Origin of the sequence: Pseudomonas sp. 44 R 15, assembly GCF_900004965.1 — a bacterium.
Taxonomy (GTDB): Bacteria; Pseudomonadota; Gammaproteobacteria; order Pseudomonadales; family Pseudomonadaceae; genus Aquipseudomonas; species Aquipseudomonas orientalis_A.
The window spans coordinates 1-57671 of the sequence record NZ_CVTU01000122.1 but is presented as its reverse complement, the minus strand read 5'-3'; the positions used below and the strand labels follow the sequence as shown (position 1 = coordinate 57671).

The window sequence follows — 57671 nt, the reverse complement described above, 5'->3', positions numbered from 1 at the left end:
TGGTATTTAAACGACGATGCCAACATTGAGTATGCCCACCGGGCGCGCAATGGTGGCCGCTTGTCATTGCCAGTCCTGTTTGTGAACGGCGATTACGATCAGATGAACACCATCAACGGTAATCAGCTGGGCGATCCAATGCGAGCGGCCTGCGCAGATCTCACCGTGACCCGCCTGCCCGGCGGGCATTGGTTGCCGGTGGAGTGCAAGATGGAACTGGTTGAAGCCATACGCTCCTGGTTGTGCAAGCTTGACCTGGTCGCCCGGTCTTGAAAGATCGCTCCTACACCTTCGCCAAACACTTCCGACAGCCCCATCCGAAAAACCCAACAGTCACGAAAAATGACGAGCCCTTTTCCAAAAGAGACGTTATGTATTCAGCTGTTCAGGGCAAGAAGCCCACATTTCCATTCATCTCATGAAGAACCTGGATCATGTTGAATACTTCGTTTTTCCCCTCACTGCTTACCGCCCTCGGCACAACCTTGCGCCCCCAACAGCTCAGCCGAGAGGAAGAGCGACTGATCCGCTACTACCGTTTATTGTCAGAACAGGATCGTGAAGCTCTGCGCTGTCTGTTCTTTGCGATCAAGGAAACCAGCCGAGCCGAACAGCCGAAGCGGTAGGCGGTGACACAGGTATCTGTCATGAACAATCAAGCATCTGCGGGGTTGGACACGTTACCGGGAGCCTGTCGCCTACACCAACTTGACAGCGACCCAACGCGGACCATAAAGCACGACAGAGGTTTGACGCATTCAGCTTCCTGTATTGACGCCCGCCTCGCCATCACGCTCTATCGACTTGACTCCGCGTATGCCACGTAACCTGCGCTCAAGTTGGTCAGGATCGTCTGACTTCGACGTTTTGACGGCAAATCCGCCAAGGTCTTCATACATGAACAGAACTTTTCCGCCGGCTTTATTGATTTCATGCTCGATCAGCGTGCGCTTCAGATGGGTATTACAATCACATAACACGATGAACGTTGACTGCGCGTATGACGAAGGCGTCTTTATTTGCGTCGCTCCAGCGTTGAGCGACGAGACGGACAATACGCCTGCAATCAATATTAAAAGCCAATATTTCATAGCCGTAGCACTCCATTTCAAATACGCACGTTATAGACAGTGGTGTTACAGAGACGAACCCGAAAACTTTCTATTCGACCCAACTGGGCGCGCGAAAATGGCCATCCGTTTCGTCGATACCTTAGCGAATCAGCGGGAGTCGGTTCCGAGAGCTGTTATAGGCCTCGGGTTCTAACGACCTCCCCCCGCTACCGAACGCAACTTCTCCTCCGGTTGGCCTTACATGAAGTTGTAGGTGTAATCGAAAATAAGGCGGGTTTGATCGGTATTGGATCCCCCCGAGCCGTCACCTCGATACACACCGTGTCGCAGCGTTGCGCTCAGGTTTTTCAGCGGTCCTTCCTGCACGGTGTAAGCAACGCGCATGTCGCGTTCCCATTCAGAATGATCACTGCCGTTTTTCACGTCTTTAATGTCATCACCGTGCAAGTAGGCGGCGCTCATTTTCAAACCGGCAATGCCCACGGAAGCAAAATTGAAGCTGTATTGGCCGAATGTCGTATTTTCCCCGGCACGGGCGAACTGATTGATCATGCTGTTGGTGAACAGGTAGAAATCCGACCCGCCCTGTCCCTCGTTACGCCCACGGCTGTCGGCGATGCTTCCATTATTGACCCACACAAACCCGCCATCATCACTCACGCGCTGATGACCGACCATAATGGAGTGACCACCGAGGGCATACGTAAACATGGCACTCCATGTCTTGTTGGAAACCTCACCTGCATCTTTTGCGTAACCACCATTGTTGTTGAAGCGATAGCCCGCCTGACCATTCTTGCCATCGGAGTTGCTATCGAAGTAACGCAGGTCGGTTTTCAAGGTTTGATCATTGCCAATCGGCACCAGATAAACGAGGCCGAGGAAGGTTTGATTGTAAAAATCCTTGAGTTGAGCGTGATAGGCTTGAGCGGTCAAGTTCCTGGTGATTTTCCAGTCGGCGCCCGCGAACTGGAAACTGTTGGAGTCCTTTGTCGCGCCGGATACAGAGAGTCCGGAACTATTGCTGGAGGCACGGCCAACAGCGTCCGTGATCTTGCCAACGTTCAGCGTTACATCATTGAATACTTTGGACGTCAGCATACCGCCCTGGAAAGTCTGCGGCAGCACACGACTTTCGCTGGCATTGAGAATCGGCAGTTCAGGACTTAGCGCATTGCCAACCTTCAACGTTGTATCCGCGAGTTTGACCTTCACGTTGGCGCCCGCGCGACTCCAGGTCTGTTCAGCAGAGCCATCCGAGTCGCTTGGAGAAAACGTATTTTTATCCGGATGATGCCCCCTGCCCCCATCCAGATGAATCCCCGTGAGCACTTGAGCGTCCACGCCCAGGCCAATCGTGCCCTGGGTATAACCCGACGCATAATTGAAGAGCAGCCCTTGGGCGGCTTCCTTCTGATCCGCACCACCGGCGCGGTTGTCATTATTGAAATACATAGTGCGCGAGCTGATGCTTGCCTTGGACCCAGAGATAAAGTCGCCTGCGCCTGCTGCTTCGCCGGCATATACGCTGAACGAAGATACGTTGGCGAGCGCAATGGCCACCACCAGAGTTTGCTTGTTCATACTGCCCCCAAATAGTGTGTCAACGGACGTGTTTTATTAATACCGCAGCGATAAGCGGCGATTTTTTATAGTTGAGTTGGTTCGCGGATCAGCCCATCAATGATGTTCACTGACGGGTCACCCCGATATTAATCAAACGTCCAGGACTGTCTGACCTGTTGACTAACAGTATCTAAACACGGACTGTCTTATTGACGCGCTGACTCATAGAGCGCTATCAAAAGACTCTTTGAGTTCGCGCCAGTTATTTAGCGCCGGTTATGACCAGACAGGTCTTGGGTGTCGGTTGGTCAAACAATACGGCCATCCCGCAGTTGGACGTAAACATTTTCAAATTATCGTGGCCGACGCCTGGCACTATCACAACCTTCTGTTTCAAGTGCGCCGGGTGCCGTTTTTTCATGTAATCGAAATAAGAGCGTCCTCGCGCGAGCCGATAAGGCCCCTGTGCCATACCCGCGCATGAACGATCGATGAAGTGCTTGTACGGGTCTGTGTCTGCTTCACCGAGCAGGTAGACGACATTGCGCGCGGCATAGTCGGACTCCAGCGTTTCCACATTCTGCGACGACACGTATTGCGGAGCATCCTTGAGTTGATATTTCCATTTCGTCGCTTCCGGGCACGCACCACCGGCGATAGCCTGGCTGTCGGGCCGCTCGTCACTGAAGTACAAATAGCTGGATGGATTGGCAACCACGTAGCGAAGATCGATATGGGCACGCGCCAATATCGGATCGGCGCGTCCCACCACGGCATAACGTTGCAGAATCTGCGCGCCGGCCGAGTGCCCCATCAACACCACGCTGGACAGCGCCGGGTACTGACGTTTATCGGCAAAATGCTCGAGCAACGCGTCAAGCGCCGCAAAGGAACTGAGGGGTACAGGGCCGACCGCCGGCTCTCCGCCTTTCCAGCCCTCCTGCGTCCATGCCAGACTCCGGGCAGGCAGCGAGAAGGCTTTCACATCCGCAGCCGTCAGAAATTGCGGGGCAACCATCATTGCCCCTTTACCCAGCGATCCAGCGCCGGCGAGGATCTGTTGACCCGTTGCGAAATAGGTATCGGCGTTTCTGAGGGTGCCATGTATGACGATAAACACGTTCGTGACGTCCGGCGCGACCGCGTTGATATCGCCACTGGCAAACACCGGAATCAAACCTTCACCGCTCGGGCCACGGACGAGCAGTTGTTGATTGCCTACTTTTTTAACCGGTGCATCCAATACGGCGTCAGCGTTGGCGACCACCGTTTTCGGCGGCAACTGCTGACATCCGTACAGTGCGATGGACAAGGGGACACACAGCAGAACACCTTTGGCGTTCTTTAACGTTTTTATTATTTTCATCATTGCGCTCCAGGTTGAAGGGGTCTTCATCACAACATCAACATTGGTCAAAACGCTCAGGTCGTTGCCTCTTGAACGTGCAACCGATCCTCTGCGGCGTAGATCGCCGTATGCAGCCCGCCCTCGGCATCGCGCCAGGCGCGGTACATGCCGGGTGTATTGAACACCAGCGCGGTGTCGCCGTTAGGGGCCACGGCAACCACGCCGCCATTGCCGCCCAGCGCTTTCAGCTCGCCCAGCACCACCTGGTCGCATGCCTTGCGCAGTCTGGCGCCGGTGTAACGCATGCGTGCGGCGATGTCGTGGGCGACGGCACATCGAATGAAAAACTCGCCATGCCCGGTGGCGGAAATGGCCGCGCTGCGGTTGTCGGCCCAGGTGCCGGCACCAATCAGCGGCGTATCACCGATGCGTCCGTAACGCTTGTTGGTAATACCTCCCGTGGACGTCGCCGCGGCCACCTGGCCGCTGCGGTCCAATGCCACAGCCCCCACGGTGCCGAATTTTTTCTCAATGCCACCGGGTTCCAGGCTGAGCGCTTGCGGGTTCAGGCGCTGGGCTTGCCATTGCCTGCGACGCAGTTCGGTGTCGAACCATGCATTGTCGACATGCTCCAGCGCCTGGGCGGCAACAAACTGGTCGGCACCGACGCCGGACAACAGCACGTGGTCGCTGTGCTCAAGCACCGCACGCGCAGCCTTGATGGGGTTGCGCGCAAAATGGATCCCGGCCACGGCGCCTGCTTCACGGTTGTCACCGCTCATGATCGCGGCGTCCATTTCATGATCGCCCTTGTCCGTGAATACGGCGCCTCTGCCGGCGTTGAACCAGGGACATTCCTCAAGCTCCACCACGCTGGCCTGGGCAGCGTCGAGCGCGCTGCCGCCCTCCTCCAGGATGCTCAGTCCGGCCTTGAGCGCACTCAACAGACTGGCGTGCACAGCGTTCTCGTCTTCGGCGCTCAAAACGCCCGCTTGCAGTACGCCGGCACCACCATGCAACGCGATTGCGATAGGAGACGTCATGCCGGCTGCGCCCCATGGTTCAGAATCTGGTTGAGGAAGCGCTGCGTGCGTGGCGACTGCGGCGCATGGAAAAACTCTGAAGGCGGCGCCTGCTCAATGATTTCTCCGCCATCCATGAACACCACACGGTCGGCGACCTTGCGAGCGAACCCCATTTCGTGGGTCACGCAGATCATGGTCATGCCATCTTCGGCCAGGCCGGTCATCACCTCGAGCACTTCGGCGATCATTTCCGGGTCCAGTGCGGAGGTCGGCTCATCGAACAGCATGATCCGTGGCTGCATGCACAGCGCTCGCGCGATGGCAATACGTTGCTGCTGGCCGCCGGACAGCTGCGAGGGATACTTGTTGGCGTGATCACGCATCTTCACCTTGTCCAGCAACTGCAAGGCGCGCTCAATGGCTTCGTCCACCGGCACACCCAGGTTGGCCGTTTGAGGAAGGGTGCAGTTCTTCAGCACCGTAAGGTGCGGGAACAGATTGAAGCTCTGGAAACACATACCCACCTGGCGACGCAACTGCTCCAGACGCTTGCCGTCGAGTGCCTGGCCCAACACTTCGATCGTGCCCTGCTGGTGCTGCTCGAGCTGGTTGATACAGCGAATAAGGGTGGACTTGCCGGAGCCCGAAGGTCCACAGATCACCAACTTCTCGCCGGCCGCCACCGACAATGAAATGTCGCGCAGCACGTGGGTCTGTCCGTACCACTTGTTGAGGTTTTCGATACGCACGATAGGACCGCTAGCGGTGTGATTGGCGATGCTCATGAGCGGTCATGCTCCAGGTTATTTTCGAGATGGCGGGCATAGCGCGACAACGCGAAGCAAATAATGAAAAAGTACAGGGCAAGGAAGATGTAGATTTCGTGGTCATGCCCCGCCCATTCAGCCGACGCCGCTGTGCTGCTGGCGATGCCGACGATGTCCAGCACGCCGACAACCATCACCAGCGTGGTTTCCTTGAACAGGCCGATAAACTGGGTCAACAACGGCGGTATGGTTTGTCGGAGCACCTGCGGCAGGATGATGTGCCCCATGGTTTTCCAGTAACCGAAGCCCAGCGCCTGTGCTGCCTCGTATTGCCCCTTGGGCAGGCTCTGCAAGCCGCCGCGCACGGTTTCGGCCATGTAGGCGGCGGTGAACAGGATCAGCACCACCTGCACCCGCAGCAGAATGTCGAACGCCACGCCTGGCGGCAGGAACAGCTGGATCATCAGCGACGCCATGAACAACAGACTGATCACCGGCACCGAGCGCACCAGCTCGATGTACAGCACGCAGAGAAGACGGATGACCGGCTTCTTCGAGCGCCGTCCCAGCGCCAGCAGAATGCCCAGCGGCAGCGCGAAAATCATGCCGATGGTGCCCAGCATCACGGTCACGGTCATGCCGGCAAACTGCGTCGACGAGACGCCTGGCAGACCTGCTCCGCCCTTGAGCAGCCACCACATCAGCAGCGGCAACATCACCAGGTACGCCAGCAAGGCACGGCGGTCCAGACGTTTGAAAAACAACAGGACGAACGCGCCGACGGCCAGCAGGAATGCCAGGTTGACTCTCCAACGCTGCGCCTCCGGGTAGAAACCGTAAACGAAGAGATTCCAGCGCTCGATGACCGGCAACCAGCAGGCTGCGTGAGGGTTGCAGGCGTCACGGGTAGTGCCGACGAACGTCGCGTCCAGCACCAGCCAGTTGAGTGCCTTGGGGATGCACCATGCCAGCAGAGCCAGTACCAACAGGGTCAGCAACGAGTGGCCAACACTGGGGAACATCGACTGGCGCACCCAGCGCCAGGCACGCACCGAGAGGGTTGCTTGCGGTGGCAAACGCACCGGGACGATATGAGTCAGTTCGTTCATGCTCAGTGCCCCCGCTTGCTGATGCGATAGTTGTAAAAGTTCATCGCCAGAGAAATCACCAGGCAGATCACGCAATAGGTCGCCATCACCAGCACAATGCATTCGATAGCCTGCCCCGTCTGGTTCAAGGTGGTGCCGCCGGTCGACGACACCAGCTCCATGAACCCAACCACGACGCCAAGCGATGAGTTCTTGACGATGTTCATGTAGGTGTTGGTTATTTGCGGGACCATGGCGTAAAGCGCTTGCGGTGCAATCAGCTGACGCATGGCGGTGCCTCGCACAAAGCCCAGCGCCTTCGCTGCTTCGTACTGGCCTCGGTGCACTGCCTGGATGGCGGCACGCACCGTTTCAGCGATGTAGCTGGCGCTGTAGAAAGAAAGCGCCAGCCACAGCGCCAGCAACTCCGGCACCAGCGTGGCACCGCCGTCAAACCCGAAACCTTGACGGGTCGGCACGTCCCAGTGCAACGCGGTACCGCTGATCACGTACACCAGCATGGGCAGCACTAACGCGCACGCCATCACCCAGGGCCAGCGGCGTGGCGTAAACCCACGCCAGCGGGCACGTGCATCACGCAATTTGAAGGCGACGATAGCGGACAGCGCACCCACGCCCATCAATACCAGGCCCCAGCCGACGGCTGCGCCCTGTTGCGGCCACGGCACCTGCAGGCCGGCGTTACTCAGGAAAAACACGTCTGCCAGCGAGAAAGCCTGGCGCACACTGGGCAGTGCGAGCATCAATCCGTACCACCAGATCAGATGCACCACCAACGGCACGTTGCGCAGAAACTCGATACTCATCCCGCACAGGCGGTTGACCAGCCAGTTTTCCGAAACCCGGCCGACGCCCAGCAGCACGCCGATCAGCGTTGCCAGCACGATACTGATGACTGACACCAGCAAGGTATTGAGCAGGCCAACCAGATACGCCCGCCCGTAGCTGTCGGAGGGCGCATAGTCGATCAGCTGGAAACTGATGTCGTAGCCTGCCCGGTCAGTCAGAAAGCCGAAACCGGACGCAATGTTCAGGGCTTTGAGGTTCAGGCTTGCGTTGTGTGCCAGGCCATAAAACACCAGCACCACCAGCAACAGCACAAGCCCCTGCTGCAGCGCACTCAGCAGGCGCGCACGGTTAAAACGTTGGGTCAGCATGACTACATCCCGTTTCGTTGATTGAAGTTGGCCACTCAGCGGATCGGTGGCGCATACAACAACCCGCCGTCTTTCCAGAGGCGGTTCATTTCACGGGGGAAGTTCAAACCGGTTTGCGGACCAAGGTTACGGTCATAAATCTGCGCGTAGTTGCCGACCTGTTTGATCGCCCGGTACGCCCAATCGCTGTCCAGGCTGAACGCCTTGCCGATGTTGCCATCGGTGCCCAGCAAGCGCGCGACATCGGCTGACGCGGTTTTGTCCGCGTGCAGTTTATCGACGTTGTCGGAATCCACGCCCAGCTCTTCGGCCGTGATCAACGCATAGGCGGTCCAGGTCACGATGTTGCGCCACACGGCGTCGCCCTGCGCGACGTAGGCCCCCAACGGCTCCTTGGAAATGACCTCGGGCAGCAGCGGGTAATCGTCAGGCGTGTTGAACAACGCGCGGCGCGCCGCCAGGCCGGACATATCGTTGGTGATGGCATTGCACCGGCCTTTCTGGAAGGCGGCGAACAGCTCAGGACTCTTCTCAATGACCACCGTGCGGAAGGTCAGGCCGCGCTTGCCGAAATAGTCCGCAAGGTTCTGCTCCGAGGTCGTGCCTGGAGACAGGCAGAAGGTCGCGCCTGCCAGGTCGGTGAGCTTTCCGATCTTGTCCTCGGCATGCGTCATGAAGCCTTGCCCGTCATAGAACCAGATCGCCGTAAAGTCGACCCCCAGGCTCGCCACGCGGTCCGCCGTCCATGAGGTGGAACGCGACAGCACGTCAATCTCGCCAGAGGCCAGCGCGGTGAAACGGTTTTTGCCGGTGGTGGCGATGAACTCCACCTTGTTCGCATCGCCCAGCACGGCGGCCGCAATGCCACGGCAAAGGTCCGCATCCATGCCGGTCCATCGGCCCTGGTTATCAATGATCGAAAAACCCGGCTTGTCGCTGGCCACACCACAACGAAGGCTACCGTGTGCCTTTACGTTTTCCAGCACACCTGCATGTGCCGTGCAGGCGCCGAACATCATCAACGCCAGCGAGCACGTCTTGAGCAACGCGTTCAGACCATTCACTTTATGCATAACATTGCCCCGAAGCGGTAGTTGTTCTTATGATCGACGATGCACCCAAAGGGTCTTTGCAGGCTTGGGTTCATCAATACAATAACCAGCCATCGAAAGGTAACGATAGCGCCGATTGATTCACTTTCCGGTTCGGCCTATCGACTATTGGAATAACTATGGATATTGAGTGGTATGAGGATTTCCTCGCATTGGCAGACACGGGAAAATTTACCGCCGCTGCAAGCATGCGTAGATCGTCGCAGTCAGCCTTGAGTCGACGCATCCAATTGCTGGAAGCGCGCCTGGGCGCAGTCCTGATCGACCGCAGCAAGAATCCCATCCGCCTGACAGTCGCCGGCCGGGCTTTGCTGCCGAACGCCCTGGAACTGGTACGTCTGGCACGCGACTGCGAGCAGAGCGTGAAAATTCTCGATTGCCCGTTGAGCTTCGCATCGCTGCACACCCTGGCCTGCAATTTCTTTCCGGACTGGATCAGCCACGCGATACCGCCAGGCGAGCGGGTGTTTACCCGCATCGACACCAGCTACCGCAGCACGGATGATTACTACATGGCCTTGCTGTCCGGCCGCTGCGACTTCATCCTGTTTTATCGGGAAGCTGAATCGCAGGCTTACGCCCAGCGTGAGGAGTTCGAAACCCTGTCGCTGGGTCACGACGAGCTTTATTGGGTGGCCACACCCCAACTGGCCGAGCATTGCACTCAATCAGAGGGTCCGATCCCGTGGCTGACCTATTCCCGTAGCGCCCAATTGCACGAACTCTCGCGCACCCAGGTCAGTCGCCACCCTCAACCCGAACGCCTGCAACGGGTATTCGAAGCGACGGTGTCCGAGGCGCTCAAATCCATGGTCGCCAATGGCCACGGTGTCGCTTGCATGCCCCACACCATGGTCGCGGGGATGATTGAACAGGGCGAACTGGTCAGGCTATATCCGCAAATGGAGCCTGATCATCTCGAGGTGATACTGGTGCGCTGGCTGGGTAATCACAACACGCAGGCGCAAGCGTTATGGGCGCGTCTGGCGGGTGCTTGATTGCGGATAAGAGCTCCGTTGGCGCATGAACATCCTGGCGATAAAGGCGATCGCGCCCGCTTGAAACTACGCGGACATCATCGCCCTTAATGCTGGAGTTCGGCAGGTGGCTTGGCCGGACGGCGATTCGCAGTAGCTCGCCAACATGAGTACAGACATTTTTCAGGCAAAAAAAAGCCACTCATCTGAGTGGCTTTTTTCTGAATCTTGGAGCGGGAAACGAGACTCGAACTCGCGACCCCGACCTTGGCAAGGTCGTGCTCTACCAACTGAGCTATTCCCGCTTGGTGATGCGCATTCTATAGAATCTTCGGCACCCGTCAACCCCTTGATTCAAAAAAGTTTTATTTCTTTTCAACGGTCGTGCGCAGGTGGGGCCAGGCGGCGCGCAGGTATTGCAGCATGGACCACAGGGTCAGGCCTGCGGCGACCAGCAGCAAGGCGTAGCCGGTCAGGACCCAGAACGAGAAGTCCGATGGGTTGGCCAGCAGGATGACCAGCGCGAGCATTTGCGCGGCGGTTTTCCATTTGCCCATGTTTGATACGGCGACATGGGCGCGGGCGCCGATTTCGGCCATCCATTCGCGCAGGGCCGAGACGACGATTTCGCGGCCGATGATGACGGCGGCCGGCAGGGTCAGCCACAGGTTGCCGTGCTCCTGCACCAACAACACCAGGGCCACGGCGACCATGAGTTTGTCGGCCACAGGGTCGAGGAACGCGCCGAAGGGCGTGCTCTGTTCCAGGCGGCGGGCCAGGTAGCCGTCGAGCCAGTCGGTGGCGGCGGCAAAGGCGAATACCGAACTGGACGCGACGTAGCTCCATTCATAGGGCAAATAGAACAACAAAATGAAGATCGGGATAAGCAGGACGCGTAGAACGGTGATCAGATTAGGGATATTCATCGGCACAACTGGCTACGAGGTGAGAAGGCATTCTATTCGCTGTGCAGACTGGCATAAATCAATTCAGCGAGCTTTTTACTGATACCGGGTGCTTTGGCTATTTCGTCAATGCTGGCACGGGAGAGCTCCTGCAAGCCACCAAAATGTTTAAGCAAGTCGCGACGCCGCGTCGGGCCGACCCCTGCAACGCCTTCCAGGGTTGAGGTTCGGCGGGTTTTGCCGCGACGCGCACGGTGGCCGGTAATGGCGAAGCGGTGGGCTTCGTCGCGGATCTGTTGAATCAGGTGCAGTGCCGGGGAATCGCCCTTCAAGGTGAACTCATGGGCGGCATCATTCAAGTACAACGTCTCAAAACCGGCCTTGCGCGTGGCGCCCTTGGCCACGCCAAGCAGGATCAGGTCGGGCACCGCCAGTTCGTTGAGAACATCGCGGGCCATGGATAACTGGCCCTTGCCACCGTCCACCAGGAGAATATCGGGCAACTTGCCCTCCCCGTCCTTCAACTTGCTGAAGCGCCGTGTGAGCGCCTGGTGCATGGCGGCGTAATCGTCGCCGGCGGTGACGCCTTCGATGTTGTAGCGCCGGTAGTCGGCCTTGATCGGGCCTTCAGGGCCGAACACCACGCAAGAGGCCACGGTGGCCTCACCGCTGGAGTGGCTGATGTCGTAACACTCCAGGCGCTGCGGTGGCTCGTCCAGGTTGAGCACCTCGGCCAGGGATTCGAAGCGCGCGGCAACGTGCTGTCGATTGGCCAGGCGTGCGCCCAAGGCCTGCTCGGCGTTGGTCACGGCCAGTTGCTGCCAGCGGGCCCGGGTACCGCGAACGCGATGGCTGATGTCCAGCTCGCGCCCGCGCAGTTCGTGGATCGCCTCGATCAGGGTCGGGAAATCCTCGTGGACCACGTTGACGATAAGTTCCGACGGCAGGTCGCGCTCGGGGCTGCTCACATAGTACTGGCCGAGGAACGCCGCCATGACCTCGGAGACGTCTTCGTCGATGCCGGTCTGCGGGAAAAAATTCTTGCTGCCCAGCACTCGCCCGCCACGCACGCTGATCAGGTGCACGCAGGCACCTCCCGGGTTGACGAACGCCGCAATCACGTCGACCTCGCCGGTGCCGCCTTCCATGCTTTGCTGGTCCTGGACGCGGCGCAGCAAGGAGATCTGATCGCGCAGTTCGGCAGCCTTCTCGAAATCCAGGGTACTGGCGGCGATTTCCATGGCCCCGGACAGCTCATCGGTGAGCGCGTTACTGCGCCCCTCGAGGAACATCACCGAGTGACGCACATCCTCGGCGTACTCGGCAGGTTCCACCAGCCCCACGCAGGGCGCCTTGCAGCGCTTGATCTGGTATTGCAGGCATGGCCGTGTACGGTTTTTGTAGAAGCTGTCTTCGCACTGGCGCACAAAGAACGTTTTCTGCAGCAGGCTCAGGCTCTCACGAATGGCACCTGCGCTCGGGTAAGGCCCGAAATACTTGCCCTTCTGCTTCTTCGCGCCACGGTGAATGCTCAGCCGTGGGAAAGCGCCGTCCGACAAGAACACGTAGGGATAGGATTTATCGTCGCGCAGCAGGATGTTATACGGAGGCCGCCATTCCTTGATCAACGTCTGCTCAAGCAGCAGCGCTTCGGTTTCATTGGCGGTGATGGTGGTTTCGACCTGGGCGATGCGCGCGACCAGGGCGGCGGTTTTGGGCGCCAGACCGGTCTTGCGAAAGTAACTCGCCAGACGGTTTTTCAGGTTCTTGGCCTTGCCTACGTAGAGCAGGCGCGCCTCGCTGTCGAACATGCGGTACACGCCGGGGCGGCCACTGCAGGTCGAGAGGAAGGCACTTGGATCAAACGGTGTGGTCATGTCAGGCGCTGGCGTCCACCATGCCGTGACGCACTGCGAGCAGGGTCAATTCAACATCACTGCTGATGGCGAGTTTCTCGAAGATGCGATAGCGGTAGGTGTTCACGGTCTTGGGCGACAGGCACAGTTTGTCGGAAATCGACTGCACCTTCTGGCAACCGACGATCATCAAGGCGATCTGGATCTCCCGCTCCGATAGCGCGTCGAACGGTGAATCGCTGGTGGGCTGGAAAGACTTGATCGCCAACTGCTGGGCAATCTGCGGGCTGATGTAGCGCTGCCCGGCAAATACCAGGCGAATGGCTTGCACCATCTCCGCCAGGCCGGCGCCTTTGGTTAGGTAACCGGCCGCCCCCGCCTGCAAGAGACGTGTAGGGAACGGGTCTTCCTCGCACACGGTTACCACCACAACCTTGATATCAGGATGGCTGCGCAATAATTTAGTCGTGGCGCCAAGACCGCCGATACCCGGCATCTTGACGTCCATCAGCACCACATCGGGTTTCAACTCCCGGGCCTTGATCAGAGACTCCTCTCCCGACTCGGCCTGGCCGACTACTTGCAGGCCATCGATGTCAGCCAGCATTCGTGTAATGCCTGTACGAACGAGATCATGGTCATCGACTACTAGCACCCTAATCAAGCAGACACCTCGCGATATGGTCTTTATAGGTTGCTGACCACCTTAGCAAAAAACCGGGTCGCAGACCTAGCCGCTGGCATCATATATATGGAGTTTGACCGCTTGGCGCGCGGCCATCGGCGGGTGGAGGGCCGGATTTGCTGGGCAAAAGGTCAGGAATCCTGCGGGTGCGGCTTGATTTTTCCATTCCTGGAAAGGGAATGCTCGGCCAGGGTCGAGGTGAGGCGGCGGATTGCATCCTGGTCTTCCTTGAACATCGCCCGGTAATCAACCAGGACTTTCTCTTCAAGCTGGCTCAGGTTTTCCAGTTGAATCGGCGTGGCAGCCCCGGTCAACACGTACAGGATATCCACGCCTCTCTCGGCCACACGGGACAAATAGTAGGCCTTGGGCGCACGCCCACCATTTTCATATTTGCCTTGTGCGTTGGCTTCAACGCCTCCGATTTCACCAAACACTTTTTGCGACAGGCCAAGTCGCTCTCTTTCCTGCCTCAAACGCGAACCGATTCCACTCATTTGGATGTATGATCCTATTTGGCACACCCCAAGAGGTGACACACTCATCTCTTTGTTGAACGAACTTGAACGGTTTTGAACTATGCCCGGAATCCGTACTGCTGCACAAGCCAAGGCCTGGCTGGAACATCAGGGAAAGTCCGTTCAGGCGTTTGCCCGTGAACACGGCGTCGATCCGGCAACCACCTATCAAGTGCTCGCTGGGCGCAAAAAGGGACGGCGTGGGGAGGCCCATAAGGTAGCGGTCCTTTTGGGCATGAAAGAGGGGATCATCCTTGCTGAGGCTGACGGCCAGAACGACGATCAGGAAGTCGGCTCCTCACCCAGTATGCGCTTATCAGGATCCGACGCAGGCTTTTAGCTTGAGGGACAGACGCGCTCCATTCGCCAGAAGCTGTCTTCTTCACCGACAACGCGCAATCCCATGCGCTCATAAAGCTGTTTGGCCGGATTGTTCTTGAATACGGTCAAACGCAACAGCCCCAGCGTGCGGGCCTTCAACGCCATTTGTTGCAGCACCCAGCTACCCGCGCCAAGTCCACGGTACTGCTCAAGCATATGCAATTCGCGGATATAGAGCGCGTTGCTGTCACGGCTCAAGCTGATGAACCCCAGCACACTGTCATCCTGACAGATCATCCAGTTTTCCCGACCGGCCCAGGCCGTATCGAAGCCATCGTTGGACCACAGCAACTGGTTTTGCTGGTAATAGCGGTTCATTGCCTGGTGGGTCAGGTTTCGTGCAAAGGGCAGGTCCTGGTCCGTTGCAGCGCGCAGGTGGAAGGTCATTTACAAGACCACCACTTGTCCAACCCAGCGCTCGTCATCGCGACAGGCGATCGCCAGCGCTTCGCCGCCGCCGGGCACCGCTGCAAGCAACCGGCCGTCGGTGGCCCAGATCGCACTGCGTCCGGCACAGGTCCAGCCACCCGAGGGGCCGCCATGGTTAGCCATCAACACCAACAGACTGTGTTCCACTGCATAGCCTTGGAGAAGCGCGCTGTCCGTCGCGTAGCCGCTCTCGCTGATCAACACGCCTGCGGCGTATATATTGGCGCCCGCCAGCGCCGCCTGGTGCGGATGACTAGCGTGGGAAAAGTCAGCGCAAACGGCCAGTGCGATACGATCATCCCCCCATTCCAGCGCAGCGCCGCCCTGCCCCGCAACAAACGCGATTTCCTCGCCGGGATGCAGATGCTGCTTGGTGTAGACCACCAGGGAACCATCAGCTCCCAGCACCAAAGCGCCAATCAGCACACCCGCCTCTGGCGCCAGGCGGATCGGCATTCCCACCACGGCCGTCAACCGCAGCTCCCGCGCCATCTCGCGCAATGGCGCGAGCAGTGGCGCTTCAGGCGCGATCGCCAAGTCGCCTGCAAGCGCAGGCTCATAGCCGGTCAATGACAGCTCTGGAAACACCAGCAGTTGCACACCCCGTGCGGCTGCAGCCTGCATGAACACCAGGTGTCGCGCGATATTGGCGTCTACGTCGCCGGCGATTGAAACGGTTTGCGCGGCAGCGAGGGTCAAGGCAGTCATGGTCGGATTCCGGGAATCAGTGTGGGACGTCGTCATCATATCGACACTCACGCCATAGCCGTAAGTCCCGCTGCGCGATAGAAATTACTGATTGAATCCACCCGCGAAGCTCTAGTAAGCTGCCCAACATCATTTGGAGATCGACCATGTTGCCACTCACCCACACTCAGGTTTGCCCTGCCGCCAGCGCCTCGCGCTCGGTGTCGGCTACCCGTGTGAACGGTTCGAGCGCACTGGTCAGCTTTTATTTTGGGTATTGGTTTAGCCACTGGCGCGCCTGATACCTGAAATCGGCGCCCACTACTCAAGGGGTCGCCTGCCAGAGAAATCTAACCCCCGGTCGGCTCCCCGACCGGGGGTTTTGTTTTTCCAGGCCCGGATAATTTGCTCAATCAAACACACTTGAAGGAATCACGACATGAACTACGCCACCTATTACAGCTACGACACTTGCGCTGCATGGCGATTTAGCCAGCTCCGTTCGGGACAGCCTGCCGCCTCCGACCGGTCACCTCTTGGTGGCAAGCCAACACACGTAGCCGATACGACCAATTGTCGAACACCCCAGTAGGCCAAGCGTGCGGGAATTGCCCGCCGCTTGCCCAGGAAACCTTGAATATGAACGCCTCCGTCGCCGCTTTACCCGTCTCTACGCTGACCAGCGCCAATGAAGCCCTGACCCAGCGCCTGCCCAGTGCCCATGAGCTCAAGCATCAACTGCCCCTCAGCCCGTTCCTCAATGAACAGGTGCATGCCCACCGCCACGCCGTACGCGCCATCCTCGATGGCCAGGACTCGCGCTTGCTGGTGATTGTCGGCCCGTGCTCGATACACGACCCGCAGTCGGCCATGGAATACGCGCGCAACCTCAAGAAGCTGGCGCTTGAAGTCAGCGACCAGATGCTGCTGGTCATCCGCGCCTACGTCGAAAAACCCCGCACCACCATTGGCTGGAAAGGCCTGGCTTACGACCCGCACCTCGATGGCAGCGATGACATGGCCGCAGGCCTGGCCCTGTCCCGGGAACTGATGCGCGAGATGCTGCGCCTGGGCTTGCCGGTTGCGACCGAGCTTCTGCAACCCATGGCCGCCGGCTACTTCGACGACCTGCTCAGTTGGGTGGCAATTGGCGCGCGCACCACTGAATCGCAGATCCACCGCGAAATGGCCAGCGGCCTGGGCATGCCCGTAGGCTTCAAAAACGGGACCGACGGCGGCGTTGCGATTGCCTGCGACGCGATGCGCTCGGCCTCGCACCCGCACCGCCACTTCGGCGTCGACAGCCTGGGGCACCCGGCCATCATCCAGACGCCGGGCAACCCCGACACCCACCTGGTGCTGCGCGGCGGTCACCGCGGGCCGAATTACGATGCGCAGAGCGTCTCCCAGGTGAAACACGACCTGGCCAAGTCCAAGGTCGCTGCGCGCATCATGGTCGATTGCAGCCATGCCAACAGCGGCAAGGACCCGCTGCGCCAGCCGGCGGTGTTCAACGAGGTGCTGGAGCAGCGCTTGCAGGGCGACACGTCGTTGATCGGCATGATGCTCGAAAGCCACCTGTTCGAAGGCTGCCAGCCGCTGGGCCCGTCGATGAAATACGGCGTGTCGGTGACTGATGGTTGCCTGGGCTGGGCGGGCACAGAGCAGTTGCTGCGCAGCGCCGCCGAGCGCCTTCGCGACTAGGCTCCGACGGCCGGCTGACGGGATAATGCCCTTAACCACGGCAACACCCGCAAGCCGGCCAGGGTGTGGGGCGGGTCGATGATCTCCATGAAATGCTCGAGATTGACGTTATCCGGCACGCCCGGCAGGCGTACCGATACGGTCGGCATGGCGTCGGCGGGTACGTCCAGGTCCAGGTTGTCGTATACCAGCACATGGCGCGCCTGCGGGTTGGGCCCGCTTGCATGGGCCGCCAGGACCGCATTGATGATCAGCACATCGAAGGGTTCGGCCGGAATGGCGGTAAGGATCTGGACTTCTTCAAAGGTCTGCACCGGCACAATTCGGTGATACCCCAACTGGTTGAGCATTTTCTCGATGTACAACCGTTGCAAGTGCAAGTCATCGGCAATGAGGATGGTCAGTGCTTTGTTCGGCATGGCAAACCCCTGGGCAGGCAGCGCTCGTCAGTGAGCGTCGCCCATTTTCCAGACAAATCCCGAACACAAAATCAGGCTTATTCCCCCTTCGTGTAGGACTTCTCCCAAAAGCTCCCAATGGCCGTTAATCGGGATCAAGGCTGATTGCAATAAAGGCTCAGCCCACCATGCAAAGCGAGGATAGCTTCCTCGACAGCCTCGGTCGTCGCGGCCAGCGCGTGGCGGTCCTGCCTTTCACAAACAGCCTCCAGCGCTTCACAGCGCGCGATCAGAACCTGTGCCTTGACCATTCGTGCCCCTCCCTTGGCGCGATGTGCGAGGTCGTGCAACTTGGCGAAGTCAGCCTTGCGCTGCAGCGTCGGCAACAGCCCCCGGTCCGCCTCCAGGCTGTCGAGCAAGGGGATCAGCAGCTCGGTGAGCGCGTGGTGGTCCTCCCCCGTCAACGTGATCAGGGTACTCAAATCAAACGCCGCTGCTTCAGGGCTGGGGGCGTAAGTGGAGCGTGACGCCAGCGCAGCGCGCAAATCGTCAATCCCGGTGGGTTTGAACAGGCAACCATCCATCCCGGCTTGCCGGCAGCGCTCGGCTTCCTCGGGCTGGGCATTGGCGGTGAACCCCAGGAGCAGGCACGGCGCCAGGCCTGAGTCACGCTCCAGTAAGCGGATGTCCCGCGCCAACTGATAGCCGTTCTTGAACGGCATATTGCAATCGGTAATGACGCCATCGAACTGCCCCGCGCGCCAGTGCTCAAGCCCTTGAATGCCGTCTTCGGCCGTGGTGATGCGATGACCGAGGAAACTCAATTGTCGAGCCAGCAGCAAACGGTTGGCCGGGTAGTCGTCCACCACCAGGATACTCAAGGCATGAGGCGGCGTGACGGGAGCGCTCGCCGCCGTCCCCTCCTGCGGCACTGCAGCGGTCATGACCAGGGCCAGCGTCACATCCAGCCGGGTGCCCTGCCCCAGCACACTGCTCAAGTGCAACTGCCCGCCCATCATTTCGCACAGGTTGCGGCTGATCACCAGCCCCAGGCCAGAGCCGCTACGTGCCGATTGCTCACCATTGCTGCCCTGGATAAAGGGGCTGAACAGGCGCAACTGGTCCTGGGCACTGATGCCAATCCCGGTGTCCTGCACCCACAATTGCAGTTTCAGGTGCTCCCCATCGAACGTCGCATGGGCACCGAGCGTGACCTGCCCGTTGTGGGTGAACTTGATGGCATTGCTCAGCAGGTTCGACACCACTTGCTTGAAACGCAGGGGGTCAACCAGCACCATGCGATCGATCGATGGATCAAGTTCAACCTGCAGCGCCAACCCCTTGGCCCGCGCCAAACCTTCGAACACGCGTGCCACCGACGTCAGTAATTCATGCAGATTGGCCGGTTCCAGGACCAACGACAGATGACCGGATTCGATCCGCGCGATATCCAGAATATCGCCGATCAACTCCAGCATGCCGCGCGAAGCCTCCGAAGCCACCTCCAGGGCATCCCGGTCCGCCAAGCCCTGTTCCGCGCTTTTCAGGGCCAGCTCGATCATGCCGATCACTGCATTCATTGGCGTGCGGATTTCGTGGCTCATGGTCGCCAGAAAGGTAGTCTTCGCCCGGTTGGCGGCGTCGGCATCGTCCTTGGCTTCCTGCAACTGACCCAACAATTGTTGGCGCTCGCTGACATCGACCCACCCGGCAATCATGCCCACCACTTTCTCGTCACCGTCACGATACGGCAACATCCATTGGTAGATGGTCAGGGCCTCGCCACTGGGCAACTTGAGTATGCGGTCATGAATCTGTGGCTCACCGTCGGCCATCAAGCGCAGGTAATCCTGATGGAACGACTGAGCCTGTGGCAGGTTGCCGGCGTCGGTTTCAACCACTGTTTTACCAATCACGTCTTCAAGCTTGTAGCCAAATACATCCAGATAAGCGTTATTGCAGGCCATCAAGCGCCCTTGGCGGTCACGCACATAAATCGGGTGGGGGGTGCCGTCGATCAATACACTCATAAAGCGCATCTGGTCGCTCAAGGCGCGTTCGGCCTGGACGCGCTTGCGAATCAGACTGCGCAGATAGATGGCCCAGCTCAGCGTGACGATCAATAACAACGCGGCCAGCCCGAACCCCTGAATGATCACGTTGCGGTGACGCAGCCAGTAACTGTCTTCGATAATCACCTCACTGCGCCACTGGGCAATCATCTCATCCATTTCCTGCGGGGTGATGCTCAGCAGCGCCTTGTCGAGGATCGAATAAAGCTCCAGCTGACTGCGGTTGACCCCGAACGTGATACGCGCCGGCTCCGAGCCGACCGTGCTGGTGATGCGTAACCGATTGCGGTAATACCGGGCGATCATATAGCGCGCGCTGATCAACGAATTGACGGCCGCCTCCGCTTCGCCTCTGGCCACCATCGCCATCGCTTGCTCCGCGCTGTCCACATCGATAAACACGACGCCGGGAAAGTCCCGCGAGATGGTATCGCGCAACCCGTTGCCGTTGATCATCGCCAGGCGTTTACCCACCATATCTTCCATTGTCACAGGGCTATGTTCATCCCCTCGGGTTACCAGCACCAGGGCATTGGTCAGGTAGGGCCGGGTAAACCGCACCTTTTCCGCGCGCTCGACGCTGGGGGTCACGACCGCCAGCATATCCGCCGCGCCCGTGCTGACCTGGTCGATCTGGCCCGGTATCGAGTTGCCCGGCACCACGTCGAACTTCAGGCCGGTGCGCAGGCTGATACGTGACAGCACCTCGGCGCTCAGCCCCTCGAACTGTCCCTGATCATCGACGACGGACAGCGGCAGGAGTTTGTCGAGCACCGCCACCTTGACCCGCGGATGCTTGAGGAGCCAGCGCTGCTCACTGGCGCTCAGGTGCAACCGGCCAGCACCGACAATACCGAGGTTGCCGCCACTCCAACGGCGTAATATTTCCATCTGCTCACCGGCGGGAATCGCCTCCAGCGCCGCATTGATGATCGGCGGCAGCCGCGTATTCTGCCGGGTGAACGCAAACCCGAATGGGTTGGCTTCGAGGGTGGAAAAATCCGCCATGCGCACAATATTGAGCTGGTTGCGGTTGATCAGGTAATTGGTGCTGATGGCATCGCCCAGGTACACATCGGCGCGGCCAAACGCTACTGCGCCGATCGCCTCGAAGGCCGAAGAAAACAATTCCACGCGGGCATGGGGGTAGAACGCCCGTACCACCTCGGGCTGCAGATAGTGATAAAGCATCGCCACGCGCTTGCCCGCCAGGTCATCGCTCAGCGCCTGGCTATCGTTGGTACGGGTCACCAGAGTGGGTTGGTCATTGGCGTAGGAGCGCGACAGGATCAGTTGCGGGTCGGCCGCCTCATAGCCATTGGCCGAACCCAGGAAGTCCACATCACCGCGTTTGAGGGCTTCGATCACTTCATCGCGGGTTTCGTAGCACCGAACCTCAATGGGAATATTCAGGGCCTGGCTGATCAGCGCTGCGAAATCGGCGGTAATCCCCTCGAGCTCTTCACGGTTATTGGTCAGGTCGAAGGGTGCGTAATCGGGAGCGGACACGCCCATCAGCAACCTGCGCCGTTCGCGCAGCCAGCGCCAGTCGGGCTCTTGCAGGGTGACGATGGGAGGGTCGATACGAGAGTGGCCCAATAGCCGCAAAACATTGGGCTCATCAAGGGCCATCGCGACCATGGGCAACAGGCTCAACCAGAGAAACGTGGCGAACCGCTTGAACGCGATGGCGACCATTTCAAATCAGATCAGATGATTGCGCTGGGCAAATTTGGACAGGTGCACCACTGAGGACATCCGTAACTTCTCCTTGAGACGTGTCTTGTAAGTGCTGATGGTCTTGTGGCTCAACAGCATGTCTTCAGCAATTTCCTTGTTGCCCAGCCCCAGGGCCAGCTTCTGCAGGACGGTCAATTCACGGTCCGACAGGCACTCGATCATCTGCCGCTCGGTTTCCTGCAGGTCGTCACGGCGGACCGAGCTGGTGGGCAGGCTCGGGAAACAACTGTAGCCCGACTGGATCGCTCGGATAGCCTTTTGCAGCTCATCCAGCTCGCCGGTCTTGGCCACGAACCCCATGGCGCCGGCGCGCATGCAACGGGTGGAAAAAAACACGGCCAGGTAGGAGGTCAGCACCAGGATCCTGCACGGCAGGCCCAGGGCCTTGACCCGACTGATCACCTCCAACCCTCCCAGCTTGGGCATCGCCAGGTCAAGGATGATCAGCTCGGGACGTTGCTCCCGCGCCAATTGCATTGCATCTGCACCGTCACCCGCCTGATAGATCTCATCGAATCCTTCCTCCTTCAGCAGATATTTGACCGTCGCACGTATAAAAGGATGGTCATCCACGATTAATGCTTTGCTCATACACACCCCTAGGCGATCGAAGTACCCTTACATATCAAATGGGACCTAGGTACCTGTGAGATATGACAGTTCCGACAAACGGCACTGCACCCTCATCAGGACGATAACCACTCGCAGCCTGGTCCCTTCCATTGAAACATCACGAGCAATCACGGATGGACCAGAACGGGCAGCCAGCCGTAAGTGCCCAACCTTAACAATGCAATGATGTTTTGATTGAAGGGATAGTCCTGACTACTTGTAGGATTTTTCCTCACGAAAAGCCTAGTCGATATTGGCTCAACGGGCGGTTCGGGCACACGGGTCAGTCGGTGGTACTTGGGCTCCAGAACGCCTGCACCACCAGACTGGAGGTGGAAATACGCGCCACCAACGCGTCCAGCTCGTCACCGTCGACCGACGTCGCGGCGAGGGTGGCTTCGATTTCGACTTCTTCGCTGCCGAAGGGGCGTACATCGACATCGCTGGCCGGGTAGTTGCATCGCGCCAGCTCCGCCTCCAACATCACCATGACTGCCTGTTGCTGGCTACGCCGTGCGATGACATAGAGAATGTTGGTCACCTCGGCCGAGACCACGTCCAACGGCTGACGGTTGATGTTATTGACGATCGGGCGCAGCAACGTATTGGCCGCCAGTACGAACAGCGTTCCCAGCAATGCCTCGAGAATCAGGTCGGCCCCCGCACAGGCACCGACTGCGGCCGATGCCCACAGGGTGGCGGCCGTATTGAGCCCGCGCACATTGCCCTCCTCGCGCATGATCACACCGGCCCCCAGAAAACCGATACCCGATACCACGTACGCGACCACGCGCACCGCGCCTTCGGCCCCTCCCAGCCGATTGGCCATGTCGACAAAAATCGCCGCGCCAACCGCCACCAGTACATTCGTACGCAAACCTGCGGTGCGCTGACGGTATTGGCGTTCGAAGCCGATCAGACCGCCGAGAATAAACGCGGCGGTGAGGCTGACCACGGTGTCGACCAGGGAGTCGAGGTTGATGTTGTTGATGGCCTGCATAAAAAAATCTCCATGACTGCTGCGGCAACCGAGCCCCTGTTACTGCCAGCCAAACTTGCGGATGTAGTAGCCCTTCACTGCCTGGGTCAATGCCATGTAGGCCAGCAGAATCACCGGCAGGAACACAAAGTACAGCGACGGCAGTGCCTGCAATTTGAAGTAATGCGCCAACGGCCCCATCGGCAGAAAGATCCCGACGGCCATGATCACGCCTGTCATCACCATCAGCGGCATTGCCGCGCGGCTTTGCAGGAACGGGATTTTCGGGGTGCGGATCATGTGCACGATCAACGTCTGGGTGAGCAGCCCCACCACGAACCAGCCCGACTGGAACAGGGTCTGGTGGTCCGGCGTATTGGCATCGAACACATACCACATGAGTGCGAATGTGGTGATGTCAAAGATCGAACTGATCGGCCCGAAGAACAGCATGAAGCGGCTCACATCCGCCGGCTGCCAGCGTTGTGGCTTGGCGAGCATGTCGTCGTCGACGTTGTCGAACGGAATCGCGATCTGCGAGATGTCATACAGCAGGTTCTGCACCAGCAAGTGCATCGGCAGCATCGGCAGGAACGGAATAAACGCACTGGCCACCAGCACCGAGAACACATTGCCGAAGTTGGAACTGGCCGTCATCTTGATGTACTTGAGCATGTTGGCGAAGGTGCGCCGACCTTCCAGCACGCCCTCTTCCAGGACCATCAGGCTCTTTTCCAGCAGGATGATGTCGGCGGCTTCCTTGGCGATGTCCACCGCGCTGTCCACCGAAATACCGATATCGGCTGTGCGCAGCGCCGGCGCATCGTTGATGCCGTCCCCCATGAACCCCACCACATGCCCGTTGGCCTTGAGCAGACGCACAATGCGTTCCTTGTGGCTGGGCGTGAGCCTGGCGAATACGTTGGTGGTTTCCACCGCCTGCGCCAGCTCGGCGTCGGTCATGTCTTCGATATCGTTGCCCATCAGCAGCCCTTGTTGCTCCAGGCCCACTTCACGGCAGATCTTCGCTGTGACCAGCTCGTTGTCACCGGTCAGCACTTTCACCGCCACGCCATGCGCCTTCAAAGCCTTGAGGGCGGGCGCGGTGCTTTCCTTGGGCGGATCGAGAAACGCCACATAGCCGATCAGCGTCAGGTTGTTTTCATCCGCCAGGGTGTAGGTATCACGCCCGGCCGGCATCGGCTGCGCCGCGACTGCCACCACACGCAGGCCTTCTTCGTTGAAGGCCGCAGTGACCTGGCGAATACGCGCCAGCAGCTCTGGCGTCAGCGCTTCATTGACGTCGCCATGGCGCACGCTGGTGCACACCGACAAAATCTCCTCCACCGCGCCCTTGCAGATCAACAGGTGCGGCTGGTCCTGCTCGGCCACCACCACCGACATGCGACGACGGTTGAAGTCGAACGGAATCTCGTCAACCTTCTGAAACGCGGTACCGACTTTCAATTCACGATGGATCTCCACGTGCTCGAGCACGGCCACATCCAGCAAGTTTTTCAAACCGGTCTGGTAATAGCTGTTGAGGTAGGCCATTTCCAGCACATCGTCAGACTCCCGCCCCCACACGTCCACGTGGCGCGCCAGGAAAATCCTGTCCTGGGTCAGCGTGCCGGTCTTGTCGGTGCACAACACATCCATGGCGCCGAAGTTCTGGATCGCGTCCAGGCGCTTGACGATGACCTTCTTGCGCGACAGGAACACCGCGCCCTTGGCCAACGTCGAGGTGACGATCATCGGCAGCATTTCGGGGGTAAGGCCCACGGCAATCGACAGCGCGAACAGCAACGCTTCGGTCCAGTCACCCTTGGTGAACCCATTGATGAACAACACCAGTGGTGCCATCACGAACATGAAGCGGATCAGCAGCCAGCTGACCTTGTTGACCCCATGCTGGAACGAGGTGGTGGCGCGGTCGGTTGCCGTGACACGTTGCGCCAACGCACCAAAGTAGGTGGCGTTGCCCGTGGCAAGAATCACCGCCGTGGCGGCGCCGGACACCACATTGGTGCCCATGAACAGGATGTTTTCCAGATCCAGCGGGTTGCGGGTATGGGCATCCTGCTGCTGGGCGAACTTCTCCACCGGCATGGATTCACCGGTCATCGCCGCCTGGCTGACGAACAGGTCCTTGGCACTGAGTACGCGGCAATCGGCGGGAATCATGTCGCCGGCCGACAACACGATCAGATCGCCCGGCACCAATTGCCTGATCGGCAGTTCAAGGCGTTTGGCCGCGTCCCGGCGCAGCACGGTCGCCGTGTTGCTGACCATCGCCTTCAACGCGTCGGCGGCCTTGTTCGACTTGGCTTCCTGCCAGAAACGCAACAGGGTCGACAGCACCACCATGGAGAAAATCACCGTGGCCGCCTTCATGTCCTCGGTCAGCCAGGAGATCACCGCCAGCAAGGTCAGCAGCAGATTGAACGGGTTTTTATAGCAGTGCCACAGGTGCCCCCACCAGGGCAGCGGCTGCTCGTGCTCGACCTCATTGAGCCCATATTGCCCGCGCAGCGCGTCGGCCTCCTGGGTGTTCAGCCCCTCGGCATGGCTGCCCAGCGTGCCCAGCACCTGCACGGCACTGCCATTGGCTGCGGCCACCAGGGTTTGCGCCAGGCTGGGCGGTACTTCGCGGCTGACACTGGCGTCGGTCACGGTCTCCAGCATCGCCAGGCGGCGAAAATGCCGGGCGATATGCCGGGTCCGCAGGAATCCGGCGAAGAACTCTTTGAGTAGGCTGAGGTTCATGGTGTTACTCCTGCGCGAGGAAAAACCCGTCGTGCAGGTACTGGCCGCCCGCGCCGTGCCCGTCAAACACGGGCACAGCCGAACCTGGCCCGCCCGCCGTAAAAGGCAGGCGCGTCCGTAGCCTCCCGAGTCAACTCAGGTGCTGGTCAGCGTCGATGAGAGAGGATCAGGCAGACGCCAGGACTGGCCACTGCCGGGATACCGCTTCTCGCTTTGTTGGCGAGACAACGGCATCTGAAACATGCGCGTTACCTTGCCAAGTATGTGCCGGTTACCGAAACCGGCCGACTACTGTCACTCGAACAAGTACCCACTGAGGGTCTCCGCTATTGATGAAAACGCGCGAAGCTTACGCCGCGATGTTGCCAGAGTAAACCGTAGGAAAGTGCCTGAATGGGGAATAAGAAATTTCTTCAGGATGGGTTCAGGAATGCCCTCCTTCACGACACCGCTGAGCAAATGTGGGAGGGGGCTTGCCCTCGATAGCGGTGCATCAGTCAAGATATCAGTCGCTGATACTCCGCCATCGGGGGCAAGCCCCCTCCCACATTTGGATCGCAGCGCATCAGTTAGAAGCCGTCGGCTGTGAGGCTGTCAGCGGCATCGCCACAGGCCCGACGCCGTACCGCCATTTACTGTGGGAGGGGGCTTGCCCCCGATAGCGGTACATCAGTCGCAACATCAGTGGCTGATGCACCGCATTCCCAGGCAAGCCTACCTATGAGCCAGCGCTTTCACTCATGAGCCTGCCTGCTATCTTGAATCTCCCCATCACGGCAGAACTGCGGGATACGGCCATTAAGGGAAGGCAAATAACTCCACCGATAAGCACCAGCAAGTGAGGCTGGTTGTCGATGCAGCAATGCCAAAACCACCTCTGAGGCAATAGCCAATGCCAATGACTGACCCGGACATTGATGTCTCCCCGAGCCGAAGCTGAAGGTTCGTCGTTGCGTTCGCTTGAGCAGGAAGCTGTCGGGGTCCGGGTTGGCGCAGGGGTCTCGGTTGGCAGCGGCGAGCAGTAATAAAATGGTATCGCCCGCCTCTAATACGCTGCCACCCATCGTGCACCGCCTGGCAACAAACCGCCGAGTGTTTTGTACCGGTGAATCGTAGCGGGCGACCTCTGCCACCCACTCAGCGACGAGTGTCGGTGTGGGCTGCATGTCTGCGAACAGGTCAGGATTACGCTGGAACGCTATGAGGGTGTTGCCGATCAGCCCAGCGGTGGCTTCGCAGGTCTGTGAAAACAGCCCGATCATATTCGCTACCAACGCATCATCGTCTTTCCAGGGGGAAGCTTCGTAATCGTGATAAAGACGGCCCAACACGCCGCTACCCTTATCGCCGTGACTCAACAGCTCCCCGAACATCCGGCTCAGCCGAGCCGCCCCGCAATGGGCTCTACTGAGTTGAGCCTCGTCACTTAACGGCGACAGGCAGGCGACAAAATCCCGTGTCAGCTGCGCGACTTCCTGTAGCTGGCTGGAGGTGAAGCCTATCAAGGTCGCCATGACCGACACCGGTAACGTGAACATCCACTCATTCGGGTTATCGCCCGAGACATCAAGCGTCTCAACAACCTGCGCCACGATGCCTGCGATGTTTTCCGTGCCCATCAAGGCCAGGGTGGGTTCGATAACCCTGCGGGGACACTGGTGTTGCGCCCCCTCATTCATGCGCATCAACCGACCGAAAATATCGCCTGCGGCGCCTTGTGCAATGGCCGCTGGAATCGGCTCGTGCAATGGACGTACAAGGCAGTCGGGATGCGCCAGAATGGCCTCGACAACGCAGGCGCCACTGGCAATCCATAAACCAAGATTTGCATCGAATGACAGATCCCTTTGATGTCTGATGCGTGCGTAATAACCGTAGGGGTCGACATGGGTGGCGGCTTCAAACGGCGTCATTTGGCGGTCCTTTTCACGAAGAACGGCTACTATCGAACAATCGTCACACCGACAATTCGCCCAGGAACGAAATATGGATTCCCAAAGCAATGACACCGCCATTTCTCGTGTCGCAGGCGCCATTGCGGAACCCGCGAGGACAAAAATGCTTTGCTCGCTGATGGACGGTCACGCCCGTACCAGTACCGAAATGGCCGTCATCGCCGACATCAGTGCATCCACGGCGAGCGCGCACCTGGCAAGGCTTAAAGAGGACGGTTTGATCAAACTGCACACGCAGGGCAGGCACCGTTACTTCAGCCTGGCAGACGTGCACGTGGCCCAAGCTATTGAAGCCCTCATGGTGATCAGCCGAAACGCGCAGACCCGGTTTGTTTCGACGACCCCCACTCGATTGCAGTTGGCGCGGACCTGCTATGACCACATGGCAGGATCCCTGGCTGTACAACTTCACGACTATTTCATCGACTCGGGCTGGCTGACCCTGCCGGATGCGGGTGACGGTACGTATCAGCTCACCGTGGAGGGCGAAAAAGGCATGACAGGGCTCGGTATCGAAATAGAAACCGTAAGGGCACAGCGACGTCGTTTCGCTTGCTCATGCCTGGATTGGAGCATGCGCCGCCCTCACCTCGCAGGCGCATTGGGGGCCGCTGTTCTACAGGCCGTTACAAGCCGCAAATGGGTTATCCAGGACCTCGATAGTCGGGCGTTGGCATTGACGCCCAAGGGGCGAAAGGCGCTGTACGGCAGATTTGGAATCAGGGTTGAGGAGAAATCAGGCGCCGTGACCTCATGAGACCGGTATTTGCATCTCTTCAATCATCCCGCGTCAGCACTTCCAGCAATTCAATTTCGAAACGCAGATTGCTGTTCGGCTTGATATGCGCGCCCATCGAGCGCTCGCCATAGGCCAGGTGCGCCGGTACATACAACGTGCGCACACCACCAACCTGCATGCCCATCAAGCCTTGGTCCCAGCCCTTGATCACGCGGCCGGTGCCGATCACGCACTGGAACGGCTTGCCCCGCTCCCACGACGAATCGAACACCGTGCCATCTTCCAGGGTGCCGGTGTATTGGGTGGTGATCAGCGCGCCCTTGACCACGGTTTTGCCGGTGCCCAGGCGGATGTCGGTGACCTGCAGTTCGTCGTTGCTCATGGGAGTCTCATTGGAAGCGTGAAAGGCTGGGGTTTTCCCAGAATCGGCGGGGTTTGGCAAGTGTAGGAACAGGCATCTGGTGGAAATGGCACAAAACCAAATGTGGGAGGGGGCTTGCCCCCGATAGCGGTACATCAGCCAAGATATCAGTGGCTGACACTCCGCTATCGGGGGCAAGCCCCCTCCCACATTTGGATCGTAGCGCATCAGCTAGATAGCCGTCGGCTGTGAGGCTGTCAGCGGCATCGCCACAGGTCCGGCGCCGTACCGGCATTTACTGTGGGAGGGGGCTTGCCCCCGATAGCGGTGCATCAGTCGAGATATCAGTGGCTGACACTCTGCCATCGGGGGCAAGCCCCCTCCCACATTTGGATCGTAGCGCATCAGCTAGATAGCCGTCGGCTGTGAGGCTGTCAGCGGCATCGCCACAGGTCCGGCGCCGTACCGCCATTTACTGTGGGAGGGGGCTTGCCCCCGATAGCGGTACATCAGTCGCAACATCAGTGGCTGATACTCCGCCATCGGGGGCAAGCCCCCTCCCACATTGGGTCTGCATGCATCCAGAAGCTTTTTACAACCAATGCCAGAACCGGCTCCAGAACCCTCGGCCCAACTCATCCTTGCACCCGGCATATTGCCGCGCATACAGCTGCGAACGCGCCTGTACCTTGCTCGCCACCGGTAGCAGCCAGGCTTTGCCGGCGTAGGTGCGCTGGCGGTAGCCGCCCCAGCCTTCGTGGTAGTTCAGGTACTGGCCGTAGGCGTCGTATTTGTAGACGCCGTTGATGGTGTAGGTCTTGTCCATGTACCAACCGATGAAGTCGATGGCGTCGTCGAAATCCTCGCGATCGGCGCCGCTGCGGCCGGTACATTTGCGGTAGTCATTCCATACCTCATCCTTGGCCTGGGCATAGCCGGACGCCGTGGACACGCGGCCCCAGGGGATGATCCACAGCAGGTATTTACGCGGGGTCTTGGCGTCGTAGCGAAAGCCCGACTCCTGATACATGATCGCGAACGGCACCTGGATGGGCACGCCCCAGCGCTTTTGCGTGACCTTGGCCGCGTCGTACCAGTCGTCCTTTTCGCGAAAGATGCTGCAGATGTCGTTGGGCGTGCGTGGCGGCGAGGTGCCGCACGCCGCCAACAGAGAGGTGAGTAGTAACAGTCCGACGGCTTTGCCTGCGCTCAAGGGGCACCTTTGCGTGATACGCGTAAAATGTCGGGCATTTTACGCGTTCACCGAGGCGGCGTCCCTGCCGCAGACAGTTTTTAAGCCAATGGCACGCGACGGGTTGTCAGCGCGATACGACCGACAAAGAAGCTCAAGGCCGCACCCAGCAGCAGCATCGCCAAGGTGCTCCAGGCTGCGCGAGACAGCTGCTTGGCCGCTACTTCACCGGCTTCACGGGCTTTCTGTTCAGCCTGTTGCTTGAGTTCTTCGACTTTCTGCATGGCCTGCTGATAAGCCTGGGCATAGTTATCGACGATCTGCGTGGCTTCTTCCTTGCTCTTGCCGGTACGCGCCGCGACGATGTTGACCAGCGCTTCTTTATCCGCAGCATTCAGTGCAGGCTCGCCGGACGCTTTCACGCGCTCGAACCACTGCTTGAGCTCATCGCCCGCCTGGGCAGGGTTGGTCGCTGCGTCAGTTGCCGTTTGCTTGCCATCGGCTGCAGCCTGGTCGGTTTTCTGCTCGACGTTGGCGGGGTCCAGCTCAGGCTTGCCGCTTTGCTTGAGCAGGGTATCGAGTTGACCTTGCAGGCTGTTCCAGTCCAGCTGGATGCCTTGCTCGTTCAACTGCTGCTTGATGCTGTTGCCGATCCCCGGTGCGGCGGCGGCAATGCCACTGCCGGCAGCCGACAGACCTTTACCCACCACGTTGCCCGCGGTACCCACTACGCTGGAGGCCAAGCCCGCCAGCAGCCAGGTGGTCAGCAAGGTGGTCAGGGTCCAGGTCAGTACACCGTGCAGACCACCGCGATCCGGTGCGGTACGCCCGGCCACGAACGCGCCAAGCGCAATGGCGATCAGCGTCGATACAAACAACCAGATCCCGGCGCCCGTACCGAAACCGCTCAACGGGTTACCGGCTTCCATCGGCTCGACGGCACTCGCGCCAATCGCCGTACCCAACACACTCAACACCAGGTAGGTCACCAGTGCAATTGCACTACCGGCCAATACCGAGCTCCACGACACCCGAAACAGCGATCGATTGGTTTCATAGACAGTGGTCATACAAAGGTCCTTTTCAAATTATCGGAGCAAGGCAAAGTGCCTTGACTGGTGTGAGTGTGGCGAAACGACATACGTTCAGTCGTGGCCCAAATGCACTATCTGGCCTGGTGCATTCGCACTCCCACAGGGACAACTTCTCTGCACTATCCGAAACCTGGGATGTCGTAATTCAATGCGTCCAGACTTCGGAGAATCTATGACACAGGATGTTCTTGCCAAAGAAACCAACCGCCGCCAACTGCAACAGATCATCTCCGGATTATCCGATGGTGTGATATTGGCGGAGGTCGACCAGACCATCCTCTGGGCCAACGAGGCCGCGTTGGCCATGCATGGCGTCGGCGACGTCATGGGGCTGGGCGCCAACACCCGGCAATACGCCGAGCGCTTCAGTCTGCGCTATCGCAACAACCACCCGTTGCAACTGGACAGCTACCCCCTGGCCCGCGCAGCGGCGGGAGAAGAATTCAGCGACGTGATCGTGGAGGTCATTCCCACCACCGACCAGGAAAAAACCTGGGTGCACCGCCTGCGCAGCCTGGTCATCACTGACGCACAGGGTGAGCCGGAACTGCTGGTGCTGATCCTCAGCGATGCCACCGAATGGGCCAGCGCCGAGCAGCGCTTCGAAAAAACCTTCAACGCCAACCCCGCCCCTGCCGTGATCTGCCGCCTGAGCGACCTGCGCTACATCAAGGTCAACCAGGGTTTTCTGGAAATGACCGGCTACAACCGCGACCAGGTCATCGGCAAATCCGTATATGAACTGGACGTGCTTGAACAGGCCGAGCGCAAGGACCTGGCGATCGAGCGCCTGGGGCAAGGCGCGACCATTCCACAGATGCAAGCCGAACTGAGGCTGCCCGAAGGCGGCAGCAAGCTGGTTGTGGTGGCCGGCCAGCCTCTGGATATGAACGAAGAAGACTGCATGCTGTTCTCGTTCATGGACCTGGAGCCGCGGCGCAAGGCGGAAATAGCCCTGCGCCAGAGCGAAGAACGATTCGCCAAATCCTTCCGCCTGACGCCAGTGCCGACCCTGGTGTGCAACGCCGCCAATCGCCAGGTTGTAGACGTCAACGAAGCGTTCATGAGCATCACGGGTTACATCAGTGAAGAACTGATCGGCAAGTCCATCGAAGAAATCAATTTCATCGACAACCCGCCTACCAGCGCGCAATTGTTCGCCACGCTGGAAAAGGCCGGAAACCTCGACGGCCACGACCTCAAGGTACGCAAGAAAGGCAATGAAGTGATCGACTGCGTGGTGTCCGCCGACACCGTGGTGATCCAGGATGTGCCGTGCTACCTGCTGGTGTTCATGAACATTACCGAACGCAAGCGCTCGGAGCTGGAGCTGGTGGCGGCCATCGAAGAAGTGATGCAGGACGCCTCCTGGTTCAGCCAGACCCTGATCGAGAAACTGGCCAATGCCAAAAGCGTCAACAGCCCTAACCTGCCGAACGTATCCTTCACCGACCTCACGGCCCGTGAACGGGACGTGCTGGGCTTGATCTGCGAGGGCCTGGCCGACAAGGAGATCGCTTCGCGCCTGAAGCTGGCACCCAATACCGTGCGCAATCATGTGGCGACGGTGTACTCCAAACTGGGCGTTCACAGCCGCAGTTCGGCTATTGTCTGGGCCCGTGAACGCGGGCTGTTTGCTGGCGAACTGCGGGTAAAAAACAAGCGCTGAGAGTGCAAATGCACTAGTTCATATAGTGCGAATTCGCCTTATTAGCTGGCGGCGCAATCAATAACCTTCAAGGCATCGAATCTGTGCCTTGAAGGAACCTGCATGTTTACCCTCTCTCAACTGCGAAATTGCATCGAAGAAGGCCTGTCGCCGCTGACATGCGAATTCACCCTATGCCGGGATGCGTCCTTGACCCTCAAGGTATTCGACGCCGAAACCGGCCGAGTCGACCTGGTGGTCACCGGTATCAGCACCAACCGGCTGCAGACCCCGGAAGAAGTGACGAAAATGGTCGATGAATTGCGCTACGAACTGCAGAGCAATACGGTCGGCAAACTCAACCTGGATGACCTGCCTTCAGCTTCGCCCCAATGAAATAGAACACCCCGCCCCCTACGATAAATCCCCCGAGCATCAAAAACATGTAATGCGCCGGCAGGCTGGCCAGCACCAGCCCGCATAACACCGGTCCCAATGCGGCACCGAGATTGGCCAGGTTCTGCGCGCCGTAATACATACCGCGCAAGTGGTCAGGAGCAATCCGGTCGATAAACATGTACTCGGCCGGAAACACGATGATTTCCCCCACGGTAAATACCGCCATCGCCAGTACCCACCACAGCAGGCTGGTGGACAGCGCAAAGCCAATCAACCCCAGCATGAACATACTCAAGCCCGCGATCAGCCACTGGCTCAAGTAGCGGTGCGAGATGCGCCGGCCAATCAGGTACTGCAAGGCAATCACCAGAACGGCGTTGGTGGTGAGTATTGTGCTGATTACCGTGTAGGTGTATTCAGCGGTGGTGGTGGTCACCAGGTATTGCGACAGGTAGGCGACGAACTGACCGAACACCACGGCACTGAGCAGTCCACCAACGGTGAAACACACCAGGCGCTGATCCTTGAGCAGCACCCGGCCTACGGCGAGGAATGACACCGGTTTTTGCGTGGCATCGACGGTGGTCAGTGCGCGGTCGCCCAGGCGCCAATACAACAGGAAAAATCCCGCGCCCAACAGCGCCGACAGAATAAACGGCAGGCTGATATCCAGCTTGGCCACCATCGCGCCAAAAAACGGGCCCACGGCATAGCCGATATTGGTCAGGGTGTATTTGATGGAGAACACTTCGCTGCGCCCATCCTCGGGCAGCACGCTGGCGAAACCGGCCTTGATCGCAATATCGATGACCGCATAGGCCAGGTTGATCAAAATCAGGCAGCTATAGAATGCCCAGACAGTCTGCGCCAGGACCGTACCGATGAAACCCAGCACAAACACCAGGCTCAGCCCGAGCAGCAAGCGGTAACTGTTGACGCGGTCGACGAGGAAACCGCCATAGACGCTGAGCAGCGAGCCCACAATCAGCGAACTGCCGATCACCAGGCCGACCTGGCTGATATCCAGGGCGAAATGGCCGGTGAGGTAAATCACCAGGTACGGAAACGTGATCGCCTTGGCCAGCGTCAGCAACAACGTGGCCGACAGCAGCAGGTTCACCGTGCGGGGATAGTTTCTAATTGCGGCAAGCATCCTGCTCTCTTTCCTTGAAGGTAACGCGACCATTGCGGTCGGCTACCTTAACCCAGGAAAGATGACGCGAGCAGGTGGTCCGGCAGGATTATTTCTTAACCGGCGTAATCTCAAGGATGGTGCCGTTGGTGGTCTTGAGCAGGACGTACTTGTCGCCTACACGTGCCCACTGGCTCTCCTCTTCGGGCTGCTTGAGGCCGCGTTTTTTCCAGTCTTTAACCGCCGATTCCTTGCGCATCAACATGTCCGGGGCGCGGTCGCCTTCTTTCAAGTCACGGGCGTTGATATTTGAAGGTTGCACGGTTTCCTGAGGGGTATCGCCGGCCTGCACCACGAAACTCGCAGTGGACAGGCTTGCGGCAACGAGAACACAGGCAAATAGGGATTTGGACTTCATGGGTGCTCCTTCAATTCAGGGGACGTACCCAGGTTCCGACCGCAGCGGCGCGAAATCATTCAGCCGCTCACCTTGCTCCAGCCCCCCCGCTTGAGTTGCCGTCATCAACGGCCCAGCCGGATCACTGGCCGGTCGGCACTTTTAACGTTGGACAAGCCGTTGGAAATGGCCATTATCCACTATGATTGCGACCTCACTTTCACAGATAAGGACATCCAATGTTCGGCAGCGTTTTCTGGATCATTTTCATTGGCGTTCTCAGTGTGATCGCGCTCTACCTGATCAGCCTCTACAACACGCTGGTCAGTTTGCGAAATCGCTTCAAGAACGCGTTCAGCCAGATCGAGGTGCAACTCAAGCGGCGCCATGACCTGATCCCCAACCTGGTGGAAACGGCCAAGGCGTACATGAGTCATGAGCGCGGCACACTGGTGGCTGTCACCGAAGCACGCAACGTGGCGGCAGCCTGCCTCAAGCTCGCGGCGGCAGAACCTGGCAGTGCGCACTCCATCGCGCAACTGGGCAAGAATGAGAGTCGGCTCAACACGGCCGTGGATAACCTGAACGTTTCGCTTGAGGATTATCCGGACCTGTATGCATCAGAAACAATGATGCAACTGAGCGATGAAATGACCAATACCGAAAACCGCATTGCGTATGCCCGTCAGTTCTTCAACGATGCGGTGATGGAATACAACATTTTCCGCCAGAAATTTCCGACGATCCTCATGGCCCAGGCCGTGGGGCACGGCACGGACGCGACGTTGCTGGAGTTTGAAGACAGCAAACAGATTCAAACCGTCCCGACGGTATCCTTCACCTGATCAGTGCCACGGATGGCTGCATGAACTTTTTTGAACATCAGGACCGGGCTCGCAGAAATGCGATCTATCGCGTGTTACTGGTGACCGTGATTGTGCTCACCCCTGCTCTATTCGGGGTATTTTTATCAACCTGGTTTGATGAGATTCATTGGTACGAACCCTTGCTTATCTCTGCAGTGATACTGCCGTTCATTGCGGCAGGGTACTGGTTCCAGGGCCGCAAGCTGAAAAAGGGCGGCAGCGCAATTGCAGAAAGCTTCGGTGGCGTACTGATCAGTGCGGAGCCGGTGGCGCAAGACAATCGTTGGCTGCTTGATATCGTCGAGGAAATGGCCATTGCTTCAGGCAGCCATGTGCCCTTGGTTTACATGATGAATCAGGGATGCATCAACGCCCTTGCCGCCGGCCGCACCCCGAAAGACTCGGTCATCTGCGTGACCTTTGGCGCGACCGTCATGTTCAATCGTGGAGAAATGCAAGCAGTCGTTGCCCATTTGTTCAGCCAGATTCACAACAATGACATGCGCTCCGATGCACGTATGACGGGAGTCTATCTAGGCGTCGCCTGGTTTACCCTGCTGCTTCTACCTGTCGCCGCCAGTGGCGTGATCGGCGCATCGTTGTTCTTCCTGGCAGGCGGCTGGGCTTACCTCACCTATTTCGCGATGTCGCGCGTCAACCGCCAACGCAAGTTCCTGGCCGACGCCACAGCTGCGCAGTTCACACGTCACCCGCAAAGCGTTGCCAGCGCACTGATGAAAATAGGTGGACACCCATCTTCATCGTTTCTGACGTGCTGCAAGGAGACAGAGAGCTTCCTGCCGATGTTTTTCGCGGCGCCCTTCCGCAAATTCTCACAGCGATCCATTTCTCCTCATCCCCCACTCGCGAAACGAATAGCGCGGCTCTATCCCGAGTGGGATGGCGAGTACCCGGATGTTCCTCCGCTGGAAACCCTGATGGGCGACGATGAACAGGCCCAGGAGAATCGTCGCCGCTGGGAAGTCCTTGGCGCCGTGGCCATTGCTGCCAGAGGGCTGAACAGTACGCAAGAAGAGCCGGCACAGCGTTATCAGACTCAAGCCACCCAGAGCATGATCCCCTATGAGGCCTGGTCGGTAGCGGGCGACCCTGCCGGCGCACAAGCCCTGATCTACAGCTTGCTGCTCTGCGTACAGCCGGCTCTGCGCGCGCGGCAACTTACGCTGCTGCAGGAAACCCTCGATCCACAAGTCGCCCACTTCCTGCCGGGGTTGGACGCACCTGTACGTGGGCTTGACCGCTATCTGCGCCTGTCGTTGTTGGACCTGTGCGTTCCGGCGCTCAAGCAATTGCCAGCCGACCAATACAAAGTGTTCACCAACACGGTGAGGAGCCTGGTTGCCGTCGATTCCCGCAGCCTTTTTGGGGGTTGGGCCTTGATCAACATACTCGATGCACAAGTGCTGCCCAAGCCCCCAATCAAACGCCGGTCCACACTGGAACAACAGGAGGACAACATAACGTTGCTGCTCGGCATACTTGCCCTCACAGGGCAAAGAAGCCAGGCACAGATTGAGCTGGCGTACTACCGCGCCTGTGATGTATTGCCCTTTTATACGGCGCCAATGAAGACACTGAAAGAAGGTGCAAGCCTGGATGCACTCGACAAACCGTTGAAAGGCCTGCAACAGCTTCAACCGGAAGATAAAGCGATCCTGATGGAAGCGGTCGCGGTCTGCATCGAAAACGACGGCCATATCACCCCCGAAGAAATCGAGTTGGCGCGCGCGATCGCCGCCATCCTCGATTGCCCGATGCCCGAAGGCCTGCAAACACCTCCGATTGCGGAGGACGAAGCGTCCCCATTGCCCGCATGAAATAATTCCTGTAATTTTTCATGAAATTATCTGACCTATATTTCATGAGCCCTCAAGAAGAACTCGCCACCCTCGCCGCGTTGATCCACGACCTGCGCAAGCACAAGAAACTCACCCTCGCCCAACTCGCGCAGAAGATCGAGCGGTCGGTGGGTTTTCTGTCCCAGGTCGAGCGCGGCCTGTCGCGCCCAACCGTCGCCGACCTGACCGCCATCAGCCACGCCCTCGACGTCCCTACGACCTATTTCTACAGCCGGCCCAAACCCAGGGCGGTGGATTGGGTCACCCGCCCCAACGAGCGGCGCACGGTGTACTACGCCAATGGCATCACCGACATCCTCGTCTCGCCGAGCATGAACGGTGCGTTCTCGATGCTCGACAGCCTGTTGGCACCCGGCGCCAACAGTGGTGAACAGACCATGAGCGACCGCGCCGAGCAGGCCGGTTTTGTGCTGGAGGGCGAGCTGACCCTGTGGGTGCAAGGCGAAACCGATGCGGTCACCCTCCATGCCGGCGACAGCTTCCATCTCGCCAGCTTCGCCCACTGCCGCTACGCCAACCTGACCGACCTGCCCGCCCGCGTGCTGTGGGTTTACAACTAGGAGTTGCACCCGTGAAAAGCCCCTCTGCAACCTTGCTGGCCGAAGTTCGGACCTTCCGCCAGAACCACCCCGATGTGCGCTACGTCGACCTGATCGCCTTGGACATTGCGGGGCATTTCTACGGCAAGCGCTACCCGGTGGACATGCTCGAGAAAGTCGCCGCCGGCAGCCCCTTGAAGCTGCCGCAGAACGCCGTATTGCTGGGGGCCCAGGGCGGGTTGTTCAAGATTGGCGACTACTGCTTCAACGACGGTGACCCGGACGCCAATCGGCGCCTAATTCCAGGTACGCTGAAGCCGGTGAGCTGGGAGTCGCAGCCGCTGGGGCAGATGCTGATCACCTCCGACGGCACCGAAGCGCCGATCGAATTCGAACCCCGCGAAGTCCTGGCCAACGTGCTGGAACGCCTGCGCCTCAAAGGCATTCACCCGGTCGTGGCGTTTGAGCTAGAGTTCTACCTGTTCGACAAAAAGCTCAACAACGGCCTGCCGCAATTCCCCCGCGACCCGCTGAGCGACGATGCCGACGACCAGCCCACCCTGCATATCGACCGACTGTCGCGCTTTGGCGACGTGCTGGACGACATGGCGCAAACCGCCACGGCCCAGGGCATCGATATCACGGTGATCACCGCCGAAATCGGCCCGGGCCAGTTCGAAATCAACTTCGGCCATTGCGACGACGGCCTGCGCGCCGCCGACTGGGCTGCCCTGTTCTGCCGCAGCACGCGCGGCGTGGCACTCAAGCATGGCTACCGCGCCAGCTTCATGGCCAAGCCTTACCTGCAGTTTCCCGGCAGCGGCATGCATGTGCACGTCAGCCTGTATGACGGTGCGGGCAACAACCTGCTGGCGGCGCACCAGCAGCAACCGCTGCGCCACGCCGTGGCCGGTTGCCTGGCGTTGCTGCCCCACTGCATGCCGATCTTCGCCCCCAACCACAACGCTTTGCGCCGCCTCGGCGGTACGGTCAACGCCGCCACCCGCGCCAGCTGGGGTTTCGAAGACCGGGATGCGTGCGTGCGCATCCCCGAGTCAGACCCGCGCAACCTGCGTATCGAGCATCGCCTGGCCAGCGCCGACGCCAACCCCTACCTGGTGTTGGCGGCGATCCTCGCCGGTTTGGAGCATGGCCTCGAAGCCAGGCAGGACCCTATCGCGCCACTGAATGAAGACCGCAGCAGCGGCACTGATCTCCCCGTGGAAATGCTCGACGCCGTGCGCGCCATGCAACATCAGCAGGTTGTGCGCGACAAGCTGGGCGCGGAATTTGTCGATGTGTATTGCGAGAACAAGCGCCAGGATCACCTGGCGTTCCAGCAGGAAATTCATGCGCGGGAATATCGCTGGTTCCTTTAGCCAACGACCACGGGCGAAATGCGAAAGGCCTGACACACATCAAGGAAAGGCTCTAGAACGGGCCTTTCCGGCGAAAAAATTGTCGAACAATCCTGGCCTTGGCCATTGAGAGCGATTATCATCCGGCGCCTTCTCACTACCCGTCGGGTAGTTGTTTCAATGTGTCACCCGAGGCGCCCATGTACCGTTTTTCGTTTCACCGCCCTTTGATTGCCATCAGCCTGGGGCTGGTTTCCCATACCGTCTGCGCAGCCCTGCAACCTGTCGCCGAAGCGCCACTGGCCAGCGACACCCAATTGCACTGCCACTTCAATCGCGACGCCAGTACCGACTGCACCACCACCGAGCACTACACCATTCTCAAGCCCAGCGGGCGCGAAATGCTCTCGCGCATCGACTTCGATTACGCCGAAGATGACCGGTTTGAAGTCATCAGCGCGCAGACAATCCAGCCTGGCGGCAAGCCCGTCAGCCTGAGCGCCCAACACATCGACACCCGCACCGCCCCTGGTTCCGAACATGGGTTTACGCGGGATAAACAGACCTCCCTGGCCTTTCCAAACCTTCGCGTTGGCACACAGATCAGCTACACGGTACGTAAATATCAGCCTGCACAAGCGCTGATATCCCAATTTCACTACAGCCTCATGTTCGGTGCAGGCCCCATTCGCAGCGATCACTTCAAGGCGCGCTTTACTGCCGAAACGCCCATCCAGTGGCGCAGTGAATATTTCGAAGGATTTACCGTGACCCCGTCAGCCGACGGCAAGGCACTGGAGATCGTGCGCAAGACCCCGGTTTACCGAAACTATATCAATGAGCCAGCCGACAGCGCGTACCGGCGTCAGGCGCATATCGAAGTGGGAAGCTCCCTGGACCGCCAGGCCTATTTCGGCGAATTGGCCCAACGCTACAAGCAGATACTCGATGCCGCCCTGCCCCCCGACAGCGCAGCGACCGTGGCCCGGGTTCGGGCCCTTCCACCCGGCGAACGGGTAGCCGCCCTGATGCAGCACATCAACGATCACTACCGTTACCTGGACGATTGGCGCGCGACGGGGCGTGGCTATATACCGTTCGACCTCAAGGACATCGAGGCCCATGGTTATGGCGACTGCAAAGACCTGGCGGTCCTGCTCAGCGCCATGCTCAACGCCAGTGGCATCAAGGCCGAGACCGCGTGGGTCAGCCGTGGCTACAGGGTGAACGCCTTGTTGATTCCCGGCCCCAACGCGCCAAACCATGTGATCGTTCGCGCCGAAGTGGACGGTCAGGTGTGGTGGCTGGACCCCACCAATCCGGTCTTCGCCCCCGGCCAGGTCATGCCCGATATTCAGGACCGCTGGGCATTGGTCAACAACGCCCAGGGACAGGTACGTGAAGACCACATTCCCATGGAGCGTCCGGAAACCAGCCTGCGCATGGACAAACAGGTGCACTACGACAAACAAGGCCATGGCGCTACCCAGGCCACTATCACGTTCAGCCGCCTGCCGCTGATGCAACTGAGCGTCGCTGATCGCGAGCAGGGCACTACCGCTACCGATGAGGACATCTGCGCCAACTTCGGCAATGGCATCAGCGACTGCCGGATCACCCGTGAACCCACCGAGTTTGTGGTGCACGACGGCTACAGCGTCAGTGCACGGATGAACGATCAGCGCGCCCTGGAAAAGCTGGGCAATGATTACGTCTACACCGATCCGTCACTGCAAGATCGCTGGGAGAGTTACATCAATTACCGTCGTCAGGGACAACAGACCGACCTGTATCTGGGCAACCCTGAAACCTATGACTACACCTATACCCTGACAGGCGCCAAGATGGAAAAAGCCATCCCCGGCTGCGCAGTGCGCTCGCCCTGGTACGACCTGAACTTGGACGGGAAACTGGAGGATGGCACGCTGCGCTATCACTATCGCCTCAGCCAGAAAAAGCGCTGGTTGACCCATGATGAAGTGGTCAGTGATGCATTCGGCAAGATGATTGACGAGGCTCGGGCCTGTGCCGAGCAGGTGCATCAGGTGGTGAAGCTCTAAATTCCTGCCTGACATAACAGGGTTCAAATGTGGGAGGGGGCTTGCCCCCTCCCACATTTCAATCAGGTTCCTTCAGTTGGATTCGCCAAGCAACAAACCCTGCTCCCGCGCGCACAACTCCACCACATAATCCCACAACACCCGCAACCGCACCGACTTGTGCAACTCCCGCCGCGAACTGATCCAATAACTGCGCTGGATGCTCTCCCCCGGCAACAACGGCACCAACTGCGCATCGCCCGCTGCCATGAAACAGGGCAATACCGCGATCCCCAGGCCGGATCGCGCGGCCTGGTGCTGGGCAATCACGCTGGTGCTGTGAAAGACCACCTTGGGACTGCGACAAAAGCTGCTGAGGAATTTCAGTTCCTGGCTGAACAGCAGGTCATCGACGTAATCGATCCACGCATGGGCCGCGAGGTCTTCGCGTTTTTCAATCAGCGGATGACGCTCAAGGTAAGTGCGGCTGGCATACAGCGCCAGGCGGTAATCGGTGAGTTTGCGGGTCACCAACTGATCGACGCTGGGGCGTTCCAGGTGAATGCTGATTTCCGCTTCGCGGTTGAGGATGCTGACAAAGCGCGGCACCGCGACCAGTTCCACTTCCAGGCCGGGATAACGCTCAAACAGCCCGCCCATGCGACCGGCGAGGAACATCACCCCCAGGCCCTCCGCCACCCCCAGGCGAATTTTGCCCAGGGGCGCCGCGCAATGGGTCAGTTCGTCTTCGGCCAGCAGCGCCACGTTTTCCATGGCTTCGGCATGTTTGAGCAGGGCTTCGCCGGACGGCGTCAGCTCGTAACCCTGGGCGTGCTGCACGAACAGCGCCGTACCGAGGCTTTTTTCGATGGCCTCGATATGCCGCGCCACCGTGGCGTGCGTGGTCTTCAAGCGTTGCGCGGCGGTGAGCAAGCGGCCGCTGCGCTGCAATTCGAGAAAAAACCGCAGGTCATTCCAGTCGAACATATCGCCTCCTTTGCGCACGCGTGGGCAGCGCTGTTTAAAAACGCACAGCAGCTGGGCAAAAACTAACATTTTTAAGACGAAAACTAACAACTAGGATGGAGCCAATAAGAAAAACAAGCGAGGCCCCAGATGCCCACTGCAACTGCTGAATACGATTACGTGATCGTCGGTGCCGGCCCCGCCGGCTGCTTGCTGGCCAATCGTCTGTCCGCCAACCCGGCCCATCGCGTCCTGCTGCTGGAAGCCGGTGGTCGCGATAACTACGCCTGGATTCATATTCCGGTCGGCTACCTGTTCTGCATCGGCAACCCGCGCACCGACTGGTGCTTCAAGACCCAGGCCCAGGCCGGCCTGCAAGGTCGCGCCCTGAGCTACCCACGCGGCAAGGTACTGGGCGGTTGCTCGTCCATCAACGGCATGATCTATATGCGCGGCCAGGCCCGGGACTATGACGGCTGGGCGGCGCAAGGCAACCCGGGCTGGGCCTGGAATGATGTCTTGCCGCTGTTCAAGCACAGCGAAAACCATTTCGCCGGCGATTCGCCATTCCACAGCGACGGCGGCGAATGGCGCGTCGAGCAGCAGCGCCTGCATTGGCCGATCCTCGATGCATTTCGCGACGCAGCCGAGCAGAGCGGCATCGCCAATATCAGCGATTTCAATCAGGGCGATAACGAAGGTTGCGGTTATTTCCAGGTCAACCAGAAGGCCGGGGTGCGCTGGAACGCGGCCAAGGCGTTTCTCAAACCGGTCCGCCAACGGCTCAATCTGACGGTATTGACCGAGGTGGAGGTCGACCGCGTGGTGCTGGAAAACGGCCGTGCCTCCCAAGTGATCGGGCGCCGGCACGGCCAGCAACTGAGCTGGAAAGCCTGCAGGGAAATCGTGCTGTGCGCCGGTGCCGTGGGCTCGCCAGGCATCCTGCAACGCTCGGGTATCGGCCCTGCCCACGTGCTCAAACCGTTGGGCATCGACGTGGTGCATGAACTGCCGGGCGTGGGTGGCAACCTGCAGGACCACCTGCAACTGCGCCTGATCTACAAGCTGGAAAACGCGCGCACCCTGAACCAGATTGCCGGCACCGTATGGGGCAAGATGGGCATGGGCCTGCGCTACCTGTATGACCGCAGCGGGCCGCTGTCGATGGCGCCCAGCCAGCTTGGCGCGTTTGCCCGCTCCGGCCCGGAGCAGACCTCGGCCAACCTTCAATACCATGTGCAGCCGTTGTCCCTGGAGCGCTTTGGCGAACCGCTGCACGCGTTTCCGGCCTTTACCGCCTCGGTCTGCGACCTGCGCCCACACAGCCGCGGGCGCATCGATATCCGCTCTGCCAACCCGGCGGACGCACCGCTGATCCAGCCCAACTACCTCAGCCACCCCGAAGACCTGCGCGTGGCCGCCGACGCCATTCGCCTGACCCGGCGAATCGTGGCCGCGCCGGCCCTGAGCCGGTTCAAGCCGGTGGAATACCTGCCCGGTGACGCGCTGCAAACCGAAGAACAGTTGCACGAAGCCGCGGCGCGCATCGGCACGACCATCTTCCATCCGGTGGGCACCTGCCGCATGGGCGATGACAAGGACGCCGTGGTCGACGCACAGCTGCGCGTGCATGGCGTGCCGGGCCTGCGCATCGCCGACGCCTCGATCATGCCGCGCATTACCTCGGGCAACACCTGCTCACCGACGCTGATGATCGCCGAGAAGGCCGCGCAGTTGATCCTCTCACCGAACACAAGGAGCCTCGCCCCGCAGAGAGAACTGGTTCACGCAATCTGAATAGCGGCGCCGCACCCGGCGCCGACAGTGGAACAACAATAAATAATCACTGTGAGGGTTACCCGATGTCAGAACATGCTCAACCCCTGGGCTCGGCGATGGATGCGAGCACCGGCAACGACTCGAAGAAAGTCATTTTTGCCTCGTCCCTCGGGACGGTTTTCGAATGGTATGACTTCTTCCTCTACGGCGCCCTCGCGGCGGTGATCAGCAAGCAGTTCTTTGCCGGGGTCAACGACACCACGGCGTTTATCTTTGCGCTGATGGCATTCGCCGCAGGCTTCGTGGTGCGGCCGTTCGGCGCGCTGGTATTCGGCCGCCTGGGCGACATGATCGGGCGCAAGTACACCTTCCTCGTCACCATCATTCTGATGGGCGTGGCCACCTTTTGCGTGGGCCTGCTGCCGACCTATGCCAGCATCGGCATCGCCGCACCGATCATTCTGATCGTGCTGCGCATGCTGCAAGGCCTGGCGCTGGGCGGTGAATACGGGGGCGCCGCCACGTATGTGGCCGAGCATGCGCCTGCCGGCAAACGTGGCTTGCACACCAGCTGGATTCAATCCACCGCCACCCTCGGCCTGTTGCTGTCGTTGCTGGTGGTACTGGCCTGCCGTTACTTCACCGGCGACCAGTTCGAGGTATGGGGCTGGCGTATTCCGTTCCTGTTCTCCATCGTGTTGCTGGGCATCTCCACCTGGATTCGCATGAGCCTGCACGAATCGCCCGCGTTCCTGAAAATGAAAGAGGAAGGCAAGGCCAGCAAGGCGCCAATCCGCGACTCGTTCGGTAAGTGGGAAAACCTCAAGGTCGTACTGATCGCACTGTTCAGCATCAACGGCGGGCAGGCGGTGACCTTTTATGCGGCGCAGTTTTATGTGCTGTTCTTCCTCACCCAGTTCCTGAAGATGGACCCGGCCCTGGCCAACATGTTGCTGATCATCAGCGTGGTGATTGGCGCGCCGTTCTTCATCCTGTTTGGCTGGCTGTCGGACAAGGTCGGGCGCAAGCCAGTGCTGATGCTTGGCCTGCTGCTGGCGACTTTCCTGTACTTCCCGATCTTCAAGGGCCTGGCGCACTACACCAACCCGGCGATGGACCAAGCGAGCCGCCAGGCACCGATTACCGTGCTGGCCGACCCGGCCACCTGTACGTTCCAGTTCGACCCGGTGGGCAAGGCACGCTTTGACAGCCCGTGCGACAAGGTCAAGACCTTCCTGGTCAAGCAGGGCCTGCCCTACAGCAGCGTCGCCGCCCCAGCCGGCACGCCGGTACAAGTCAATGTGGGCGACGTCAGTATCGATGGTTTTGATGAAGCGGCCTTGCGTGGTGCAGTGACGCTGGCCGGCTACCCGAGTTCGGCGGACATGGCCCAGGTCAATAAGGTGATGGTGGTGGCGCTGATCGTGGCACTGATCCTGATCGCAGCCATGTGCTACGGCCCCTTGGCGGCGCTGATGGTGGAACTGTTCCCGACACGCATCCGCTACACCTCGATGTCGCTGCCCTACCATATCGGTAACGGCTGGTTCGGCGGGTTCCTGCCCACCGTGTCGTTTGCCCTGGTGGTGTACACCGGGGATATCTTCTATGGCTTGTGGTACCCGGTGGTGGTGACCGGCGTGAGCCTGATCGTCGGGCTGTTCTGCCTGAAGGAAACGCGGCATGTGGATATCGACAATAACTGAGTTGCCTTAAGCACTGCACATCCCCTGTGGGAGGGGGCTTGCCCCCGATGGCGGTAGTTCAGTCGATGTCTTCAAGACTGATACACCGCTATCGGGGGCAAGCCCCCTCCCACATTCATCTGTGGTGCCTACATAATTTGCTGTACATCCATACAGATAACAGTTGCTCAATTCGCTTTGACTAAGCATCCTGCAAGGCATCAACCAATACGATGTGATGACCATGCAGCTGTACCTCTGTGAAAAACCCTCCCAAGCCAAGGACATCGCGGCCGTGCTCGGCGCCAGTCGTCGGGGCGATGGATGCTGGCTGGGCAATGGGGTCACGGTCACCTGGTGCATCGGCCACCTGCTGGAAACCGCTCCGCCTGACGCTTATGACGCCAAATACAAGCGCTGGGTATTGGCCGACCTGCCGATCGTCCCGGAAAAATGGAAGATGCAGGTCAAGCCCAGAACCGCCAGCCAGTTCAAGGTGGTCAAGCGTCTGCTGGGGGAAGCCAGGGAACTGGTGATCGCAACCGACGCCGACCGCGAGGGTGAAATGATCGCCCGTGAGCTGGTGGAACATTGCCGTTATCGCGGGCCGATCCAGCGGTTGTGGTTGTCGGCGCTCGATGATGCCTCCATCCGCAAGGCCCTGGCCGCGCTCAAGCCCGGCGCACACACCTTCAACCTGTATCACTCGGCCCTGGGCCGCTCCCGTGCCGACTGGCTGATCGGCATGAACATGAGCCGCCTGTTTACGTTGCTCGGACGTCAATCCGGCTATCAGGGCGTATTGCCGGTCGGCCGCGTGCAAACCCCTACCCTGCGCCTGGTGGTCGACCGTGACCGCAGCATCGCCGATTTCATCCCCGTGGCGTATTGGGCCATCGACGTGGACCTGCGCCACCAAAGCATGACCTTCACCGCGCAATGGCGCGCCACCGACGATGCCTGCGATGACCAGGGCCGTTGCCTCAACCCGCAGCTGGCCCGGGACGCCGCCGACGCCATGAGCCACGCGGCCGATGCGCGACTGGTAAAGCTGCGCACCGAACGCATGCGCGAGGCCGCCCCCCTGCCCTTCGACCTCGGCACCCTGCAGGAAATCTGCTCCAAAAAGCTCGGCCTCGGCGCCCAGGAAACCCTGGATATCGCCCAATCGCTCTACGAAACCCACAAGGTCATCACCTACCCGCGCAGCGATTGCGGCTATTTGCCATTGAGCCAGCACAGCGAAGCGCCAAAGATTCTCGCCGCACTCGGCCGCGCGGATGCAGCGGTGGCCGAGTTGATGCAGCATATTGATCCCCAGCGCCGCTCACGCGCCTGGAACGACGCCAAGGTCAGCGCCCACCACGGCATCATCCCCACCGGGGCCGGCAAGGACGTCGGGCAACTCACCGGCAAGCACCGCGCGGTCTACACGCTGATACGCGCACGCTACCTGGCGCAATTTCTGCCCAACCATGAATACGACCGAACCCAGGCGGACTTCGACTGTGCAGGCCAGGCGTTGCGTGCCGTGGGCAAGGTCATCATCGAACCGGGCTGGAAACGCGCATTGCCCGAAGCCCTTGCCCCCGCCAAAGGTCGGGACGTTGCTACTCCCCAAGCCTTGCCGATGCTGGTGCAAGGCCAGGACTGCGCGGTGGCCAGGGTCAACCTCAAGGACCTGTGGACCCAACCGCCCAAGCCTTTCACTGAAGGCGACCTGATCAAGGCAATGAAAAACGTCGCCAAGCTGGTGGAAGACCCACTGCTCAAGCAGAAACTCAAGGACACCACCGGCATTGGCACCGAGGCCACCCGCGCCGGCATCATCCAGGGCCTGCTGGACCGTGGTTACCTGGTGAAAAACGGCAAGGCACTGTCGGCCACCCCGGCCGCGTTCAGCCTGATCGATGCCGTACCCCGTGCCATCGCCGACCCCGGCACCACCGCCATCTGGGAACAGGCGCTGGATATGGTGCAAAGCGGCGAAATGAGCCTGGAAGAATTCGTCGCCAAACAAGCCGCGTGGATGAGCAAGCAGGTGGCTCGCTGCACTGGCATGCGCATGACCATCACCGCCCCCGCCAGCCCGGCAATCAAAGGCGCGGCGCCATGGAAAAACAAACGCAAGAGCGCGCCACGCAAGACGGCGACCAGTCCCAAACGGGCAAAAAGGCCGGCAAATGCCGGTTAAAACGCAAAAAAATCCGGCGAATGACGCTTTTCGACGGGTTTGACGCCGCTTTGGACCTTGCTGCGACGTAGTGCGTCTAGGATTCTGTAGGGGATAGCTGACTACCTAACAACAACACCGGAGTGGCCGCCATGAAAACCGTCGCAGAATTGCTCAAAGCCAAGGACCAGAAGAACCAGGAGGTCCACACCATCCAGTGGGACCACACCGTGTTCGAGGCGCTGGTGCGCATGTCCGAGAAAAACGTCGGGGCTTTGCCAGTGGTCAAGGACGGCGCAGTGGTGGGGATCATCAGCGAGCGCGATTACGCCCGCAAACTCATCCTCAAGGGGCTGTCGTCGGTGACCACCCGCGTTGACGACGTGATGAGCTCCCCGGTCATCACCGTAGATACCCATAAAACGGTCGAGGCGTGCATGAACATCATGACCGACAGTCACCTGCGCCACCTTCCGGTCGTCGAAGACGGCAAACTGCTCGGCCTGTTGTCCATCGGCGACCTGGTCAAGGAAGCCATTGCTGAACAAGCCGCCTTGATCAAACAGCTGGAGCAGTACATCCGCGGCGAATAGGAGATCCCATGCTCGACACGCTGCAACATCAAGCAGACCACCTCGACACGCTGCACCGGGCGATGGTCGAAAAGCGCTTCCTGGTGCTGACCGGTGCGGGCATCAGCACCTCGTCGGGTATCCCCGACTACCGTGACGGCGAAGGCGTGCGCCGGGGCAAAGCGCCGATGATGTACCAGGAGTTCCTCGCCACCGCGCAGGCACGCCGCCGTTATTGGGCCAGGGCAATGCTGGGTTGGCCACGGGTGCGCCTTGCCCAACCGAACAGGGCGCATCAGGCCCTGGCGACGTTGCAGCAACGTGGGATCATCAGTGGCCTGATCACGCAAAACGTCGACACGCTGCACGATCAGGCCGGCAGCCACGAGGTGATCGAGTTGCATGGCAGCTTGCACCGGGTGCTGTGCCTGGATTGCCGGCAGCGCAGCGAGCGCGACGCTATCCAGCGGCGGATGGAAATCGACAACCCGCACTTTGCGCACGTCCATGCGGTGCAGGCGCCTGACGGCGATACCTTGCTCGACCCTGTTTTCGAGGAGCACTTCCAGGTCCCATGCTGCCCCCACTGCGGGGGGCAACGGCTGAAACCGGACGTGGTGTTCTTTGGTGAAAACGTGGCGCCTGCTACCGCAGCCAGAGCGATGGCTGCCGTGAACGATGCCGAGGGGCTGCTGGTAGTGGGATCATCGCTGATGGCTTATTGGGCGTTTCGCCTGTGCAAGGCAATGGTGGAACAAGGCAAGCCGGTGATTGCCATCAACCTGGGCAAGACCCGCGGGGATGAGCTCCTGCAGATAAAGATCGAAGCGCAGTGTGAGCAATTATTACCTCTGCTGGTCGAGCGCGTGTAGGAGCGAGCGTGCTCGCAAAAAACCCAAAGGCGCCGCGTGCAACTTATCCACTTTACCAAACGCTATCACGCGACCCACCGCACGAAAAATGACGCCCAAGTCACGTTTCTCCTGCATCTCCCCGCCCCCACAACGATTTATGTAGTGCCTAAAAATAATCACTACATAATCGTTGACGTAAGCTTTTTGTCCTTGCATTATCGAGACGTCTCCCGGATCGGGAGTGCTGGTAACACGCGTTTTGAACAGGCTCGTCTGACCGCCGAGCTGTTTTTCCGGATGTGCACTGCCCACAAGGCAGATTGATGAAGCTGACTGGCCCCGAAAGGGAACGGTACAAGGAGCTAAAGCGCTGCTTGTCTTCGTTATGAAAGCGTTGCGTAGCGGTTCATCAGCAAAACTACATGCATCGGTTCACGACCCTGCCCGTATTCGGCAGACCGTCACTGACGCCCGGTTTTCTGAGCCGGAGACAACTTTGAAGTGTTAACGAATCAATTGATAGATCGCCAACTGGTCAAGGGGCTTACACATGAATCTGAACAACCAACCCACTATCGATGAACTGGCTGAGATGTTTGCCGTGCAGAAAGACACACTCGACGACCATATCCTGTGGATTGGAAAGTCGGGCGAAGTTCAACTTGACTGCGTAGCGCCTCACACCGAAGAAGCCGAGTTCGACCGCAATCACCGTGAACTGGCGGCGCGCCTGAAGATGTACCGTCGCGGCCAGGGTTATGTCGGCAAGAAAGCGGCGGCCGATCGCAACTTCATCGAGCAGGTATTCGACACACTTAACAATGCCTGGGCGTCTTTCAAAGACAGCTCGCAAGTTAAAGTGATAGATCGTTACTACTAAGTAGTTGTTCTAATGTGGGGGCTGGCGTGCCAGTCCCCACTTTTATTATGTGGTGTACTCAAAAAGTTGGAAACCGCCCCTTCCCCGCTTCATCTTTAAAGATATCGAACAGCACCTGCGCCGCTGCCGACAGTTCATGCCCAGGCTTGGTCAGTACGCCAATAGGCCGCTCGATCACCGGGCCGGTCAAGGTGATGCAACGGGCACCCGCCTCCTCCATCTGCCGTGCGCACAATGCCGGCACAGCACTGACCCCCAAGCCGCTGGCAACCATCTTGCCCACCGTAGCCAATTGATGGCTTTCCAGCGCCACGGGCAGTTTCATCTGCAAGGCGCCCAAGTGCTCTTCCAGCATGACCCGCACCGTCGATGGACGCTGGAGGGTAATGAAGGGTTGCTCCAGCAGCGTTTTCCAGTCGATCTCGGCCACCTGCGCCAAAGGCGAATCGCCCGGTACCACGGCGATAAACCGGTCCAGGTACAACGGCGTGAACACCAGTGACGAACCATCGGACGGCTCGAACGCCACGCCCAGTTCGACCTGGCGATCGCGCACCATCTCCAGCACCTGCTCGTTGATCAAGTCATGCACCGTCACGTTCACCTGAGGGTAACGCGCGCGGAATATCTTCAGGATCGGTGGCAGCAGGTTGCCGGCAAATGACGGCATCGCCGCCACCGTTACACGCCCGCGTTGCAGGGTGAAGCGTTGGCGCAGTTCGTCCTCGGCGTTGTCCCAGTCGGCAATCAATCGGCGCGCCAGCGGCAGCAGGGATTCGCCTTCGGGCGTCAGCGCGACATTGCGTGTATTGCGGCTGAACAGGCGCCCGCCCAGGCCTTCTTCCAGGCCTTTGATCGTCAGGCTCAGCGCCGATTGGGACAGGTGCAGACGCTCACACGCAGCGGCAAAACTCAGGCTCTGGGCCACGGCCAGGAAGGCACGCATTTGTTTAATGGTCATAGGAAGCTCCAAGCGACAAGTTGAAAGCTGCAAGTCAAAGCAGTCGCCGACTAGGCTTGAAGCTTGCGGCTTGAGGCTGATTATGCTGTTTTCCAAACCAATCAACCTTAAAAAACAACTTAACAAATCAATCCTTCAGCGCAACACTCGGTCCATTGGCTGGCCCACAAACAATAAGAGGTGCATATGGCAGGTTTCGATAAGCGCGTGGCGTCCTACGAAGAAGCGCTGGCAGGCCTGGAAGACGGCATGACCGTACTCTCCGGGGGTTTTGGCCTGTGCGGCATTCCGGAAAACCTCATCAATGAGATCAAGCGCAAAGGCACCCGTGACCTGACCGTGGTGTCCAACAACTGCGGCGTCGACGGTTTCGGCCTGGGCGTGCTGCTGGAAGAAAAGCAGATCCGCAAGGTGATCGCTTCCTACGTGGGCGAAAACGCTCTGTTCGAAAAGCAGTTGCTCAGCGGCGAAATCGAAGTGGTGCTGACCCCCCAGGGCACCCTCGCGGAAAAAATGCGTGCAGGCGGCGCCGGCATCCCGGCCTTCTTTACCGCCACCGGGGTCGGCACTCCTGTCGCCGAAGGCAAGGAAACCCGCGAATTCAACGGCCGCCCCTACCTGATGGAAGAGTCCATCACCGGTGACTTCGCTATCGTCAAAGGCTGGAAAGCCGATCACTTCGGCAACGTCATCTATCGTCACACCGCCCAGAACTTCAACCCGCTGGCCGCCACCGCCGGCAAGATCACCGTGGTCGAAGTCGAGGAAATCGTCGAACCGGGCGAACTGGACCCGGCGCAGATCCACACCCCTGGCATCTACGTCGACCGGATCATCTGCGGCACCTTCGAGAAGCGCATCGAACAGCGCACCGTCCGCAAATAATCCACGTCCAGAACAATAAGAGGAATCAACCATGGCTCTTACCCGCGAACAAATGGCTCAACGCGTCGCCCGCGAAATGCAGGACGGTTTCTACGTCAACCTCGGCATCGGCATTCCAACCCTGGTGGCCAACTACATTCCCGACGGCATGGAAGTGATGCTGCAATCGGAGAATGGCCTGCTCGGCATGGGGCCGTTCCCGACTGAAGACACCATTGACGCCGACATGATCAACGCCGGCAAGCAAACCGTCACCGCACGCATCGGCGCCTCGATTTTCTCCTCCGCCGAGTCCTTTGCGATGATTCGCGGCGGCCACGTCGACCTCACCGTACTCGGCGCCTTTGAAGTCGACGTCCAGGGCAACATCGCCTCGTGGATGATTCCCGGCAAGCTGGTCAAGGGCATGGGCGGCGCGATGGACCTGGTGGCCGGTGCGGAAAATATCATCGTGATCATGACCCATGCGTCCAAGGACGGTGAGTCGAAACTGCTCAGCCAATGCAGCCTGCCGCTGACCGGCGCCCACTGCATCAAGCGCGTGCTGACGGACCTGGCCTACCTGGAAATCGAAAATGGCGCTTTTGTCCTCAAGGAACGCGCACCTGGCGTCAGCGTTGAAGAGATTGTCAGCAAGACCGCCGGTAAACTGATCGTCCCGGACCACGTTCCAGAAATGCATTTCCAGTGAGGACAGATTCCATGCAAGACGTCGTGATTGTTGCTGCCACCCGCACCGCCGTGGGCAGCTTCCAGGGTTCGCTGGCCACTGTCCCGGCCCCTGAACTGGGCGCTGCGGTGATTCGTCGCCTGCTGGAGCAGACCGGCCTCAACCCGGCCGAAGTCGATGAAGTGATTCTCGGCCAGGTACTCACCGCAGGCAGCGGCCAGAACCCGGCGCGCCAGGCCTCGATTCTCGCCGGCCTGCCCCACGCCGTGCCGAGCCTGACCCTGAACAAGGTGTGCGGCTCCGGCCTCAAGGCCCTGCACCTGGGGGCGCAGGCGATCCGTTGCGGCGACGCGGACGTGATCATCGCAGGCGGCATGGAAAACATGAGCCTGGCGCCGTACGTATTGCCCGCCGCGCGCACCGGTTTGCGCATGGGCCACGCCAAGATGATCGACAGCATGATCACCGACGGCCTGTGGGATGCGTTCAATGACTACCACATGGGCATTACCGCCGAAAACCTGGTGGACAAGTACGGCATCAGCCGTGAGGCGCAGGACGCCTTTGCCGCTGCCTCCCAGCAAAAAGCAATCGCCGCCCTCGAGGCCGGACGGTTTGCCGATGAGATCACACCGATCCTGATTCCCCAGCGCAAGGGCGACCCTCTGGTCTTCGACGTGGACGAACAGCCGCGTGCCGGTACCACCGCCGAGTCCCTGGCCAAGCTCAAACCCGCCTTTAAAAAGGACGGCAGCGTCACCGCCGGCAACGCCTCCAGCCTTAACGACGGCGCCGCAGCGGTGCTGTTGATGAGCGCCGCCAAAGCCAAGGCCCTCGGCCTGCCCGTGCTGGCACGAATCGCCAGCTATGCCAACGCCGGGGTTGACCCGGCAATCATGGGCATCGGCCCGGTCTCGGCCACCCGCCGCTGCCTGGACAAGGCCGGCTGGCAGTTGGGCGAGCTGGATTTGATCGAAGCCAACGAAGCCTTCGCCGCGCAATCCCTGGCGGTGGGCAAAGAGCTGGAATGGGACGCCGAAAAGGTCAACGTCAACGGCGGCGCCATCGCCATCGGCCACCCGATTGGTGCGTCAGGCTGCCGCGTGCTGGTGACCCTGCTGCACGAAATGATCAAGCGCGACGCCAAAAAAGGCTTGGCGACACTGTGCATCGGTGGCGGCCAAGGCGTAGCCCTCGCCCTTGAACGCGGCTGATGATCCAAGAGCAACACGGAAAAGGCCCGGTTCCACGAAAACCGGGCCTTTTCTTTATTGATCGTTTGATCGTTCCCTCGCTGCGCGTGGGAATGCATCCCGTGACGCTCCGCGTCACCCTTGCGCAGGTGCCGGATCTTGCGCCGAAAGCGGGACGCGGAGCGTCCAGGGCGGCATTCCCACGCAGAGCGTGGGAACGATCAAACGCCGCAAGAAATCAGCGCTTCATACAACGCTGATAGCGCTCATCCACCCGCTTTGCAAACCACGCCGTGGTCAGATTGCGGGTAATCTTCGGGCTCTTGAGCACGATGCCCGGCAGGATCGCCCGTGGCAATGGTTTGCCGGCAGCCTTGTCAGCCAGGGCGAACACGCGCTTGTAGAGGGTGGTGTCCTCGAAGTCCAACGCTTCGCCTTGCTCCAGTTGACTGCGAATGCTGGGGTTGCGCATGTCCAGTTTCGCCCCCAACGAACGCACCGCCAGTTCAGTGGTGCCGGGCAGCAACGAACCATAGCGAATCAAATCCCCATCCAGCGCCAATTCGGCGCCAGAGGCACGGCTGACGGCGGCCTGGAACGCAGCATTGCGGCTGGCGTACCAACCCGCATTGAAATCGGCAAAGCGGTACAGCGGCTGGTCATAGCTGACCGGGTAGCCCAGCAGATGGGCGATACCAAAGTACATGCCGCCACGGCGAGTGAACACTTCGCGGCGAATCGTACCGTCTACCGTGTAGGGATAACCCCGCGCCTGTTTCTGCGCAAAGTCGATGCTGACCTGCATCGGGCCGGCGGTATGCACCGGGTTGAAGCCGCCAAACAGCGTGTTGCCCAACGGCACGACGCCGATGAAATCGTCGAAGATCCCGCTCAGGTCCTTCTCGGTGCGCGCAGCATTCAAACGCTCGGCGTAGGTTTTGCCGGTGGGCGAGCGCAATTGCAAGGCGCTGCGCACGACAAACGCCGGCACATGAACCTTCCCGGCACGCCGCAGGATTTCGTCCTGGGCGATCTTGCCCATGCCCGGCACCGGTGGGTCGACCTGATACGTGGACTCCTGCTCGGTCACCGCCAGTACGGCGCAGATGTTTTCGGTGCTGGGATAGATCTTCTGGGTGTCGAATGCGGTGTAGATATCCTGGGCCCAACCTTCGCGATCCGCGACCTTGGCCGGCAGCAGGCGCACGATCTGCGTCTTCACCTCGGCCTCGCTGCGCTCGGGTTGCTGCGGACCGCGTGAGGTGGAGCAACCGGCCAGCACCAGTAAAGTTGCAAGGCAGAGGATCAGGCGGCTTGAATACATATGGCTTCCTTGGTGAACGGCGGGTCGGGCGATGGGGATATCGACAGGCAAGTCTAACCGGGGTTCGTGGGTATGCCGAACTCACTGCGACTCTGGCTGAAACTTCCCACATAACCGTCGGATAAGCTCTACTCCCCGCCTCTGAAAACCGCTGCAAAGTCCTTCGCCTGATTAAACAGTGCGAGGGATTGCAGATGGTTTTTCCGGTTAAAGCCCTGATCGACAGGGCTCACCCATGATCGACGCAACCAGCCAAGCCATTGGCTTCCTGGTGTTGGCCGCGATGGACGCAAAGACGCGGGACGTCGAATCCATCCTCAGCGATTTCCGGGGCTGCCTGCACCCATACGACACCTGGGCTCAAAGCTTTTTCAGCTTTTCGGCACTGAATGTCGAGCAAGTGTTCAAGGTGGGAGAAGAAGTAGCGCTCGTAGCGCCGATCAATCGGTCCCTCTTTCCCAGCAGCACGGTCGCCACGTGTACAGCCAACGGCACGTTGACCCTGGTGCATATGTTCCAGAGTTCGCGATTCGTGCCGATCGGCAACACGCCGGTCGTGGTGCAGCGCATCGATCCAGACGGCGGTCCGCTGGGGGACCCACTCCATAAAATCATCGGTCCCAGTGGCATTCTGGAAATCACCGAGTGTGATCGCAACCTGAAGTACCGAGTCAGTTTCTACCCCGACGTTTCTTCGGAGCATTTCAAGGCGCTGTACGCTTCTTATCAGTCGGTCATTGCGTCACTGGAAGGCTGGTTGCGCAGCGAGTGGGGGACCACTTTCGAACCCCTGTGGAAGGGGTACTCCGAGGCAAACTTCCTCGAACGCTACCTTTCGCTGTACGGCGCCTATGCCCGAGGTTTCAGCGACTCCCTTTACTCAATCTGGGACGACGTAGAGCAGTTATTTCAATGGCTGTCAGCCCCCCTGGCCAATGCTGAAAAGCTGCTGCATTACTTTTCCCAGGACGAGTTTGAAAAATTACTGACGTTAAGTGCCGAGACGCTCGCCAAGGGTCTGCTGGTGCTGAGCGACGAGCCGTTGCTGTTCATTTACCTGGCGGCGCTGGTCAGTTGGATGCGCATGCTGCCACCGCCCTATATGAACGAAATGCTGGGCGAGATTGGCGCCGAGGTCGTCATCAACCTGTTATTGGGCCCGGCGACGGGCGGCATGGGTATTGTGCTGCGCATAAGCACGAAAGTGCTGGCTGGCATCAAGTCGCGCCGGGTGCGCAGGTGGCTGGAGCAGATAGCCGAGCAGTTCGGGAAAGTTCGCCTGGTCGGGCATAGCGAAGCGCTCAAGCCGGTGCTGCTGAGCAGCGCGGCGACGCCGATCAAGGCAGTGCCGGTGGCGCCGTTGAAGGCTGGCGAGCATCTGGTTTCGAACCCCGGGCCGATGGTTCGCAACAAAACGCAGCGTACGGCGTTGGTGCGCCAGGAGCCGGTGGATGATGTGCCTGCCGTGGCGTCCAACCCGAAGGGCGATGCGGCGGCTTCTGCGGACAAGACCGTTACTCACGGTTGCCCCGTATCGATGGTCACCGGCGAGGAACTGCTGACTCTGACCGATGGCGCGCTGGATGGGATCTTGCCGTTAGAGTGGACGCGCTTGTATCGCACCAGTGCGGTGGACGTGGATTGCGGGTTGGGGTTTGGCTGGAGTCATGCGCTGGCGCACAGGCTTTCTGTGTCGGGCGAATCAGTGGTGTGGACCGACCATGAGAATCGCTCGACCACCCTGCCCTTGCCGACGGCGGCTCGGCCGGCGATTACCAACAGCCTGGCGGAAGCGGCGATCTACTTGGGGTCTGCGCCTGACGAGTTGGTGCTGGCCCAGTCTTCCCGGTTTTATCACTTTCAAGACGGCGTGCTGACGGCGATCAGCGATGCGTATGACAACCGATTGCGCATTGTCCGGGATCGGTTGGGGCGCATTGAGCGACTGGATAACGGTGCAGGCCGCTCGCTTTTTTTGCGGTATGAGTTCGACCGCATCGTGACGGTGGACTACCAGGTGCATCGCGCCAAAGGCCATGAACCCTTCGTGTGGGTAACCGAGCAGAACGTCGTTTCCTACGCCTACGACGACGCCGGACGACTGGTATCGGCGACCAATGCCGTCGGTGAACGCGAGGCTTATCGGTACGACGAAGAGCACGTCATTCTCGAGCGGCAATTGGCCGGTGGGGCGAGTTTCTTTTGGGCGTGGGAAAGGTCTGGTAAAGCCGCGCGCTGTGTCCGGCACTGGGCCAGTTTTTCGC

The 57671-nt window shown here is 59.6% G+C and carries 51 protein-coding genes and 1 tRNA gene (1 of these 52 running past the window's edge); 23 read left to right on the top strand and 29 right to left on the bottom strand.

The genetic code is table 11. The annotated features are described in order from the left end of the window. Together BFP93_RS26565 and BFP93_RS26560 are read left to right on the top strand one after the other, a co-directional pair. A protein-coding gene (locus BFP93_RS26565; RefSeq protein ID WP_065895557.1) for an alpha/beta fold hydrolase crosses the window boundary here: on the top strand, positions 1 to 273 show its end. Its footprint begins 756 nt before the window's first position; 273 of the gene's 1029 nt are visible here — the last part of the coding sequence; its start codon lies beyond the left edge, outside the window; the stop codon is at positions 271 to 273. 161 nt (positions 274 to 434) lie between these two features. Continuing rightward, positions 435 to 626, top strand: a complete 192-nt coding sequence (locus tag BFP93_RS26560; RefSeq protein WP_065895556.1) for a hypothetical protein — start codon at positions 435 to 437, stop codon at positions 624 to 626. Positions 627 to 758: 132 nt separating this feature from the next. On the opposite strand, the gene BFP93_RS26555 is transcribed toward BFP93_RS26560, so the two are convergent. From BFP93_RS26555 to BFP93_RS26520, 8 genes are all read right to left on the bottom strand, one after another. Beyond that, positions 759 to 1091, bottom strand: a complete 333-nt coding sequence (locus BFP93_RS26555; protein WP_065895555.1) for a hypothetical protein — start codon at positions 1089 to 1091, stop codon at positions 759 to 761. A 219-nt stretch (positions 1092 to 1310) separates the two neighbouring features. Continuing rightward, the gene (locus BFP93_RS26550; RefSeq protein ID WP_065895554.1) at positions 1311 to 2657 is read right to left on the bottom strand and encodes an OprD family outer membrane porin; all 1347 of its coding nucleotides are present in this window, start codon (positions 2655 to 2657) and stop codon (positions 1311 to 1313) included. A 244-nt stretch (positions 2658 to 2901) separates the two neighbouring features. After that, complete coding sequence (locus BFP93_RS26545; RefSeq protein ID WP_141688015.1) at positions 2902 to 4005, bottom strand: alpha/beta hydrolase; 1104 nt, start codon at positions 4003 to 4005, stop codon at positions 2902 to 2904. A gap of 56 nt (positions 4006 to 4061) precedes the next feature. Then, positions 4062 to 5030, bottom strand: a complete 969-nt coding sequence (locus tag BFP93_RS26540) for an isoaspartyl peptidase/L-asparaginase family protein (RefSeq protein ID WP_065895552.1) — start codon at positions 5028 to 5030, stop codon at positions 4062 to 4064. Continuing rightward, positions 5027 to 5797, bottom strand: a complete 771-nt coding sequence (locus tag BFP93_RS26535; protein WP_065895551.1) for an amino acid ABC transporter ATP-binding protein — start codon at positions 5795 to 5797, stop codon at positions 5027 to 5029. The genes BFP93_RS26540 and BFP93_RS26535 overlap by 4 nt, the downstream gene beginning before the upstream one ends. Then, positions 5794 to 6888 carry an amino acid ABC transporter permease gene (locus tag BFP93_RS26530; RefSeq protein WP_065895550.1) on the bottom strand — a complete coding sequence of 365 codons (1095 nt, stop codon included), beginning with the start codon at positions 6886 to 6888 and terminating at the stop codon, positions 5794 to 5796. Before BFP93_RS26530 ends, BFP93_RS26535 begins: the two co-directional genes overlap by 4 nt. Positions 6889 to 6890: 2 nt before the next feature. Continuing rightward, positions 6891 to 8045: an amino acid ABC transporter permease gene (locus BFP93_RS26525; RefSeq protein ID WP_065895549.1), complete on the bottom strand. Its 1155-nt coding sequence runs from the start codon at positions 8043 to 8045 to the stop codon at positions 6891 to 6893. Between the two features lie 35 nt (positions 8046 to 8080). Then, positions 8081 to 9118: an amino acid ABC transporter substrate-binding protein gene (locus tag BFP93_RS26520; RefSeq protein WP_065895548.1), complete on the bottom strand. Its 1038-nt coding sequence runs from the start codon at positions 9116 to 9118 to the stop codon at positions 8081 to 8083. Between the two features lie 158 nt (positions 9119 to 9276). On the opposite strand from BFP93_RS26520, the gene BFP93_RS26515 reads away from it, so the two are divergent. After that, positions 9277 to 10155 carry a LysR family transcriptional regulator gene (locus BFP93_RS26515; protein ID WP_065895547.1) on the top strand — a complete coding sequence of 293 codons (879 nt, stop codon included), beginning with the start codon at positions 9277 to 9279 and terminating at the stop codon, positions 10153 to 10155. Positions 10156 to 10363: 208 nt separating this feature from the next. On the opposite strand, the gene BFP93_RS26510 is transcribed toward BFP93_RS26515, so the two are convergent. The 5 genes from BFP93_RS26510 to BFP93_RS26490 form a co-directional block, all read right to left on the bottom strand. Beyond that, positions 10364 to 10439 (bottom strand) — tRNA-Gly (locus BFP93_RS26510). A gap of 60 nt (positions 10440 to 10499) precedes the next feature. Then, complete coding sequence (pgsA, locus tag BFP93_RS26505; protein WP_003190391.1) at positions 10500 to 11060, bottom strand: CDP-diacylglycerol--glycerol-3-phosphate 3-phosphatidyltransferase; 561 nt, start codon at positions 11058 to 11060, stop codon at positions 10500 to 10502. 32 nt (positions 11061 to 11092) lie between these two features. Further along, on the bottom strand, positions 11093 to 12916 hold the full coding sequence (gene uvrC, locus BFP93_RS26500) for an excinuclease ABC subunit UvrC (protein WP_065895546.1): 1824 nt from the start codon (positions 12914 to 12916) through the stop codon (positions 11093 to 11095). Position 12917: 1 nt separating this feature from the next. Continuing rightward, complete coding sequence (gene uvrY / locus BFP93_RS26495) at positions 12918 to 13559, bottom strand: response regulator transcription factor GacA (RefSeq protein WP_017530522.1); 642 nt, start codon at positions 13557 to 13559, stop codon at positions 12918 to 12920. Positions 13560 to 13711: 152 nt separating this feature from the next. After that, a complete protein-coding gene (locus tag BFP93_RS26490) occupies positions 13712 to 14077 on the bottom strand; it encodes a helix-turn-helix domain-containing protein (protein WP_065895545.1) in 366 nt (121 codons plus the stop codon). Between the two features lie 82 nt (positions 14078 to 14159). On the opposite strand from BFP93_RS26490, the gene BFP93_RS26485 reads away from it, so the two are divergent. After that, positions 14160 to 14438 carry a DNA-binding protein gene (locus BFP93_RS26485; RefSeq protein ID WP_065895544.1) on the top strand — a complete coding sequence of 93 codons (279 nt, stop codon included), beginning with the start codon at positions 14160 to 14162 and terminating at the stop codon, positions 14436 to 14438. Here BFP93_RS26485 and BFP93_RS26480 read toward each other — a convergent pair. Both BFP93_RS26480 and BFP93_RS26475 read right to left on the bottom strand, forming a co-directional pair. Beyond that, a complete protein-coding gene (locus BFP93_RS26480) occupies positions 14435 to 14866 on the bottom strand; it encodes a GNAT family N-acetyltransferase (protein WP_065895543.1) in 432 nt (143 codons plus the stop codon). The genes BFP93_RS26485 and BFP93_RS26480 overlap by 4 nt on opposite strands. After that, positions 14867 to 15616: a carbon-nitrogen hydrolase family protein gene (locus tag BFP93_RS26475; protein ID WP_065895542.1), complete on the bottom strand. Its 750-nt coding sequence runs from the start codon at positions 15614 to 15616 to the stop codon at positions 14867 to 14869. Positions 15617 to 16234: 618 nt separating this feature from the next. Between BFP93_RS26475 and BFP93_RS26470 the strand changes: the two genes are divergently transcribed. After that, on the top strand, positions 16235 to 17299 hold the full coding sequence (locus BFP93_RS26470; protein ID WP_065895541.1) for a 3-deoxy-7-phosphoheptulonate synthase: 1065 nt from the start codon (positions 16235 to 16237) through the stop codon (positions 17297 to 17299). Here the strand turns inward: BFP93_RS26470 and BFP93_RS26465 are convergent. The 6 genes from BFP93_RS26465 to BFP93_RS26440 all read right to left on the bottom strand — a co-directional run bounded on the left by BFP93_RS26465 (position 17296) and on the right by BFP93_RS26440 (position 27779). After that, on the bottom strand, positions 17296 to 17718 hold the full coding sequence (locus BFP93_RS26465) for a chemotaxis protein CheY (protein ID WP_065888252.1): 423 nt from the start codon (positions 17716 to 17718) through the stop codon (positions 17296 to 17298). The two genes, BFP93_RS26470 and BFP93_RS26465, sit on opposite strands and share 4 nt — an antisense overlap. Before the next feature lie 134 nt (positions 17719 to 17852). Then, entirely contained in the window at positions 17853 to 21467 is a 3615-nt protein-coding gene (locus BFP93_RS26460; RefSeq protein WP_065895540.1) for a transporter substrate-binding domain-containing protein, read from the bottom strand. A gap of 6 nt (positions 21468 to 21473) precedes the next feature. After that, a complete protein-coding gene (locus BFP93_RS26455) occupies positions 21474 to 22100 on the bottom strand; it encodes a response regulator transcription factor (protein WP_057725622.1) in 627 nt (208 codons plus the stop codon). 304 nt (positions 22101 to 22404) lie between these two features. Beyond that, on the bottom strand, positions 22405 to 23121 hold the full coding sequence (locus BFP93_RS26450) for an MgtC/SapB family protein (RefSeq protein ID WP_065895539.1): 717 nt from the start codon (positions 23119 to 23121) through the stop codon (positions 22405 to 22407). Between the two features lie 39 nt (positions 23122 to 23160). Then, a complete protein-coding gene (mgtA, locus tag BFP93_RS26445) occupies positions 23161 to 25866 on the bottom strand; it encodes a magnesium-translocating P-type ATPase (protein WP_065895538.1) in 2706 nt (901 codons plus the stop codon). Positions 25867 to 26600: 734 nt separating this feature from the next. Further along, the gene (locus BFP93_RS26440) at positions 26601 to 27779 is read right to left on the bottom strand and encodes a cytochrome P450 (RefSeq protein WP_065895537.1); all 1179 of its coding nucleotides are present in this window, start codon (positions 27777 to 27779) and stop codon (positions 26601 to 26603) included. A gap of 73 nt (positions 27780 to 27852) precedes the next feature. Between BFP93_RS26440 and BFP93_RS26435 the strand changes: the two genes are divergently transcribed. Then, positions 27853 to 28578 carry an ArsR/SmtB family transcription factor gene (locus tag BFP93_RS26435; protein WP_065895536.1) on the top strand — a complete coding sequence of 242 codons (726 nt, stop codon included), beginning with the start codon at positions 27853 to 27855 and terminating at the stop codon, positions 28576 to 28578. Between the two features lie 19 nt (positions 28579 to 28597). Here BFP93_RS26435 and BFP93_RS26430 read toward each other — a convergent pair whose 3' ends face one another. From BFP93_RS26430 to BFP93_RS26420, 3 genes are all read right to left on the bottom strand, one after another. Then, complete coding sequence (locus BFP93_RS26430) at positions 28598 to 28942, bottom strand: FKBP-type peptidyl-prolyl cis-trans isomerase (RefSeq protein ID WP_065895535.1); 345 nt, start codon at positions 28940 to 28942, stop codon at positions 28598 to 28600. A 571-nt stretch (positions 28943 to 29513) separates the two neighbouring features. Then, positions 29514 to 30134, bottom strand: coding sequence for a transglycosylase SLT domain-containing protein (locus BFP93_RS26425; protein WP_065895534.1), 621 nt, complete (start codon positions 30132 to 30134; stop codon positions 29514 to 29516). An 80-nt stretch (positions 30135 to 30214) separates the two neighbouring features. Continuing rightward, positions 30215 to 31183 (bottom strand): hypothetical protein, encoded by a 969-nt coding sequence (locus BFP93_RS26420; protein ID WP_065895533.1) that lies wholly within the window; start codon positions 31181 to 31183, stop codon positions 30215 to 30217. Between the two features lie 196 nt (positions 31184 to 31379). Here BFP93_RS26420 and BFP93_RS26415 point away from each other — a divergent pair, with 196 nt between their 5' ends. Continuing rightward, positions 31380 to 32876 (top strand): PAS domain S-box protein, encoded by a 1497-nt coding sequence (locus tag BFP93_RS26415; protein ID WP_065895532.1) that lies wholly within the window; start codon positions 31380 to 31382, stop codon positions 32874 to 32876. 102 nt (positions 32877 to 32978) lie between these two features. After that, a complete protein-coding gene (locus BFP93_RS26410) occupies positions 32979 to 33251 on the top strand; it encodes a DUF1652 domain-containing protein (protein ID WP_065895531.1) in 273 nt (90 codons plus the stop codon). Here the strand turns inward: BFP93_RS26410 and BFP93_RS26405 are convergent. After that, positions 33214 to 34407 (bottom strand): MFS transporter, encoded by a 1194-nt coding sequence (locus tag BFP93_RS26405; protein ID WP_065895530.1) that lies wholly within the window; start codon positions 34405 to 34407, stop codon positions 33214 to 33216. The two genes, BFP93_RS26410 and BFP93_RS26405, sit on opposite strands and share 38 nt — an antisense overlap. An 88-nt stretch (positions 34408 to 34495) precedes the next feature. Next, a complete protein-coding gene (locus BFP93_RS26400) occupies positions 34496 to 34804 on the bottom strand; it encodes an RcnB family protein (protein WP_065895529.1) in 309 nt (102 codons plus the stop codon). A 218-nt stretch (positions 34805 to 35022) separates the two neighbouring features. Here BFP93_RS26400 and BFP93_RS26395 point away from each other — a divergent pair, with 218 nt between their 5' ends. The 5 genes from BFP93_RS26395 (at position 35023) to BFP93_RS26375 (ending at position 41486) form a co-directional block, all read left to right on the top strand. Next, positions 35023 to 35628 carry a LemA family protein gene (locus tag BFP93_RS26395; protein WP_065895528.1) on the top strand — a complete coding sequence of 202 codons (606 nt, stop codon included), beginning with the start codon at positions 35023 to 35025 and terminating at the stop codon, positions 35626 to 35628. 20 nt (positions 35629 to 35648) lie between these two features. Then, positions 35649 to 37487, top strand: a complete 1839-nt coding sequence (locus tag BFP93_RS26390) for a M48 family metalloprotease (protein WP_065895527.1) — start codon at positions 35649 to 35651, stop codon at positions 37485 to 37487. Positions 37488 to 37531: 44 nt separating this feature from the next. Beyond that, positions 37532 to 38089, top strand: coding sequence for a helix-turn-helix domain-containing protein (locus BFP93_RS26385; protein ID WP_065895526.1), 558 nt, complete (start codon positions 37532 to 37534; stop codon positions 38087 to 38089). An 11-nt stretch (positions 38090 to 38100) separates the two neighbouring features. Then, a complete protein-coding gene (locus BFP93_RS26380; protein WP_065895525.1) occupies positions 38101 to 39447 on the top strand; it encodes a glutamine synthetase family protein in 1347 nt (448 codons plus the stop codon). A gap of 179 nt (positions 39448 to 39626) precedes the next feature. After that, on the top strand, positions 39627 to 41486 hold the full coding sequence (locus tag BFP93_RS26375) for a DUF3857 domain-containing transglutaminase family protein (protein WP_065895524.1): 1860 nt from the start codon (positions 39627 to 39629) through the stop codon (positions 41484 to 41486). A 72-nt stretch (positions 41487 to 41558) separates the two neighbouring features. On the opposite strand, the gene BFP93_RS26370 is transcribed toward BFP93_RS26375, so the two are convergent. Further along, positions 41559 to 42452 carry a LysR family transcriptional regulator gene (locus BFP93_RS26370; RefSeq protein ID WP_065895523.1) on the bottom strand — a complete coding sequence of 298 codons (894 nt, stop codon included), beginning with the start codon at positions 42450 to 42452 and terminating at the stop codon, positions 41559 to 41561. A gap of 129 nt (positions 42453 to 42581) precedes the next feature. Here BFP93_RS26370 and BFP93_RS26365 point away from each other — a divergent pair, with 129 nt between their 5' ends. From BFP93_RS26365 to BFP93_RS26335, 6 genes are all read left to right on the top strand, one after another. Beyond that, positions 42582 to 44228 (top strand): GMC family oxidoreductase, encoded by a 1647-nt coding sequence (locus BFP93_RS26365; RefSeq protein WP_065895522.1) that lies wholly within the window; start codon positions 42582 to 42584, stop codon positions 44226 to 44228. A gap of 65 nt (positions 44229 to 44293) precedes the next feature. Beyond that, positions 44294 to 45916, top strand: coding sequence for an MFS transporter (locus BFP93_RS26360; RefSeq protein WP_065895521.1), 1623 nt, complete (start codon positions 44294 to 44296; stop codon positions 45914 to 45916). A gap of 217 nt (positions 45917 to 46133) precedes the next feature. Continuing rightward, complete coding sequence (locus BFP93_RS26355; RefSeq protein WP_065895520.1) at positions 46134 to 48089, top strand: DNA topoisomerase III; 1956 nt, start codon at positions 46134 to 46136, stop codon at positions 48087 to 48089. A gap of 131 nt (positions 48090 to 48220) precedes the next feature. After that, positions 48221 to 48661, top strand: coding sequence for a CBS domain-containing protein (locus BFP93_RS26350; protein WP_065884401.1), 441 nt, complete (start codon positions 48221 to 48223; stop codon positions 48659 to 48661). An 8-nt stretch (positions 48662 to 48669) separates the two neighbouring features. Next, positions 48670 to 49512 (top strand): NAD-dependent protein deacetylase, encoded by an 843-nt coding sequence (locus tag BFP93_RS26345; protein ID WP_065895519.1) that lies wholly within the window; start codon positions 48670 to 48672, stop codon positions 49510 to 49512. 532 nt (positions 49513 to 50044) lie between these two features. Beyond that, the gene (locus BFP93_RS26335) at positions 50045 to 50374 is read left to right on the top strand and encodes a hypothetical protein (protein ID WP_065895517.1); all 330 of its coding nucleotides are present in this window, start codon (positions 50045 to 50047) and stop codon (positions 50372 to 50374) included. A 58-nt stretch (positions 50375 to 50432) separates the two neighbouring features. Here BFP93_RS26335 and BFP93_RS26330 read toward each other — a convergent pair whose 3' ends face one another. Next, on the bottom strand, positions 50433 to 51335 hold the full coding sequence (locus BFP93_RS26330) for a LysR family transcriptional regulator (protein ID WP_065895516.1): 903 nt from the start codon (positions 51333 to 51335) through the stop codon (positions 50433 to 50435). Positions 51336 to 51521: 186 nt separating this feature from the next. Here BFP93_RS26330 and BFP93_RS26325 point away from each other — a divergent pair, with 186 nt between their 5' ends. Genes BFP93_RS26325 through BFP93_RS26315 form a run of 3 tightly spaced genes read left to right on the top strand, consistent with a single transcriptional unit; the run spans position 51522 to position 54104 of the window. Then, positions 51522 to 52220 carry a CoA transferase subunit A gene (locus BFP93_RS26325; RefSeq protein WP_057725645.1) on the top strand — a complete coding sequence of 233 codons (699 nt, stop codon included), beginning with the start codon at positions 51522 to 51524 and terminating at the stop codon, positions 52218 to 52220. A gap of 31 nt (positions 52221 to 52251) precedes the next feature. Beyond that, entirely contained in the window at positions 52252 to 52911 is a 660-nt protein-coding gene (locus BFP93_RS26320; RefSeq protein ID WP_057725646.1) for a CoA transferase subunit B, read from the top strand. Between the two features lie 11 nt (positions 52912 to 52922). Then, complete coding sequence (locus BFP93_RS26315) at positions 52923 to 54104, top strand: acetyl-CoA C-acetyltransferase (protein WP_065895515.1); 1182 nt, start codon at positions 52923 to 52925, stop codon at positions 54102 to 54104. 217 nt (positions 54105 to 54321) lie between these two features. On the opposite strand, the gene BFP93_RS26310 is transcribed toward BFP93_RS26315, so the two are convergent. Further along, positions 54322 to 55407: a DUF1615 domain-containing protein gene (locus tag BFP93_RS26310; RefSeq protein WP_065895514.1), complete on the bottom strand. Its 1086-nt coding sequence runs from the start codon at positions 55405 to 55407 to the stop codon at positions 54322 to 54324. A 235-nt stretch (positions 55408 to 55642) separates the two neighbouring features. On the opposite strand from BFP93_RS26310, the gene BFP93_RS26305 reads away from it, so the two are divergent. Continuing rightward, positions 55643 to 57671: RHS repeat domain-containing protein (locus BFP93_RS26305; RefSeq protein WP_176717586.1), on the top strand; the 2029-nt coding region annotated here is incomplete at its 3' end.

Bases quoted from the DNA above. Each gene is read 5' to 3' on its own strand.
- BFP93_RS26365 (WP_065895522.1), top strand. From the start codon at position 42,582: ATGCCCACTGCAACTGCTGAATACGATTACGTGATCGTCGGTGCCGGC.
- BFP93_RS26560 (WP_065895556.1), top strand. From the start codon at position 435: ATGTTGAATACTTCGTTTTTCCCCTCACTGCTTACCGCCCTCGGCACA.
- BFP93_RS26450 (WP_065895539.1), bottom strand. From the start codon at position 23,121: ATGCAGGCCATCAACAACATCAACCTCGACTCCCTGGTCGACACCGTG.
- BFP93_RS26370 (WP_065895523.1), bottom strand. From the start codon at position 42,452: ATGTTCGACTGGAATGACCTGCGGTTTTTTCTCGAATTGCAGCGCAGC.
- BFP93_RS26465 (WP_065888252.1), bottom strand. From the start codon at position 17,718: ATGCCGAACAAAGCACTGACCATCCTCATTGCCGATGACTTGCACTTG.
- BFP93_RS26455 (WP_057725622.1), bottom strand. From the start codon at position 22,100: ATGAGCAAAGCATTAATCGTGGATGACCATCCTTTTATACGTGCGACG.
- BFP93_RS26540 (WP_065895552.1), bottom strand. From the start codon at position 5,030: ATGACGTCTCCTATCGCAATCGCGTTGCATGGTGGTGCCGGCGTACTG.
- BFP93_RS26525 (WP_065895549.1), bottom strand. From the start codon at position 8,045: ATGCTGACCCAACGTTTTAACCGTGCGCGCCTGCTGAGTGCGCTGCAG.
- BFP93_RS26430 (WP_065895535.1), bottom strand. From the start codon at position 28,942: ATGAGCAACGACGAACTGCAGGTCACCGACATCCGCCTGGGCACCGGC.
- BFP93_RS26435 (WP_065895536.1), top strand. From the start codon at position 27,853: ATGGATTCCCAAAGCAATGACACCGCCATTTCTCGTGTCGCAGGCGCC.
- BFP93_RS26485 (WP_065895544.1), top strand. From the start codon at position 14,160: ATGCCCGGAATCCGTACTGCTGCACAAGCCAAGGCCTGGCTGGAACAT.
- BFP93_RS26320 (WP_057725646.1), top strand. From the start codon at position 52,252: ATGGCTCTTACCCGCGAACAAATGGCTCAACGCGTCGCCCGCGAAATG.
- BFP93_RS26410 (WP_065895531.1), top strand. From the start codon at position 32,979: ATGTTTACCCTCTCTCAACTGCGAAATTGCATCGAAGAAGGCCTGTCG.
- BFP93_RS26360 (WP_065895521.1), top strand. From the start codon at position 44,294: ATGTCAGAACATGCTCAACCCCTGGGCTCGGCGATGGATGCGAGCACC.
- BFP93_RS26390 (WP_065895527.1), top strand. From the start codon at position 35,649: ATGAACTTTTTTGAACATCAGGACCGGGCTCGCAGAAATGCGATCTAT.
- BFP93_RS26490 (WP_065895545.1), bottom strand. From the start codon at position 14,077: ATGAGTGGAATCGGTTCGCGTTTGAGGCAGGAAAGAGAGCGACTTGGC.
- pgsA (WP_003190391.1), bottom strand. From the start codon at position 11,060: ATGAATATCCCTAATCTGATCACCGTTCTACGCGTCCTGCTTATCCCG.
- BFP93_RS26550 (WP_065895554.1), bottom strand. From the start codon at position 2,657: ATGAACAAGCAAACTCTGGTGGTGGCCATTGCGCTCGCCAACGTATCT.
- BFP93_RS26315 (WP_065895515.1), top strand. From the start codon at position 52,923: ATGCAAGACGTCGTGATTGTTGCTGCCACCCGCACCGCCGTGGGCAGC.
- uvrC (WP_065895546.1), bottom strand. From the start codon at position 12,916: ATGACCACACCGTTTGATCCAAGTGCCTTCCTCTCGACCTGCAGTGGC.
- BFP93_RS26470 (WP_065895541.1), top strand. From the start codon at position 16,235: ATGAACGCCTCCGTCGCCGCTTTACCCGTCTCTACGCTGACCAGCGCC.
- BFP93_RS26355 (WP_065895520.1), top strand. From the start codon at position 46,134: ATGACCATGCAGCTGTACCTCTGTGAAAAACCCTCCCAAGCCAAGGAC.
- BFP93_RS26460 (WP_065895540.1), bottom strand. From the start codon at position 21,467: ATGGTCGCCATCGCGTTCAAGCGGTTCGCCACGTTTCTCTGGTTGAGC.
- BFP93_RS26440 (WP_065895537.1), bottom strand. From the start codon at position 27,779: ATGACGCCGTTTGAAGCCGCCACCCATGTCGACCCCTACGGTTATTAC.
- BFP93_RS26400 (WP_065895529.1), bottom strand. From the start codon at position 34,804: ATGAAGTCCAAATCCCTATTTGCCTGTGTTCTCGTTGCCGCAAGCCTG.
- BFP93_RS26385 (WP_065895526.1), top strand. From the start codon at position 37,532: ATGAGCCCTCAAGAAGAACTCGCCACCCTCGCCGCGTTGATCCACGAC.
- BFP93_RS26530 (WP_065895550.1), bottom strand. From the start codon at position 6,888: ATGAACGAACTGACTCATATCGTCCCGGTGCGTTTGCCACCGCAAGCA.
- BFP93_RS26405 (WP_065895530.1), bottom strand. From the start codon at position 34,407: ATGCTTGCCGCAATTAGAAACTATCCCCGCACGGTGAACCTGCTGCTG.
- BFP93_RS26420 (WP_065895533.1), bottom strand. From the start codon at position 31,183: ATGACCACTGTCTATGAAACCAATCGATCGCTGTTTCGGGTGTCGTGG.
- BFP93_RS26335 (WP_065895517.1), top strand. From the start codon at position 50,045: ATGAATCTGAACAACCAACCCACTATCGATGAACTGGCTGAGATGTTT.
- BFP93_RS26375 (WP_065895524.1), top strand. From the start codon at position 39,627: ATGTACCGTTTTTCGTTTCACCGCCCTTTGATTGCCATCAGCCTGGGG.
- BFP93_RS26310 (WP_065895514.1), bottom strand. From the start codon at position 55,407: ATGTATTCAAGCCGCCTGATCCTCTGCCTTGCAACTTTACTGGTGCTG.
- BFP93_RS26535 (WP_065895551.1), bottom strand. From the start codon at position 5,797: ATGAGCATCGCCAATCACACCGCTAGCGGTCCTATCGTGCGTATCGAA.
- BFP93_RS26480 (WP_065895543.1), bottom strand. From the start codon at position 14,866: ATGACCTTCCACCTGCGCGCTGCAACGGACCAGGACCTGCCCTTTGCA.
- BFP93_RS26555 (WP_065895555.1), bottom strand. From the start codon at position 1,091: ATGAAATATTGGCTTTTAATATTGATTGCAGGCGTATTGTCCGTCTCG.
- BFP93_RS26325 (WP_057725645.1), top strand. From the start codon at position 51,522: ATGGCAGGTTTCGATAAGCGCGTGGCGTCCTACGAAGAAGCGCTGGCA.
- BFP93_RS26350 (WP_065884401.1), top strand. From the start codon at position 48,221: ATGAAAACCGTCGCAGAATTGCTCAAAGCCAAGGACCAGAAGAACCAG.
- BFP93_RS26475 (WP_065895542.1), bottom strand. From the start codon at position 15,616: ATGACTGCCTTGACCCTCGCTGCCGCGCAAACCGTTTCAATCGCCGGC.
- mgtA (WP_065895538.1), bottom strand. From the start codon at position 25,866: ATGAACCTCAGCCTACTCAAAGAGTTCTTCGCCGGATTCCTGCGGACC.
- BFP93_RS26415 (WP_065895532.1), top strand. From the start codon at position 31,380: ATGACACAGGATGTTCTTGCCAAAGAAACCAACCGCCGCCAACTGCAA.
- BFP93_RS26330 (WP_065895516.1), bottom strand. From the start codon at position 51,335: ATGACCATTAAACAAATGCGTGCCTTCCTGGCCGTGGCCCAGAGCCTG.
- BFP93_RS26515 (WP_065895547.1), top strand. From the start codon at position 9,277: ATGGATATTGAGTGGTATGAGGATTTCCTCGCATTGGCAGACACGGGA.
- BFP93_RS26395 (WP_065895528.1), top strand. From the start codon at position 35,023: ATGTTCGGCAGCGTTTTCTGGATCATTTTCATTGGCGTTCTCAGTGTG.
- BFP93_RS26345 (WP_065895519.1), top strand. From the start codon at position 48,670: ATGCTCGACACGCTGCAACATCAAGCAGACCACCTCGACACGCTGCAC.
- BFP93_RS26545 (WP_141688015.1), bottom strand. From the start codon at position 4,005: ATGAAAATAATAAAAACGTTAAAGAACGCCAAAGGTGTTCTGCTGTGT.
- BFP93_RS26520 (WP_065895548.1), bottom strand. From the start codon at position 9,118: ATGCATAAAGTGAATGGTCTGAACGCGTTGCTCAAGACGTGCTCGCTG.